The organism is Caballeronia sp. ATUFL_F1_KS39 (assembly GCF_023630985.1).
GTDB classification, from domain to species: Bacteria; Pseudomonadota; Gammaproteobacteria; order Burkholderiales; family Burkholderiaceae; genus Caballeronia; species Caballeronia zhejiangensis.
On sequence record NZ_JALQDZ010000008.1, the window covers coordinates 1 to 41,271 of the forward strand.

At 64.7% G+C, this 41,271-nt stretch carries 42 protein-coding genes; 22 read left to right on the top strand and 20 right to left on the bottom strand.

The genetic code is table 11. The features are described from left to right. The first annotated feature begins 316 nt into the window (after window positions 1-316). Window positions 317-1,702 (top strand): glycosyltransferase family 9 protein, encoded by a 1,386-nt coding sequence (locus NCR93_RS07165; protein WP_175983160.1) that lies wholly within the window; start codon window positions 317-319, stop codon window positions 1,700-1,702. Window positions 1,703-1,706: 4 nt separating this feature from the next. Here NCR93_RS07165 and NCR93_RS07170 read toward each other — a convergent pair whose 3' ends face one another. After that, the gene (locus NCR93_RS07170) at window positions 1,707-2,213 is read right to left on the bottom strand and encodes a CBS domain-containing protein (RefSeq protein ID WP_008349614.1); all 507 of its coding nucleotides are present in this window, start codon (window positions 2,211-2,213) and stop codon (window positions 1,707-1,709) included. Between the two features lie 60 nt (window positions 2,214-2,273). Then, window positions 2,274-2,585 (bottom strand): TFIIB-type zinc ribbon-containing protein, encoded by a 312-nt coding sequence (locus tag NCR93_RS07175; RefSeq protein ID WP_008349612.1) that lies wholly within the window; start codon window positions 2,583-2,585, stop codon window positions 2,274-2,276. A 244-nt stretch (window positions 2,586-2,829) separates the two neighbouring features. Between NCR93_RS07175 and NCR93_RS07180 the strand changes: the two genes are divergently transcribed. The 3 genes from NCR93_RS07180 (at window position 2,830) to NCR93_RS07190 (ending at window position 4,315) form a co-directional block, all read left to right on the top strand. Further along, window positions 2,830-3,528 (top strand): carbonic anhydrase, encoded by a 699-nt coding sequence (locus NCR93_RS07180; RefSeq protein ID WP_008349610.1) that lies wholly within the window; start codon window positions 2,830-2,832, stop codon window positions 3,526-3,528. Between the two features lie 84 nt (window positions 3,529-3,612). Further along, entirely contained in the window at window positions 3,613-3,837 is a 225-nt protein-coding gene (locus tag NCR93_RS07185) for an FmdB family zinc ribbon protein (protein WP_008349608.1), read from the top strand. Window positions 3,838-4,039: 202 nt separating this feature from the next. Then, complete coding sequence (locus NCR93_RS07190; RefSeq protein WP_008349606.1) at window positions 4,040-4,315, top strand: DUF1488 family protein; 276 nt, start codon at window positions 4,040-4,042, stop codon at window positions 4,313-4,315. A gap of 39 nt (window positions 4,316-4,354) precedes the next feature. Here the strand turns inward: NCR93_RS07190 and NCR93_RS07195 are convergent, their stop codons facing one another. After that, entirely contained in the window at window positions 4,355-4,810 is a 456-nt protein-coding gene (locus tag NCR93_RS07195; protein ID WP_008349604.1) for a response regulator, read from the bottom strand. A 68-nt stretch (window positions 4,811-4,878) separates the two neighbouring features. Next, entirely contained in the window at window positions 4,879-5,352 is a 474-nt protein-coding gene (locus NCR93_RS07200) for an ElaB/YgaM/YqjD family protein (RefSeq protein WP_175983159.1), read from the bottom strand. Between the two features lie 323 nt (window positions 5,353-5,675). Between NCR93_RS07200 and NCR93_RS07205 the strand changes: the two genes are divergently transcribed. Further along, window positions 5,676-6,623 (top strand): DMT family transporter, encoded by a 948-nt coding sequence (locus NCR93_RS07205; protein ID WP_175983158.1) that lies wholly within the window; start codon window positions 5,676-5,678, stop codon window positions 6,621-6,623. 4 nt (window positions 6,624-6,627) lie between these two features. On the opposite strand, the gene NCR93_RS07210 is transcribed toward NCR93_RS07205, so the two are convergent. The 3 genes from NCR93_RS07210 to NCR93_RS07220 all read right to left on the bottom strand — a co-directional run bounded on the left by NCR93_RS07210 (window position 6,628) and on the right by NCR93_RS07220 (window position 7,862). Continuing rightward, a complete protein-coding gene (locus NCR93_RS07210; protein ID WP_008349599.1) occupies window positions 6,628-7,161 on the bottom strand; it encodes a cupin domain-containing protein in 534 nt (177 codons plus the stop codon). A gap of 68 nt (window positions 7,162-7,229) precedes the next feature. Next, complete coding sequence (locus tag NCR93_RS07215; RefSeq protein ID WP_239295546.1) at window positions 7,230-7,481, bottom strand: hypothetical protein; 252 nt, start codon at window positions 7,479-7,481, stop codon at window positions 7,230-7,232. Window positions 7,482-7,511: 30 nt separating this feature from the next. After that, on the bottom strand, window positions 7,512-7,862 hold the full coding sequence (locus tag NCR93_RS07220; RefSeq protein WP_175983157.1) for a hypothetical protein: 351 nt from the start codon (window positions 7,860-7,862) through the stop codon (window positions 7,512-7,514). A 235-nt stretch (window positions 7,863-8,097) separates the two neighbouring features. On the opposite strand from NCR93_RS07220, the gene NCR93_RS07225 reads away from it, so the two are divergent. The 7 genes from NCR93_RS07225 (at window position 8,098) to NCR93_RS07255 (ending at window position 17,054) form a co-directional block, all read left to right on the top strand. Beyond that, a complete protein-coding gene (locus tag NCR93_RS07225; protein ID WP_008349593.1) occupies window positions 8,098-9,015 on the top strand; it encodes a LysR family transcriptional regulator in 918 nt (305 codons plus the stop codon). A gap of 166 nt (window positions 9,016-9,181) precedes the next feature. Then, entirely contained in the window at window positions 9,182-11,485 is a 2,304-nt protein-coding gene (locus NCR93_RS07230; RefSeq protein ID WP_239295545.1) for a two-partner secretion domain-containing protein, read from the top strand. Further along, a complete protein-coding gene (locus NCR93_RS07235) occupies window positions 11,458-13,224 on the top strand; it encodes a ShlB/FhaC/HecB family hemolysin secretion/activation protein (protein WP_239295544.1) in 1,767 nt (588 codons plus the stop codon). Before NCR93_RS07230 ends, NCR93_RS07235 begins: the two co-directional genes overlap by 28 nt. 8 nt (window positions 13,225-13,232) lie before the next feature. Then, window positions 13,233-13,880, top strand: a complete 648-nt coding sequence (locus NCR93_RS07240) for a FecR family protein (protein ID WP_175983156.1) — start codon at window positions 13,233-13,235, stop codon at window positions 13,878-13,880. Between the two features lie 10 nt (window positions 13,881-13,890). After that, window positions 13,891-14,037 carry a hypothetical protein gene (locus tag NCR93_RS07245; RefSeq protein ID WP_160297415.1) on the top strand — a complete coding sequence of 49 codons (147 nt, stop codon included), beginning with the start codon at window positions 13,891-13,893 and terminating at the stop codon, window positions 14,035-14,037. Beyond that, window positions 14,034-16,262 carry a CHASE2 domain-containing protein gene (locus NCR93_RS07250; protein WP_175983155.1) on the top strand — a complete coding sequence of 743 codons (2,229 nt, stop codon included), beginning with the start codon at window positions 14,034-14,036 and terminating at the stop codon, window positions 16,260-16,262. The genes NCR93_RS07245 and NCR93_RS07250 overlap by 4 nt, the downstream gene beginning before the upstream one ends. Before the next feature lie 6 nt (window positions 16,263-16,268). Next, entirely contained in the window at window positions 16,269-17,054 is a 786-nt protein-coding gene (locus tag NCR93_RS07255) for a 3',5'-cyclic-nucleotide phosphodiesterase (protein WP_175983154.1), read from the top strand. 3 nt (window positions 17,055-17,057) lie between these two features. Here the strand turns inward: NCR93_RS07255 and tehA are convergent, their stop codons facing one another. From tehA to NCR93_RS07270, 3 genes are all read right to left on the bottom strand, one after another. Then, window positions 17,058-18,092, bottom strand: a complete 1,035-nt coding sequence (tehA, locus tag NCR93_RS07260; protein ID WP_175983153.1) for a dicarboxylate transporter/tellurite-resistance protein TehA — start codon at window positions 18,090-18,092, stop codon at window positions 17,058-17,060. Window positions 18,093-18,190: 98 nt separating this feature from the next. Continuing rightward, window positions 18,191-18,460 (bottom strand): hypothetical protein, encoded by a 270-nt coding sequence (locus tag NCR93_RS07265; protein ID WP_008349582.1) that lies wholly within the window; start codon window positions 18,458-18,460, stop codon window positions 18,191-18,193. A gap of 143 nt (window positions 18,461-18,603) precedes the next feature. Next, entirely contained in the window at window positions 18,604-18,747 is a 144-nt protein-coding gene (locus NCR93_RS07270; RefSeq protein WP_250532193.1) for an alpha/beta fold hydrolase, read from the bottom strand. A 114-nt stretch (window positions 18,748-18,861) separates the two neighbouring features. On the opposite strand from NCR93_RS07270, the gene NCR93_RS07275 reads away from it, so the two are divergent. After that, window positions 18,862-19,182 (top strand): hypothetical protein, encoded by a 321-nt coding sequence (locus tag NCR93_RS07275; protein WP_034474202.1) that lies wholly within the window; start codon window positions 18,862-18,864, stop codon window positions 19,180-19,182. 4 nt (window positions 19,183-19,186) lie between these two features. On the opposite strand, the gene NCR93_RS07280 is transcribed toward NCR93_RS07275, so the two are convergent. Continuing rightward, window positions 19,187-20,668 carry an NCS1 family nucleobase:cation symporter-1 gene (locus NCR93_RS07280; protein WP_175983162.1) on the bottom strand — a complete coding sequence of 494 codons (1,482 nt, stop codon included), beginning with the start codon at window positions 20,666-20,668 and terminating at the stop codon, window positions 19,187-19,189. Between the two features lie 75 nt (window positions 20,669-20,743). Here NCR93_RS07280 and NCR93_RS07285 point away from each other — a divergent pair, with 75 nt between their 5' ends. The 5 genes from NCR93_RS07285 to NCR93_RS07305 all read left to right on the top strand — a co-directional run bounded on the left by NCR93_RS07285 (window position 20,744) and on the right by NCR93_RS07305 (window position 25,297). Beyond that, window positions 20,744-21,001, top strand: a complete 258-nt coding sequence (locus NCR93_RS07285; protein WP_175983152.1) for a hypothetical protein — start codon at window positions 20,744-20,746, stop codon at window positions 20,999-21,001. Window positions 21,002-21,078: 77 nt separating this feature from the next. Then, the gene (locus tag NCR93_RS07290) at window positions 21,079-21,990 is read left to right on the top strand and encodes a YihY/virulence factor BrkB family protein (protein WP_008349578.1); all 912 of its coding nucleotides are present in this window, start codon (window positions 21,079-21,081) and stop codon (window positions 21,988-21,990) included. A 67-nt stretch (window positions 21,991-22,057) separates the two neighbouring features. Beyond that, a complete protein-coding gene (locus tag NCR93_RS07295) occupies window positions 22,058-22,930 on the top strand; it encodes a DMT family transporter (protein ID WP_034474200.1) in 873 nt (290 codons plus the stop codon). A gap of 494 nt (window positions 22,931-23,424) precedes the next feature. Further along, a complete protein-coding gene (locus tag NCR93_RS07300; protein WP_034474198.1) occupies window positions 23,425-24,186 on the top strand; it encodes a hypothetical protein in 762 nt (253 codons plus the stop codon). Between the two features lie 34 nt (window positions 24,187-24,220). Next, window positions 24,221-25,297, top strand: a complete 1,077-nt coding sequence (locus tag NCR93_RS07305; RefSeq protein WP_034474195.1) for a GGDEF domain-containing protein — start codon at window positions 24,221-24,223, stop codon at window positions 25,295-25,297. Window positions 25,298-25,306: 9 nt separating this feature from the next. Here the strand turns inward: NCR93_RS07305 and NCR93_RS07310 are convergent, their stop codons facing one another. Together NCR93_RS07310 and NCR93_RS07315 are read right to left on the bottom strand one after the other, a co-directional pair. Continuing rightward, window positions 25,307-26,218, bottom strand: coding sequence for a recombination-associated protein RdgC (locus NCR93_RS07310; RefSeq protein ID WP_033537178.1), 912 nt, complete (start codon window positions 26,216-26,218; stop codon window positions 25,307-25,309). A gap of 53 nt (window positions 26,219-26,271) precedes the next feature. Then, a complete protein-coding gene (locus tag NCR93_RS07315) occupies window positions 26,272-27,210 on the bottom strand; it encodes a DMT family transporter (protein ID WP_175983151.1) in 939 nt (312 codons plus the stop codon). Between the two features lie 112 nt (window positions 27,211-27,322). Here NCR93_RS07315 and NCR93_RS07320 point away from each other — a divergent pair, with 112 nt between their 5' ends. Together NCR93_RS07320 and NCR93_RS07325 are read left to right on the top strand one after the other, a co-directional pair. Then, a complete protein-coding gene (locus tag NCR93_RS07320; RefSeq protein ID WP_008349572.1) occupies window positions 27,323-27,793 on the top strand; it encodes an Lrp/AsnC family transcriptional regulator in 471 nt (156 codons plus the stop codon). 86 nt (window positions 27,794-27,879) lie between these two features. Continuing rightward, window positions 27,880-28,200, top strand: a complete 321-nt coding sequence (locus NCR93_RS07325) for a hypothetical protein (RefSeq protein ID WP_008349571.1) — start codon at window positions 27,880-27,882, stop codon at window positions 28,198-28,200. A 109-nt stretch (window positions 28,201-28,309) separates the two neighbouring features. Here the strand turns inward: NCR93_RS07325 and NCR93_RS07330 are convergent, their stop codons facing one another. Then, complete coding sequence (locus tag NCR93_RS07330; RefSeq protein ID WP_167354197.1) at window positions 28,310-28,465, bottom strand: hypothetical protein; 156 nt, start codon at window positions 28,463-28,465, stop codon at window positions 28,310-28,312. Between the two features lie 187 nt (window positions 28,466-28,652). Here NCR93_RS07330 and NCR93_RS07335 point away from each other — a divergent pair, with 187 nt between their 5' ends. Both NCR93_RS07335 and NCR93_RS07340 read left to right on the top strand, forming a co-directional pair. Then, window positions 28,653-30,047 carry a selenium-binding family protein gene (locus NCR93_RS07335; RefSeq protein ID WP_175983150.1) on the top strand — a complete coding sequence of 465 codons (1,395 nt, stop codon included), beginning with the start codon at window positions 28,653-28,655 and terminating at the stop codon, window positions 30,045-30,047. A gap of 20 nt (window positions 30,048-30,067) precedes the next feature. After that, a complete protein-coding gene (locus NCR93_RS07340) occupies window positions 30,068-30,691 on the top strand; it encodes a hypothetical protein (protein WP_175983149.1) in 624 nt (207 codons plus the stop codon). An 81-nt stretch (window positions 30,692-30,772) separates the two neighbouring features. On the opposite strand, the gene NCR93_RS07345 is transcribed toward NCR93_RS07340, so the two are convergent. The 6 genes from NCR93_RS07345 to pcaF all read right to left on the bottom strand — a co-directional run bounded on the left by NCR93_RS07345 (window position 30,773) and on the right by pcaF (window position 41,055). After that, window positions 30,773-32,272, bottom strand: a complete 1,500-nt coding sequence (locus tag NCR93_RS07345) for an efflux transporter outer membrane subunit (protein ID WP_175983161.1) — start codon at window positions 32,270-32,272, stop codon at window positions 30,773-30,775. After that, window positions 32,272-33,480, bottom strand: coding sequence for an efflux RND transporter periplasmic adaptor subunit (locus NCR93_RS07350; protein ID WP_008349563.1), 1,209 nt, complete (start codon window positions 33,478-33,480; stop codon window positions 32,272-32,274). The genes NCR93_RS07345 and NCR93_RS07350 overlap by 1 nt, the downstream gene beginning before the upstream one ends. A gap of 27 nt (window positions 33,481-33,507) precedes the next feature. Continuing rightward, a complete protein-coding gene (locus tag NCR93_RS07355) occupies window positions 33,508-36,696 on the bottom strand; it encodes an efflux RND transporter permease subunit (protein ID WP_250532194.1) in 3,189 nt (1,062 codons plus the stop codon). A 254-nt stretch (window positions 36,697-36,950) separates the two neighbouring features. Continuing rightward, complete coding sequence (gene paaK / locus NCR93_RS07360; RefSeq protein WP_008349558.1) at window positions 36,951-38,291, bottom strand: phenylacetate--CoA ligase PaaK; 1,341 nt, start codon at window positions 38,289-38,291, stop codon at window positions 36,951-36,953. 33 nt (window positions 38,292-38,324) lie between these two features. Continuing rightward, window positions 38,325-39,839, bottom strand: coding sequence for a 3-hydroxyacyl-CoA dehydrogenase (locus tag NCR93_RS07365; RefSeq protein ID WP_175983147.1), 1,515 nt, complete (start codon window positions 39,837-39,839; stop codon window positions 38,325-38,327). Window positions 39,840-39,852: 13 nt separating this feature from the next. Continuing rightward, window positions 39,853-41,055: a 3-oxoadipyl-CoA thiolase gene (gene pcaF, locus NCR93_RS07370; RefSeq protein WP_175983146.1), complete on the bottom strand. Its 1,203-nt coding sequence runs from the start codon at window positions 41,053-41,055 to the stop codon at window positions 39,853-39,855. Between the last annotated feature and the right edge of the window lie 216 nt (window positions 41,056-41,271).

Sequence of the window (41,271 nt, forward strand, 5' to 3'; positions counted from 1 at the left end):
AAACAGAGCCAATCACACATCAAAAACACGACATCTGTATTTAGCCGGTGGTACGACATTTCAATTTTGCTTTGACATTTGATGTTACGCCGAATTGGAATGTCGTGTTTTGGTCATCGCGCCGGGACCGACTCGAGCGAGTTTCCCCGCCGGCACGCCACCTATAATCGAACGAGACGCGCCGCTATTTTTCAAAAATTGTCGGATTATCAACGCATTAATCAAGAATCCGAAATTTTTGTGAAAAGGCTTGCCGCCTGCGCGCCCGACGCTTCGGCGCACGCAATAATGCCGCCACCTGACTCGGCAAGCTCCCATGATCGACAGTTACCAGCAGTTCCATTCCAGCCTGTATGCAGGCGAAATCGAGGCATGTTTCCGTTTTCTCGATGGTCGCTTCGCCGCCGACGGACACACCTCGGAGTACCTGCACGCGCGCGCGCTCGCGCATCTGCGAGGGGGCGAATTTCTGCGCGCCGTCGATATCGGCTGCGAGCTCACGCGCCGATCGAACACCTTCGGCTTCCAGCTTCACAGCCTGTGCGACGCGTGCGCGCATCTCGGATTGAAGGAAGTCGCGCTCAGCATGATCGAGTACGTGGGATGCAAGCCCGATGTCGCACCGATCTTCGCATTCCTGTGGCGCGTCTACGGCTGGCATTATCTCGGCTGCGACGACCGGGTTCTGGAACTGAGCGCGCAAGACGTCGACGAACATTCCGCCTATGTGCTCGGACATCATCAGGGACGCAGCGCGATGCGCCTGAACGGCATCGCGAGCGGCGTCGAACTGTTGCATCGCTATTGGTCATCGCACGAAGCGCGCCGCGTGCTGTTTCCCGATGTCGATATCGAGCATTACTGGTGCGGACAGCGGGTCCTGCCGGCGCATCTGACGATGACGTCGATCGCGTCGGGCCACGGCGATCAAGTGAACTGGGTGCGCTACGCCGGCGCGCTTCAGGCGCTGGGCGTGCAGATCGCCTACGCCGACGGCTCGGACCGGAACTATCGCTTCGCGATGCCCGATGCCGAATCCGCCCGAGACGCCGAAGCCATGCGCGCGGCCGGCTTCGCCGTCGCAACGGACGGCGCGCTGTGGACCGATCCTTTCGCGCTCTTTACCGCGCTTTTCCCGGTGCTCGGTTATGCGTCGTCGGCACGCTATATCGAGCCCGCCGATCCTTGCGCCGCCGATGCAATCGTCGATGAGATCCGCCAGCGCGCGCAGGGCCGGCGCTGCGTCGGCATTTTCTGGTCGTCGTGCGAATCGGCGAACAATTTCGCCAGCCGCAGCCTCGCCCTGCCTGATCTCGTCCCGCTTTTCGACAGCACGCCCGACATCCACTGGGTCGTCATGCAGCGCGGCTTCGAGCGCAAGCGCTGGCTGAACGCCCCGCGTTCGAATGACGTCGACCGCTTCACCACCCTCGCCTCCGACGTCACGCTGACGCAAAGCGTGAGCATCATCGACAGGCTCGATGCGTTCGTCGGCAATGATGGCGCGCTGTCGCACATCGCGGGGGCGCTCGGCAAGCCGTGCTACTTGTTTCTCAATCAGGTCGCGGAATGGCGTTACGAGCGCGATCCGCATGTCACGCCCTGGTATGCCTCGATGCGCCTGGTTCGCGCCCGCGGCCTCGGCGACTGGAACGATGTCGTGCGCAACCTGCAGGCGCTTCTGACGGCGCAAGCGCGCTGACGCGCTACACGATACGCAGTGCGAGTGTCTGCGGAATCTCGCTACGCCGCGTGAGCGCGCACGTCGGTGCATCGTGGCGCGGGCCGCGCACATAGCTTTCGAGCTGGTCGATGGCGAACTGCTGCTCCTCGATCAGATGCCGCACCATATCGCCGATCGAAATCATCCCGACGAGCCGGCCGCCCTCGATCACCGGCAGATGGCGAATCCGCTGCCGCGTCATTAGCGTCATGCATTCGTCGGCGCTCGTTCCGAGGCTGACCGACATCACCGGCGCGGTCATGATCTCGCATACGGTGGTCGTCCGCGAGACTTTGTCCTGCAGGATCACCTTGCGCGCATAGTCGCGTTCGGTGACGATGCCGCACACCGCGTCGCCCACCACGACGACGAGCGCGCCCACTTCCGCCCGCGACATCAGCGCGATCGCTTCGTACACGCTCGCCTCCGCGTCGATGGTGTGAACCGTCGTGTCGCGCTTTGCCTTCAGGACTTGCTTAACCGTTGACATTTGCCGTTCTCCTTGCTGTTTTGCCGCCGAATTACTGCCGATGCGCGTGACGCTCGCCGATCAGTCGAAGTCGAACAGATCGCCGAGAAAGGATTTTTTGCGCCGCGCATGTTCGCGCTTGCCGCGCGAATCGCCGTAGTGGTAACCGTCCTGCCGATGCGTGCGGCGCTCGCGATCGTGTCCGCGCTCGTCCCATTCGTCGCGCCCGGACGCTTGCGCCTCCGCGAGCGACGCCTGCGCCGCGCGCCGGATGATCTGATCGAGCTCGCCGCGGTCGAGCCACACGCCGCGACAGTGCGGGCAATAGTCGATTTCGATGCCCTCGCGCACGGTCATCAGTAGTTCGGTCGCGGGACATACCGGGCATTTCATGTCGGTTCCTTTCTGATTGCTTTCAATGAAAACAATCTAGCGGAATGGTACGCGTCGAAAAATAGGAGATTTTGAGCGCGTCACTTCGGGAAAACCGAACCGGATGATGCCCTCGCACCGAATTGGTGCGCCCGTGAAGGTCTTGAATCGGAGCGACTTGCGATCCATCTCAAAACCCCGCAAGCTTTCGCCTTGACGTGACGCGCACGCACGCGCGTCGGAACCGCACAACAAAGGCGACACCATGTCCGACAAATCGATGAGCGAAGAACGCCACGGCGCCGAAACCGGCGACCTGCTGTACCTGCTGCAAGGCGCCGACGACTTCAGCCGTTTCGTGTTCCCCGACAGCGAAGCGCTGTTCAAGAGCCTCGCGCGCCAGCAGGCGCCGCATACGCTCTTCATTACCTGCGCGGATTCGCGCGTATCGCCGGAAATGATCACGCAGACGCGCCCTGGCGAGCTTTTCGTGTGCCGCAACATCGGCAACATCGTGCCGGCTTATGGCGAGATGCTCGGCGGCGTGTCGGCGGTGGTGGAATTCGCGGTGCTCGCGCTCAACGTCCGGCAGATCGTGATTTGCGGCCACTCGGATTGCGGCGCGATGAAAGGTCTCGCGTCAGGCGCGGCCATCGCCGATGAAATGCCGACGGTTCACGCATGGCTGCGCAACGCCGAAGCCGCGCGCAGCGTCGTGATGGCGCGCAAGCTGGAAGAAGAACGCATCGTCCAGGCGATGGTCGAGGAGAACATCCGCCTGCAACTGACGCATCTGCGCACGCATCCGGCGGTCGCGGGGCGGCTCGCGCTCGGCAAGCTGCAGGTGCAGGGCTGGGTGTACGACATCGGGCGCGGCAAGGTGTCGATCTACGACGAGGCCGACAGCAAGTTCGAGTCGCTCGAAGAAGCGCGTCTGCGCCTGTTGCGCAAGGACGGGCGTTGACATCGGCACGCCCGGCTTCGCGGCGAGGCGTTGCATAGCGCTTGCTACCGTGATCGATGCCCTCTTTCTCCGAGTGAAAACGTCATGCCTGTCTACGATTACGAATGCGCGGATTGCGGCGCGTTCGAAGCCGTCCGCCGCATCGCCGAGCGCGACGATCCCGCGGCCTGTCCACAATGCGGCGCGACCGCTGCGCGCGTGACGATCGGCGCGCCGAGCGTGGGCGGTTCGAGCGCATCCGCCGGCGCCGCCGAAGAAGCCGGCAGTTACGGCATGAGGCATCGCGGCGGCTGCCTCTGCTGCGGATAGGGCGCTTTGTACCGCGCGGGCACGGTCATTGCAAAGTCACCTCCCGTACGCCCCGCGCAGCGCGGGCGTATCATGCAAGACGACGTGCGCGGCGCGCAAGGCCGCACGCAGTCGTAGGCATCGACATCGCGGGCGCGTCGTTGCAACTCTCGCGATGATCGCGCTCAACCGTGTTCCGAACGAAAAACAGGAGGTGATAAGGATGACGATAGAGTTCAGCGGGCGCCGTCATGTCGTGGCGGCAGCGCGTGTCGCGTTCGAGGCGAAGGTGGACGGCCGCGAGGTGTGGTGCAGCATTTCCCTCGATGCGCTCAACGATCACTTCGGCAATAGCGGGACGTCGTCGCACGATCTCCTCTCCGCGTTCGAAGGCGGACGCGTGCAAATCGAAGACGCCGCCCGGCGCGCGCTCGAGCGCAACGGCGGCCAGTCGGTCGAACTGGAAACCAACGATTTCAAGGCATCGCGAGCGGTTTAGGTCTCAAGCGGCGGGCGGCGGCGCAATGCACCGCCCGCATCAGTGGACGTAGAAACACTTCAATACGTCGAACATCCACCAGACCGGGCACGGCGTTCTGCAAAAGCCGTCGTAGCCCGCGGCGTGCAATGCATCGCGCGGATCCTGCTTGGCATCGGCGGCGAGCGCAATCAGCAACTCCACTTCGCCCTCCGTCCGATCGACGGTCAGCGCTTCGCGCAGCGTGCGCGCCGGCGCGTGGTCGTGCGCGTCGCCGATGAGCGTATCCACGAACAACACCTGCGGCCGCCAGTTGCGGATGAATTGCGACGCGGCCGCCGCATCGCCGATCTGCACGGCCTCGAAACCGCGCATCGCGAGGAGCAGCGCGAACGAATCGCCGACGTTCGATTCCGAATGCACGATCAAGACGCGCCGCGGACTGGCGAGCGCCATCGTCAGCGGATTCCAGATTTCGCACCGGTCGGTGCAGAGGTCGTACGATCGTTCTTCCATGTCGGTCCGGCACGGCGATAAGCCTCTGCCGATATCAGCAACCCAGCAAGGTTGAGGCCCGCCGCGCTTCAGCGTGCGGCCAGCAGACCGACGATGAGCCCGCCGACCGCCGCCAGCGCAATCGATTTCCACGGATTGTCGTGCACGTAATCGTCCGTGCCCTCCTTCGCCTGCCTGTACTGCGTCGCGATGACGTCCTGCGCGCCCGCCAGCACGTCGCGCGCGCGCCGCGGCATCGGTCGCGACGGATGGTACTGACTGCCCTGTCCCGCGGCGTGCGTCGCGGCGGGCTGCGCGAGCACCGTCGGACTGTCGCCGCCTTCGAGCACATCGCCGTGCACGTGATACGGCGAATACCTTGCGGGCTTGTGCGCCTCGCCCGGCGTGAGCGGCGTCACGCTCGCGGCCTGTCCGTGCGCCATGCCGGGCGCGAGCGCCGCGTCCATCGCGCTCGCGACCGTGCGGCGCGAGAGCGGCGGATCGGCCCGGTCGCCGTTTTGCATCGACTGAATCGTGGATGCGTTGCCGTTTGCATTGTCCATGGCTTCTCTCCCGTTGACTGCGTCCATCGCGCTGCAAGAACCATCGTCCATCTTTCGATCATGCAAGAGTCGCACCGATCGGGCCTGCCAGCAACCTCGGCGTCCGCGGTCGGTCGAGTCGCGCGGCGCTTGGCAATTTTTCTCACATAACGGTGAGAAATGCTCGTTTGCGGCGGCATCGGCGCGCGCCTACGATGCGGGATTCCGGGAGCTGGGCGAGCGGGTGAATCGCGCCGCATCTTTCGTTTCACGCCGCGCCGAAACGTCGGCACGACGCACGCCGATACGATGGTTTCGCTCCCAACTTCTATCGCCAAGCCGCCATGAATCCCGTCAATCTCGCTCAACTGTTCGTTCTCGCCGCGCTCTGGGGCGGCTCGTTCCTGTTCATCCGCGTCGGCGTGACCGATCTCGGCGTCGCGCCGCTGATGGCGTTGCGCGTGGGCATCGGCGCGCTGTTTCTGCTTCTGATGCTCGCGCTGCGCGGCAAGGCGCGGCCAGCCTTCTCGACGATGCGCGAACGCGCGTGGCCGCTCCTCGTCGTCGGCGTCCTCAATTCCGCCGCGCCGTTTTGTCTCTTCGCGTATGCCGAGCTGACGCTGTCGGCGGGCGTCACGTCGGTCATCAACGCGACGACGCCGCTCTGGGGCGCGATCGTCGCGTATCTGTGGTTGAGCGACCGGCTGACGCGCATGCGCGTGGCGGGACTTGCGATCGGCTTCGCGGGCGTGCTCGCGCTCGTCTGGGATCAGATGTTCGCGCACGACGCAAGCGCCGCCGCCTCCCCGATGGCGACCGCGCTGGCCGCACTCGCCGCGCTCGCCGCATCGGCTTCGTACGGCGTCGCCGCGAGTTACACGAAAAAGCATCTGATGGGCGTCGATTCGCTGACGGTCGCCGCCGGCACGATGAGCGCGGCGACGATCGTGCTTCTGCCCTTCGCGCTCTTTTTCTGGCCGGCCGGCGCCGTATCGTTGCACGCGTGGGGCGCGGTGCTCGGGCTGGGCGTCGCGTGCACGGGCCTCGCCTACATGATGTTCTTCCATCTGATCGCGGTCGCCGGGCCCGCACGCGCGATCACCGTCACGTTCCTGATTCCGATCTTCGGGATTCTGTGGGGCGCGCTCTTTCTCGCCGAGCGCGTGTCGATGGGCATGGCGGCCGCCTGCGCGATCGTGCTGGTCGGCACGGCGCTCGCGACGGGCGTGATCAAGCGCGTGCCGCTCGTCGGCGCGCGCCGGTCTCAATGCGTGAAGGAAAGCAAAGCGTGATCGGCTAATGCCAGTGACGCGCGAGCGGCCCGTCCTCTCCGGCGACGGGATCGCTTCGCGGGAACGGCAGTTCTTCCATCGCGATGCGTTCCTGCTCGCTGATCGCTTCGCGGCGGATATCCCATTGCTGCCCCGGCGGATAAGCCCCGACGACCTGAAAGCGCCGTCCGGCCGTCAGCAGGCAATGGCCGGTGCCGGCAGGCAGGACGAGCGCGTCGCCGGCGCTGACCGCGATCACGCGGCCATGCGGGCCGCCGAGAATCAGTTCGGCGTCGCCCGATGCGACGCCGAGCGCCTCATGCGCGGTCGAATGGAAATGGTGATAGTCGAAGACACTGTCGCGCCACTGCGGCGGCCAGCCGTTCTGCGCGAAAAGCGCTTCGAAGCGCTCGGCGCAATCGGTGGCTTTCGGGTCGATCGCGCCGCGCCACACCAGGACGGGCAGCCGCGTGTTATTTGGCACCCAGCCGTTCGGCGGCAGCATGAAATGCTCGCAGCGGGCGTGTTGCGACAGCAAGCTTGCAGTTTGCTCGGTCATGTTGCGCTTTCTCCGAAAGAGTCAGAGAAATCGCAGCAACGCACGTTCCAGTCGGAATGGACCGCGCGTCAGCGGCCGTGCCAGTGACCGCCGCCGCCGCTCGAGAAGCCGATGCCGAGCGACACCGATGGCGCCGCGTAGTAGCCCGGTCCATACGCATAGCCATAGGCAGGCGCGTAGCCATAAGCGGGCGCGGGCGCATAGCCATAGGGCGGCGCATAAACGCAGCCGCCGAGCCCCGCCGCCGCCACGAGCGCGACGGGCACGATCAGCGAGCGCGCGAGGCGCGACCGGGTTCGAGTTCGAGTTGAATTTTCCATGATGATGCCCCGTTGCCGCCGGCTTCCGGCTTACCAGTGCCGATAGCCGTAATAGCCGCCGTGACGCGCGTACCAGTCGCGGCGTCCCCAGTAGCGATAGCCATCCCAGTAGCGGTCGCCGTGCCAACCCACGACGATCGCCGGCGCGGGCGCAACCATGACCGGCGCGGGCTGATAGGCGACGGGCGGAGGCGGCGGCGCGTACATGGGCGGCGGAGGCGGCGCATAGACGGGCGCGGGCGCGACGTACACCGGCGCCGCATAAACCGGCGCAACCGGAACCCCGAGATTGATGCCCAGGCTCACGCCCGCCACGGCGGCTTCGCAAGCGAGTCCCGCCGACAACGCGATACCGATCCCGACCAAGCCCTTGATGTTCATTTCGTCCTCGTCTGAGAAGGCCGACAAGCAGACCGCGATGCGATCCTGGATTCATATGCAGCCGTGAATCCATCGTAGCCGCGCCGCGTGCGGGCTGCGTTACAACGCCTGTAACAGATGTGAATCCTGAAACGAATGTGCGAAAAGCCGACGCGACGCCGCTTCGCCCGCGCAGGTTGCGCGCTGTTGCGCCGACGTGGGATAGTTCCGGCTTCGTCAAACGGATGCCTGGACGATGGACTTGTTGCGGAGCATGAGAATCTTTGCGCGCGTGGCTGAAGCGGCCAGCTTCACCGTCGCGGCGCAGCAGATGGACATCACGACGGCGCAGGCCTCGCGCGCGGTCACCGAACTCGAAACGCATCTGCGCACGCGGCTTCTGAATCGCACGACGCGCCGCGTCGCCCTCACCGATGCCGGCAACCGTTATCTCACGCGCTGCAAGGAAGTGCTCGAACTCGTCGATCTCTCCGAGGCCGAGGCGAGCAACGCCCAGGTGTCGCCGACGGGCGTGCTGCGCATGCATGCCCCGATCACCTTCGGCCAGCACTACGTGGTGCCCGCGCTCACGCGCTATCTCGAGCAGCATCCGCAGGTGCGCGTCGAGCTTACGCTTTCGCAACATATCCCCGACATGCTCGACGAAGGCTTCGACGTCTTCCTGCAAGTCACCACGTCCGCACTGCCCGACTCCGCGCTCGTCTCCACGAAAATCTGCTCGATGCCGAGCGTGCTGTGCGCGTCGCCGGGCTATCTCAAACGGGCGGGCACGCCCCAGCGCATCGACGATCTGAAGAACCATGCGTGCCTGCAACTCGTGACGACGTTTTTCCCCGTCGACCGATGGGTCTTCGAAGGCCCGCGCGGCCACGTCGAAGTGGAGCTCGACCCGGGCCGCCTGCGCGTCAATTCCGCCGATGCACTCGCGGTCGCGCTGTCGAACGGTCTCGGCATCGCGCCGCTGCCGATGCTCGCCGCGCTGCCGTGGCTCGACAGCGGCGCGCTCGTGCGCGTGCTGCCCGAGTGCGAACTTCAGACAATGACCATCTACGCGATGTACGCGTCCCGCCAGTATCTCGATGCGAAGATCCGCACGTGGGTCACGTTCCTGCGCGAGTTCGTCGAAGAGACGCTCGCGAGCCAGGCCGCGTGATCGTCGGATAAAACGCCGCGTTCCTAATACGAATGGCGAAGAACAGCGCGTATGCGAAGGTTCTCTAAACGCGTAGTTGCAAGCATGCTTCGGAACACTAAACTGCTTGATGGTGCGCCTGCATCTCGTCACGACGATGCGCCGCAACAGAAAGGAGTCGGCCGACATGAACAAGACTCTGCGCGCGAGCACCGCGTTCCCCGCGCGATGGCTCTGCATCGCCACGCTCATCGTCATGGCGTGCATGTCCGCGCGCGCGGAACCGAGCGGCGCGCGCGTCGTCGCGGGTTCCGGCTCGGTGACGAGCGCGGGCGCCAACACGATCATTCAGCAGAATAGCGGCCGCCTCGCCATCGACTGGAATTCGTTCAGCACGCGCCCTGGCGAAGCGGTCACGTTCAATCAGCCGGGCGCGAATTCGATCGCGCTGAACCGCGTCGTCGGACCGCGCCCGACGGCCTTCTTCGGCAAGCTCGACGCGAACGGCCAGGTGTTCATCGTCAATCCGAACGGTGTGATCTTCGGGCCGGGCGCGCAGGTGAACGTCGGTGGATTGCTGGCATCGACGCTCAATCTGTCGACGAGCGATTTCATGAGCGGCCACTACACCTTTTCGGGCGACGGGCGCTGGCATCGGCATCATCATCATCACGAGGACGGCGCGGCGGTCGTCAATCTCGGCACGCTCACGAGCGCGCCCGGCGGTTATGTCGCGCTGATCGGCGCGCGCGCGATCAACGCCGGCACGATCGACTCGCCCGGCGGTTTCGCGGCGCTCGCGGCGGGCGAGCGCATCGCGGTCACGCTCGGCGATCACAGCATGATCGGCTTGTCGGTGGAGCGCGGCGCGTTGCGTGCGCTCGCCGCCAATCACGGTCTGATTCAGGCCGATGGCGGTCAGGCCTGGCTCGTCGCGAGCGCCGAGGACGCGCTCCTCGCCAATGTCGTGAACAACACGGGCGTCATCCGCGCGAGAAGCGCCGTGAACCAGAACGGCGTGATCCGCCTCGTCGCGGACAAAGGCGTCGTGCAGGCCGGCGGCACGCTCGACGCATCCGCGCCGGATGGCGGCAACGGCGGCGCCATCGAAACGGCGGGCACGCAGGTGCGCGTCGCGCCGGACGCGCAGGTCACGACGGCGGCGGCATCGGGACAAACCGGAACGTGGCGCATTGCAAGCGACTTCGCCGCGCTCGTCGGCGGCGGCGATGCATTCGGACAGCGCTTCGGCACGATTCAGGGCGCGACGCTTTCGCGCGTGCTCGAATCGACCAATGTGTCGATCAGCGCCGCGTCGCCGGCGGGCTTTGCGCCGTTCGGCCTCGTGCTGATCGACGGCCCGGTCGCGTGGAGCGGCGTCAACACGCTTTCGCTCGCGGCGCAGAGCGGCATCCACGTCGACGCGTCGATCAGCGCGCCGCGCGGCACGCTCGCGATGACGACCGCCGGCACCGCGACACAACAGGCGCCCATCCAGGCGGCCAATGTCGCCCTGCAAGGCGGCGCGGGCGCGTACCGGCTGACGAACGCGGGCAATCGCATCGGCACGCTGGCGGCGAACGCCGGTTCCGTCGACATCGCCGATAGCGCGCCGCTCACGATCGGCCGCGTCGCGGGTTTGTCGGGCGTTTCGGCGAGCGGCGCGGTCACGCTCACGGCGCCCGCGCTCACGCTCGCCGCGCCCATTGCGAGCCGCGCGAGCGGCACGGCGATCACGCTCGCCGCGGCGACCTTCGCGAACCGCGCGGGAGCGAACGCGCTTTCCGCGCCGAACGGCCGCTGGCTCGTCTACTCCGACGCACCCGAGGCCGACGCCTTCGGCGGACTGCAAAGCGGCAATCTCGCGCTCTGGGGCGATGCCTACACCGGCGGCGCCGATGCGCGCGCGGCATCGGCATCGGGCAACCGGTTCGCGTTCAATGCGCGGCAGCAGGTCACGTTGACGGCGATCAACATCGACGTGCCGTTCGAGACGCCGCGCACGCTCGGTCCGAACGACGTGACGATCGCGCTGCGCTACAACGGCGCGAACTACGGCAACGCATTCGCCGACAGCCCGGCGAACCACGAGCCGTTCGTCTTCACGGTGACGAGCACCGGCGCGACGCCGGGCGCGGCGATCGGCACGTACGCGATCACGGTCACGGCGACGGGCGGCCCGACCGGCTACACGATCACGACGCAAGGCGGCACGCTGCGCATCGCGGGCACGCCGCCGCCTGCGCCGCCGTCCGTCCCCGTACAGCCGGTGATGCCGCAAGAACCGGAAACGCCCGTCACGACCGTCGCGGCGCTGCCCGGCATTCTCGATTCCGTACGTACCGACGCGGCCAATCCCGCGCCGCTCTACAACGCGACGCCGGGCCGTCAGCCGGAGTCCGCGCCGCTCGTGCAGCAGCGCACCGATTCGACGAGCGACGGCAGCCGTCTGCCGGACGACGCATGGCCCGGTCACGTATGCCGCATGTGAGGCCCAGGCGCGTGCGACGCTTCGGGCCCCGCGAACGACGCCACAGCGTCGCGTCGCGCCGGCTCGCCGTGCTCATCGCGACGCTCGTCGCGGCGACGGCGCGCGACATGCGCGAAACGCACGCCCAGACGCTGCCGAACGCGGGCAGCATCCTGCGCGAACAGCAGCAGCAAGCGCCCGCGCCCGTCCCGCCTTCCGATCTGCGTCTGGACGTGACGCCCGCGCCCGAACCGCCGCCCGTCTCCGGCGAAACAGGAGGCATCCGCTTCGAAGTGAAAGGTTTCGCGTTCACCGGCAACACGCTTTTCCCGACGGCGGAACTGCTCGACGCCGTGCGGCCGTTCATCGGTGCGGGGCGTTCGCTCGACGATCTCGAAAGCGCCGCCGATCGCGTGAGCGCGTTCTATCGGCGGCACGGCTATCTGGTCGCGCGCGCCTATGTGCCGCCGCAGCAGATCGATGACGGCATCGTGCGTATCGCGGTGAGCGAGGGACGTTACGGTCGCATCGACATCGACAACCAGTCGCGCACGCGCGACCCCGTCATCGCGCGATTTTTCAGCGCGCTCGAACCGGGCGATGTGATCGACGAGCGCGCCCTCACCCGCGCCACGTTGCTCGCGCAGGACGCGGCCGGCACGACGGGCGCGAACGCGACGATCTCGCCGGGCCTTCTTCCCGGCACCTCCGACATGACGCTCGCCGTGCCGACCGCGCGGCCCGTCTCCGGCAGCGTGCAGGCCGACAACTACGGCCAGACGACGACCGGCACCGCGCGTCTCATCGGCGCGCTGCAATGGAACAATCCGCTCGGCATCGGCGATCAGTTGGGCGCGCGGCTGCTCGGCTCGATCACCGGGCAGTTCTACGGCAACATCGGCTACACGGTGCCGGTCGGCGGCAGCGGGTTCGCGTGGGGCGTCGGCTACACGCGCTCGACGTATTCGGTCGGCGGTCAGTTCGACGAACTCGACGCCTACGGCAGCGCCAATGTCTTCTCGACGTTCCTGAGCTACGCGCTGCTGCGCTCGCCGTCGGCGAACGTATTCGCGACGCTCGGCTACGACCACAAGCTGCTGTCGGATCACCTCGGCGCGTTCGATTCCGTCAGCGACAAGACGAGCGATGTCGGCCGGCTCGGGCTCTCGGGCAATCTGACGCTCGAAAAGAGCATCACGACGTTCGACACGGCTATCCAGCAAGGCAACCTGCGCTATAAGACGCCGCAGCCGGAACAGATCGCCGCGCAGATCGCCGGTGCGTTCACGAAGTTCGTGTTCGCCGTGACGCACACGCAGGTGATCGGCGATCAGGCCAACGGCACGCAGCTCTACCTTTCGCTCAACGGCCAGGCGACTTCGCGCAATCTCGATTCGTCCGAGCAGATCTCGCTCGGCGGCCCGTATGCCGTGCGCGCCTATGCGACCGGCGACGCGCCCGTCGACGAAGCGTATATCGCGACCATCGAACTACGGCAGACGATCAGGCAATCGCTCGTGCCGGTGCTCGTGACGCTATCGGGCTTCATCGATACCGCCGACGGGAAGATCGCCGCGCATCCGGTCGCGCCGGGCAGCGATCACGTCCGGCTTTCCGGGCTGGGCGTCGGCGCGACGTTCGTCGCGTCGCACGACTTTCTGCTGTCGATGTCGTACGCGCACACGCTCGGCTACGTGCCTTCGACGCTCGGCACCGGACACGCGAACCGCTTCTGGATCGCGCTCACGAAGTCCTTCTGAGACCGAACATGACGCGCGCCCGACACCTTCTTCTCTTCCTCTTCCTGGCGATGACCGCGCGCGCGGCGTGCGCCGAAGCGGTCGCGACGATCACCGCGCTCGTCGGCAATGTCGCGATTCAATCGGCGGGCGGCGCGCAACGCGTGGCGGCGGTCGGCGGCGACATCGACAACGGCGACACCGTGGAGACCGGCGTCGGCTCTGAAATCGTGATGATCTTCACCGACAAGCAGCGCGTGTATCTGAAGCCCGGCTCGGTGTTTCGCGTCGACGATTTTCATTACGCGGCGAACGCGCCGCAGGAAGACCGCAGCTTTCTGTCGCTCGTGAAAGGCGGATTGCGCGCGCTCGACGGGCTCGTCGCGAAGGAAGGCAAGCCGGAGAACTATCGCGTGAAGACGCCGACGTCGACCATCGGCATACGCGGCACCGAATATTCCGTCACCGATTGCGCGAATCTCGAACCGGGCGCGAACGCGGATTGCAAGGGCGATCAGATCGTCGTCTACGATGGTCAGATCGTCGTCATCAATCAGGTCGACAGGCAGATCGTGCGCGCGGGCGAAGGCGCGATCGTCGTGAGTCCGCGGCTGCCGTTCGGCGTGCTGCCGGCATCGCGCGTGACGCCGGTGGTGCCGTCGGCGGCGTGCCGTTAGCGAGCCCACGATGAGCGAAAACACGAGCCGCGATACGGACGTCATGCGCGCAGCGCAGTTGCACGCGGCGCTCATGTCTTTCGGCGTCGATGCGCACGCGCGCGTGCTGGCGGCGCGGCTCGTCGTCGCGAACGAGCAGATCCGGGCCGCGCAATGAGGGTGCGAGAACCGCTCGCGTTCACGTTCAAACGCTCGGGCGCGCGCTGGGCGCTCGGGCTCGCGATCGTCGTCGCGCTCGCGGGACATGCGCTGTCGCGCTACGACATCCGCTTCATCGATTCGCTCGACGCGATGATCTACGACGCGAAAGTGCGTCTCTTCATGCCGCGCACGACGGACGCGCGCATCGCGATTCTCGATATCGACGAGAAAAGCCTCGCCGAACTGGGCCGCTGGCCGTGGGATCGCGCGCGCATGGCGGCGCTCGTCGATACGCTGTTTTCGCGCGAGCGCATCGCGGTGCTCGGCTTCGACATGGTGTTCGCGGAAGCCGACGCGAGTTCGGGCCTTGCCGTGCTCGACGAACTCGCGCGCGGCCCGCTCGCCGAGGACGCCGCGTACCGCAAGACGCTCGATGCGCTTGCTCCGCGCCTCGATTACGACCGCCGTTTCGCCGATGCCCTTGCCGGTCATCCCGTCGTGCTCGGCTTTTACTTTTCGAATCGCGATGCATCGAGCGGCGCGATTCCATCGCCCTTGATGAGCGAGCGCGCGTTCGGCGCGCATCCGCTCATGCTCTTCGACTGGACGAGCTACGGCGGCAATCTGCCCGCGCTGCAACAGGCGGCGAAGCGCGCCGGATACTTCAATCCCGTGATCGATTTCGACGGCTCCGTGCGCCGCGTGCCGCTCATCGCGGCCTATCGCGACGGCGTGTACGGCGCGCTGTCGCTTGAAGTGATCCGCGCGCTGTTCGGCGACGCCGCGGTGACACCGGTCTTCGACGACGCAACCGATCCCGCCGCGCCGCTCGCGGGACTCGCGCTCACGACGCCGCGCGGCACGCGCACGATTCCTGTCGATGAAAACGGCGCGGCGCTCGTGCCCTATCGCGGCCCGACCGGCAGCTTCCCGTATTACTCCATCGCCGACGTGCTCGGAGAGCGCATTCCCGCCAACGCGCTCGCGGGCAAGATCGCGCTCGTCGGCACGACGGCGCCGGGCCTGATGGATCAGCGCACGACGCCCGTCGGCGAGGTTTATCCGGGCGTCGAGGTGAACGCGAATCTGATCGGCGGCATGCTCGACGATACGATCCGCTTCGAACCCCCGTTCGCGTCGGCGTTGCAGGCGTCGATGCTCGCGCTCATCGGACTCGCGATGATCTTCCTCTGGCCGTGGCACATGCCCGCGCGCGCGACGATCTTCACCGCGATGTTGCTCGCGCTCGTCGTCGCGGCGGATCTCTTCGCGTTCGCGCGGCTTCGCTGGTCGATTCCTGTGGCGTCGCCGCTGCTCGCCGCGCTCGCGCTCTACGTGCTCAACATGTCGTACGGCTACTTCGTCGAGGCGCGCGCGAAACGCCATTTCACCGCGCTGTTCGGGCAATACGTGCCGCCCGAGCTCGTCGAGGAAATGAGCCGTCATCCGGAGGACTACAGCATGGCCGGGCGGCGCGCCGAGTTGACCGTGCTGTTCTGCGACGTGCTCGGCTTCACGGCCATCGCGGAGACGCTGGAGCCGGAAGCGCTCGCGCGTCTGATGAACGAGTATCTCGGCACGATGACCGAAGTGATCCGCGCGCATCGCGGCACGCTCGACAAGTACATCGGCGATGCGATCATGGGTTTCTGGGGTGCGCCCGTCGACGATCCGGATCACGCGCGCAACGCCGTCGCGGCGGCGCTCGGCATGCGCGCGGCGCTCGTCGAGCTGAACCGCACGCTCACGGCGCGCGGCTGGCCGACGCTGTGGATCGGCATCGGCATCAATACGGGGCCGATGACCGTCGGCGACATGGGCTCGCACGTGCGCCGCGCCTACACCGTGATGGGCGATGCCGTGAATGTCGCGGCGCGGCTCGAAGGCCTCACGCGGCGCTTCGATATCGACATCATCGTGGGCGAAGCGACGCGCGAACGGGTGACGGATATCGCGTTCCGCGAGATCGATCGCGTGCGCGTGAAAGGACGCGTCGCGCCGATTGCGGTGTTCGAGCCGCAGCCCCCGCACGAACACGGCGATGCGCTCACGCGCTGGCACGCGGCGCTCGCGCACTATCGCGCGCGCGAGTGGGACGAAGCGCAAACGCTACTCGCGACGCTCGCGGCGCAGTATCCTGAGCGACAGGTGTACGCGATGTATCGCAGGCGCATCGATGCGCTGCGCGGCATTGCGTTGCCCGAGGACTGGGATTGCGTAAGCGAATTCGACACGAAATGAATCATCATGAACGTTCGGGTACTCGGCTGTAGCGGCGCGATCAGGAGCGGCGGCGACGATGCGGGCGATCGCGGCGGCACGACGGCGCTGCTCGTCGACGGCGACATCATGATCGATGCCGGCACGGGCGTCGCCGTGCTTACCGACGACGAACTCGCGCGTATCGATCATGTGTTTCTCACGCACTCGCATCTGGATCACATTGCGTATCTGCCGCTCATGATCGATGCCACGAGCGACTCGCGCGATAGGCCGCTCGTCGTTCACGCGAGCCGCGCGACGCTCGACATACTTCAGGCGCACATCTTCAACAATCTGATCTGGCCGGACTTCACGCGCATTCCTTCGCCCGATGCGCCGGGCGTGCGCTTCGAAGCGCTGGAGGTCGGCGAATGCTTCATGCTGAACGGGCGCACCGTGACGGCATTGCCCGCGCGGCATACGGTGCCGTCGATGGGGCTGGCGGTGTCGAACGCAACGGCGTGCATCGCGTTCAGCGGCGATACGACGAGCAATCCCGAGTTCTGGGCCGCCGTGTGCGCGTTGCCGGGACTGCGCCATGTGATCGTCGAGACCGCGTATCCGGATGCGCAGATCGCGTTGGCGCGTGCGGCGCATCACTATTGCCCGAAGCTCATCGCCGATGATCTGCGTGGCCGCGCGATGAAAGCCGAATTGCTGATTTCGCATCTGAAACCGCCGCACGGCGCGCAGATTCTGGAAGAACTGCGCGCCGCGTTGCCCGATGTGTCGCTGCGTGCGTTGCGCGCGGGCGAAGTGCTGACGTTGTGATGTTCAACGCGAACCCGCTGCCGCACGACGCTCGATGCTGATCGGCGTGACGTTCGCCGGCGCCGATGTAACCGCGGCCGGCAGCAACTCGCCTCGCACGATCGCCCGCACCGTTCCCGCGATCATGAGACCGATCACCACGTTGGCCACGACGAACGCAGCCGGTGCGATCCACGTCATCGGGCCGGCGGCGCCGCGTTCGAGCATGCGAATAGCCATCGTCGGCAATGCGGCGGCACCGAAGCTGAAGGCCCAGTACGAAGGCGTGAACGCGCGTTGGCGAATCCAGGGCACGAGGCGCGCGAGCATCAGCGCCTGATAGAGACCGTAGCCGAGCAGCATGTATGCGAACGTATCGGGTACGCCGTGCGTGATCGCGAGATACGACACGCCTCCGACGACCGGCGGCGCAAGCTGGATGCCGAGCGTAGGGCGCAATGCTTCGGGCAGCGGTTCATGCACGGCAGCGCGATGCAACACGATCGATTCGATCGCGAGCCACGAGAACACGCCCGCGCCGAACAGCAACATGCCGATTTGCGTGAAACCGAGCCCGGCCGCCGCCGTCGCCGCGACGAAGCTGGGCGCGACCGTCGGAAGGTAGATGGCGGGCGTCGTCAGCTCGGGCTTGCGGCCGCCCTGCCAGAACCGGCCATGCAGATACGCGCCGAGCGCGAGCGAACTCGCGACGCCGATCGCGAAGAGCGCGATCGCGAGCGGCCGCGAATAAGGCTGCACGGCTTGTGCGACGAGCATCGCCGATACCGGCACGAGCGCCGCGAACGAAGACTGCACCGGATGACGCATTTCCGCGATGGCCGCATCGCGCTGGACGAGCCACTTGCGCCCGTATGCGACGAGCATCGCGATCCAGACGACGAGCGCGCCCGCCGTCAGCCATGCGGGCACCGCATCCGGAATCGCCCACACGCGAGCCGCCGCGCGCCATGCGCCCGCGAGCGCGAGCCCGCCGACCGCGATGCCGAAGAACGCAGCCGGCATCGGCGCGCGATTGTTCGTACCATTGTTGCCGTTCATTGCCCTTCTCCTTGATTTGCGTCGTTGGAGAAAGGTTAGTGGCGGCGGCCTTCCGCGCGAATGCCGCAGCGTCTCATTGCGCTGCGCGCGCGTCTCAATCAGTCGCCGCCGCGCAGCTTCACCGCGATTTCGTGCCAGTCCTCTACCGCGTGTTTCAGCTCGCGGCACAGTCTCGGATCGAGCGCATCGAGACGCGACCACAGACGATCGAGCGTCTTCTCACGGGCTTCGTACACGGCGACCGCCGCGACTCTGCTCGCGCCCGACAGACGCGCCTCGGCATCGGCGCATTCCATGTAGAGATGCGCGAGATGCGGATCGGCAAGTTCGACGGGACGCAGGTGAACGGCAGTGAAGCGTGACTTCATGGTGGTTTCCCCGGCTCTTCTTGTTATCGGCGCGCGCTTTCGCATCGCGGTTGCGCGACAGTATGAAGGGCCGGGAAATGCGCCGACAAGCTAAAACGCGTGCGTTCTGTGCGCTATGAAGCGATAGACGTGTTCGGCGTCGCTCACCTCGCGACGAACGCATCGATATGCCGCGCGAGCTCGCTCGGATACCGGAACATCAGCGCGTGTCCCGCGTCGCTGACCACATCGAGCGTCGCGCGCGGAATCATCTGTTCGAGATGGCGCGCGTTGGTATCGGCAAGCACATCGTCGTTCGCGCCCGCGAGAAAAGAAAACGCGACGCGCCAACGGCAGCGGGGAATAATAGGCGGCGAATTGCGCGCGTTCAACAAGAGCTTAAGAACAAGGAGTTAAAGCAGATGAATCGATTCTTCCGCTTGTGCCTTCTTCCCGCCGCTGCATTCGCGCTCGTCGCGTGCAGCACGCCTGTCGAGTTTTCGGCGAGCGCGAATCCGCCTTCATGGAATAACGACGGCGATGCCGATTTCAGCGGCATGGACAACGCGATGTCCGCATGCAAGGGCGCCGCGAAAAGAGCCGGCGCGGGCCGTTGCACGCAGGTGCGCGCCTACGAGGCGTGCATGAAGGACAAGGGCTACATCACCGTGCTCGGGCCGGAGAATCCGCCGAACTGCGGCCAGCCCGATTGGGAACAGGACGTACGAAAGTGGCTCGAATAAAGCGCTATTTGCGGTTCGCCATGCGCATGAAGAGCACGTACAGGAGCGCGCCCGCCACCGCGCCGATCAGCCAGCCGAGATTGTTCGGCGGCAAGAGCTTGAAGAACTGCGTCGACAGTTCCCAGCCGACCGAGATCACGCCCGATACGATCAGCGCCGCGAGCCCGACCTTGTTCCATCCGCCGTCGTAATAGAAGCGTCCGCCGGGCTGCATCGAATACAGTTCGGCGGTCCTCACCTGCTCGCGCTTCACGAGGTAATAGTCGGACATCATCACGCCGTACATCGGCGCGAGCACGGCGCCGAACACGGACACGAAGATCGTGATCGCCTTCGGGCTGTCGACGAAGATCCACGGACACACGAGCACCGCGAGTATCGACGCGATCAGGCCGCCCTTCTTGAAGTCCACATGCTTCGGAAACAGATTGGCGATGTCGTACGCGGGCGACACGAAGTTCGCGACGATATTGATGCCCATCGTCGCGATGACGAACGTGACGCTGCCGATCGCCACCCACACCTTGTTCTCGATGCGCGAGACGATTTCGACCGGGTCCATGATCATCGTGCCGAACACTTTCTCGCTGCCCGCCGTGACGATCACCGTGATGATTGCAAACGCAACGAAGTTGAACGGCAGCCCGAGGAAGTTGCCGATCTTCATCTGCCGCTCGCTTTTCGCGAAGCGCGAGAAGTCGCCGAAATTCAGCAGCAGCGCGGCGAAATAGCTCACGACGAGCAGGATCGCGTTGATCATCGCGTGAAGTTGCTCGTCGCCGGTCAGCACCTTGCCCGAGAGCGTGAGATTCAGGCTGCCGAGACCCGCGCGATAGAGAATCCATCCCATCAGCACGAACATCACGACATACACGGCCGGTCCGCAAAAATCGATGAACTTGCGGATGATCTCCATGCCGCGCTGAAAGATGACGAGCTGCAGCAGCCACATGAAGAGGAAGCTGACCCAGCCGAGCATGTCGAGCCTGAGAAAGCTCGTATCGCGCCACGCGGCGACAGACGGCACGAAGAGCAGCAGCAAGGTCGCGACGGCCTTCGACGCGAAATACGTCTGCACGCCGTACCACACGATGCCGACCACGCCGCGAATCAGCGCGGCGAGATTCGCGCCCATCACGCCCATCGAGACGCGCGCCATCACCGGGAAAGGAATGCCGTGTCTCAAGCTCGGCTTGCCGACCCAGTTCATCAGCACATACACGATGAGAATGCCGATGGTCAGCGCGAGCAGCACCTGCCAGCCCGAGATGCCGAGCAGAAAGAGACTCGCGGCGAAGGTGTAGCCGCCGACGCTGTGCACGTCCGACATCCACATCGCGAAGATGCTGTAGCCGTTCCAGGTGCGCTTCGCGCGCGGCACGGGCGCGAGGTCGTGGTTGTAGAGGCGCTCGTCGGCGTTGACGATTTCGGCATCGGCACCGAGCGCGGCGGCGTCGGCGGCGGAGGTTGCGTGGGATGCGGCCATCATGTCCTCCAGTGCCTTCGGCGGGCTCGAGTTATGAACCTAGATTAATGCATCAAAAAGCGAAAATGAAACGGCATGCGCGTTGCGTTGCGACGCATTAAAGTCGTCGGTGCGCCTGCCGTTATGCTGGCCATGAGAAAAAAACGCCTTCACTCCCGGGATATGAACAACGCCTTCGCCGCCGCAGCCGAGGCGCTCGCGCTCTTCTGCCGGCTGCGTAACGTCGATGCCGCCGACCTGAGCGCGTGCGAAGTCGATGTCTTCCTCAATCTCGCATTCGAGGAAGCCGCGCAGCAAGCAGCCGCACGCATCGAGGCGCGCCGGACAGGCTGAAGCGTGCGGACCTTCGCTACGGGTGCGGATCTTGCTCGTCCACAAAGGATGGCCAGCGATCGCGCCGCGGAGGTTCCATGTCGAAGATTCTCGGCCCTGTGCTGGGCCCGCAGGTGAGAAGCGTCGCGCGTCATCCGTTCGGCTTTGCGATGCGCACGTTCAAGGCTTTTCGCGCCAATCAGGGCCTGCTGCTTGCGGGCGCGGTCGCGTATTACGCGCTGCTTTCCATCGTCCCGCTGCTGATCCTGATCGTGATCGTGCTGTCGAAATTCGTCGGGCAACAGCAATTGCTCGACACGCTCGCGCATCTGCTCGAATGGCTCGTGCCGGGCCAGGCGCACGCCGTCGTGGGCGAGCTCGCGAATTTTCTTGCGCATCGCGCGGTGCTCGGCTGGCTGCTGCTCGTCACGATGATCTTCTTCAGTTCGCTTGCCTTCACGGTGCTCGAGAACGCGATGTCGGTGATCTTCGTGCATCGCGTCGCGGTCAGGCGGCGGCATTTTCTGCTCTCGGCGCTCCTGCCTTACTGCTACATCCTGTTTCTCGGCGTCGGCATGCTGATCGTCACGCTCGTGTCGAACGGCCTTCAGGCGATGGGCAGCAACAGCGTCGACCTGCTCGGCGTCGAGGTGTCGCTCAGGGGCGTGTCGCGGCTTTTGCTGTATCTGCTCGGCGTCGCGGGCGAGATCTTCGTGCTGACGTCGATCTATCTCGTGATGCCTGTCGGCCGGCCTTCGCTGCGGCTCGCGCTGCTCGGCAGCGTGACGGCCGCCGTGCTCTGGGAAATCACGCGGCATGTGCTCGTCTGGTACTTCGCGACGCTCTCGCAGGTGAGCGTCGTTTACGGATCGCTGACGACGTCGATCGTCGTGCTCTTCAGCCTCGAAGCGCTCGCGACGCTGCTTCTATTCGGCGCGCAAGTAATCTCCGAATTCGAGCGCTTCGGCTCCGAGGCCGATGCGCCGCCGCAGCCCTTCACCACCGGTTGAACGCGCCGCAGCATGTCTTCGCGACGCGCGTGCGCTACAGTGATGCGCCCTCAGTCCAGCGCCGCCGATGTCGACACCCACACGCTCGCACGGCACGCGCATCGCGCTCTTCACCGTCGTCGCGATGATCGCGTTCGCCGGCAACTCGCTGCTGTGCCGCCTCGCGCTCAGGGGCGCGCGCATCGACGCGGCGAGTTTCACGCTCGTACGCGTCGCGTCGGCGGCGCTCGTGCTGTGGATCATCCTGCTCGCGCGCGGCGCGCCCGGCGACGACACGCGACGCGCCGGAAGCTGGGTATCGGCATTCGCGCTGATCGTGTATGCGGCGGCGTTCTCCTTCGCGTACGTTCGGCTCGCGGCGGGCACCGGCGCGCTGCTGCTCTTCGGCGCGGTGCAGGCGACGATGATCGGCTACGGCATCGCGACCGGCGAGCGTCTCGCCGCGGCGCAATGGCTCGGCCTGCTGCTCGCGCTCGCCGGTCTCGTGTGGCTCGTGCTGCCGGGACTCGCGGCGCCCGATCCCGCGTCGTCCGCACTGATGATCGCGGCGGGCATCGGTTGGGGCGTCTATTCATTGCGCGGACGGGGCCAGTCCGATCCCGTCGCCGCGACGGCCGGCAATTTCCTGCGCGCGCTGCCGTTCGCGATCGCGGTGTCGGCGCTCGCGCTCGCGTTTGCGGGTACGGACGCGGATGTCTCGGGCCTGGCCTACGCGATGACCTCGGGTGCGTTGACCTCGGGGCTCGGCTATGTCGTCTGGTACGCGGCGTTGAAAGGATTGAAGCCCGCGACGGCGGCCACGGTGCAACTGAGCGTGCCGCTCATCACGGCGGCGGGCGGCGTGCTGCTGCTCGGCGAAACGCTGACGATGCGGCTCGCGGCCAGCGCGGTCGCGATTCTCGGCGGCATCGCGCTCGTCGTGTCGTCGAAGCCCCGATGACGAACTGTGGCGCGCGTTCCACACGCAAACGGCTGCCATGCGCGTATGTGCGGCACCTCACATACGCGCGGGAACTTCCTCTGAAGAATGATGCATGCACCGCACTTCAAATCGGGGCAGGAACGGGAAATGCTGACGTACTGGCCGAAGTTGCTTCGCCGTCGCGACACGCAATGAGGTTAGATCGCCGTGCAACGGTGCGCCGGACCGTGCCACGGCAGGCGCGCCGCGCATCGGGCGCAATGATCCGCAGCGTCGTTCCAACGCCTCCTCGCCGCCCCTGATTGTGGCGATATGTGGCGCGAGTTACATTGTTTGGCAAAAAAGGGCCGGCGGCAGATGCTGAACCGGCAACCGGCTGTTACGTCCGACGAAGCCGCATCGCGTTTGATTGTTCATATGATGGGACGCGCGAGGTGAAGCATCGGGCCGGACGCGCGCTGTAAGTCCGCGTTGGTCCGCTGTCTGACGAATAGGTTCTGGAGAGCGCTGTCATGCCTCAGCACGCAAAGCTACCCGAAGAGAGCATCGCGGAACGCGCAAGTCCTGCGAATGATCCCACTGTCACTCACTTGCCCGAGACTGCAATCGATTACGACGACGAACCCGGCCCCATGCGCGCGCCGCTGCGCTTCGGGCGTCTCGCGCTGTGGATGGCGTCGGCGAGCGCGCTTGGCATCGGCGTGCTCGGCACGGTCGCGTACGGCATGTGGTTCAACCACGATCAGCGCGTCTATGCCGAGGCGATGGCGAGCGCGCGCCGCACGCTCGGCATCGATCAGCCGGTGATTACCGCGCAGACGCAATCGGGCGGCGCCGTCGAAACGCCCCTGACCGCCGCGCCCGGCAGCGCGATTCCGTACTCGTCGAACGACGGTCCGACGGCCGCGCCCATCGATACGGCATCGCTCGCGGACAACGCACCCACCGCCGATCCCGCCGACGAAACCACCGTCGCCAACGCTGGCGCTGACGGCTCGGGCGCGGCCGCCGCCGCGGCGCTCGCGACGGCTTCCGCGCAACCTTTGGCGCAACAGGCGCAACGCCGCGGCACGCCGTCCGCGACGCAGCGTGCGGCCGTCGATCGGAGCAATCGCGCCGATCAGTACGCGCAGGCACGCAGGCATCAGGCGCGCGCGAACGCAAGGCAGCAGTCCGAAGGCGGACTGTTCGCGCGCGTGGGCGCGTTCTTCCATCGAGTGAGCTATCGACACAATGTTCCGACCCGTCAGCGAGAGGAGTATTCACGTCCCTGAGGAGACGCTGGCGAGCCGTGCGCGGCACGCGATCATGCGCTTGCGCCTGCGCGTGCCCGGCCCCGCGCCGCTCGCTGGCGCGGCCTTGCTGTGTCTGCTGATCGGGCTGCTGTTCCTGGCGTTGCAGGTGCGCGCGATCTTTTCGGCGCAACTGCAGCAGGAGTACGTCGGGCTCGTGCTCGAAGCGGTCGAGCGCGCCGATACCGCCCGCGCGACCGCGCTTTCCCTGCAGAACACGCCCGCGAGCGATACGCAGCGCCAGGCTGCGTATCGCGAGGCGCGCATCGAATTGGCCGGGCGGCTCGCGGCGCTGCACGCGCTGGTGTCGTCGAGTCCGATGTCGGCGCCGTCGCTGCCTTCCGCCGTGCTCTCGCCTTCCGCCGCGCTCGGCGAGGCCAGCTCCGCGCTCGATTCGGCCTACGCCTGGTGGCGCGCGGAGCGCGATCGCACGAGCGCGGACGTGCGCGAGCGCATCCTGAGCGTGTCGCATACGCTGATCGCGTTGTCGGCGATCGTATTCGGCGTGCTCATCACCGCGCTCGGCATGTATGCAAAACGCAATCGGCAACTTCTCGGCATTTCCAATGAATTCGAGCAGGCGTCGCTGCACGATCCGATGACGGGCCTGCCCAACCGGCGCAAGCTCTTCGCGGCGCTGGAAGAAGCGGCGAATGCGCTCGCGAGCGGCGCGCGCGGGGCGTCGCGCATCGCGGTGCTGTATATCGATCTCGATGGCTTCAAGCGCGTCAACGACACGCACGGCCACCGCATCGGCGATGAGTTTCTGATTGCGGTGTCGCGGCGTTTTCGTCAGGCGGTGCGCGGCGGCGATCTGGTCGCGCGTATCGGCGGCGACGAATTCGCGTTGCTCGTGCGCGAGTTTTCGAGCGATGGCGAGCTCGCGGTGATCGCGCAGAGAATCATCGCGTGCGTCGCGGAAACCGACGCGCAGATGGGCTTGTCGATTGTGCGCGCGAGCGTCGGCATCGCGAGTTTTCCGGATCGTGTCGACGATTACTGGCGGCTCGTCGCCGCTGCCGACGACACGATGTACACCGTCAAGCGCAACGGCAAGAACGGCTACGCGTTCGCGTCGGCGCCGTCCGCCTGACGCTCGTTCCTACGCGGCGGCGCGCAGGTCTTCTTCGCCGCCCAGCGCCTCGGTCAGCGCCGACAGCATGCGCGCGAGTTCGCCTGTCATCAGGATGAAGTCGGATTCGAAGCGCTCGTCGTCGTTCGACGCGGTCGGATCGGCGGCTTCCTTGATGACGTCGAGCGCGCTCACGCGCTTCAATGTGAGCGATGGCGTCAGCACGTACGACACGCGGTCGTCCCACGTCATCGCGAGACGCATGCACTGCTTGCCCGCTTCGATATGGCGGCGCATGTCTTCCGTTTCGAGCGCGTGACCGACGTAGCGGACGGTCGCGTTGCCTTCGCCGGTCGAGCGCAGTTCCGTATCGCGATCGAGCGTGAAGCCCGCGGGCGCGTCGCCGGAAAGCAGCCATTCGGTCATCGCCGAAACGGGCGAGCGCGCCGTGCGGACGCTCGCGAGCGGCAGATCGGTGACGGACTTCACCAGCAAGCCGATGATGTCGTCGCACAGCGTCGCCGACGACGAATCGATCGCGAGCCAGCCGTTCACCGGATCGATCCACACGCGCGTATCGCGGCGGATGCTGAAGGCGCGCGGCAGGAGTTCGTCGGTGATCTGTTCCTTGAGCTCTTTCATCTGCTTGCGGCCGGGTTTGAAGCCCTGCTGCTCTTCGAGCTCGGCGGCGCGTTCCTTCACGAACTGCGTGACGACGGATGCGGGCAGCAGCTTCTTTTCCGCGCGATAGACGATGAGCATCTGACGGTTCGCCGTGTAGACGAGATCATCGTCGCCGCGCGGCGAGACCCAGCCGCGCCGCTCGTTCTCGATGCTCGACGCCGCGGTGAACGCGAGCGGCGCGAGCCATTGCTGCATCTGCTGCGGCGTGACGGACCAGTGTGCGGGAAGACGGTGAAGCTGAAGATTCTTGAACCACATGGCGCGGGATTTCGATGTAGTCGGAAAGGGGCGCCATTCTATACGAGTGCGCGTCAGTCGTTCGCGCGCCATTTTTGCGGCACGATCCGCCATTGCAGATTCACGCCCGCCGCGGCGAGCAGGATCAGCGCCGCGCCGGCCACTTGCAGCCACGCGAGCCGTTGCCCGAACGCGAGCCAGTCGACGACGATCGCCACCACCGGATAGATGAACGACAGCGCGCCCGTCGTCGCGGTCGGCAGCTTCTGGATCGCGCCGTACAGCAACACGTACATCAGTCCCGTGTTGACGACGCCGAGCACGACGAGATCGGTCCAGCCGCCGATCGTCGCGGGCATCGCATCGAAGCGCGCGAACGGCGCGAGCATCGCGATGCCGAATAACACATGCAGCATCGCGATCAGATGCGGCGGCGTGCCCGCGAGGCGCTTCGTGACGATCGACGATATCGCGTACAGAAAAGCCGCGCCGAGCGCATACGCAATGCCTTCGAGATACTGCCCCGGCATCGCGAGCACGGACGGCTCGACCCGCACCACCATCACAAGGCCGATGAACGCGACGCCGAGCCATGCGATCGTCGATACCGACACGCGCTCGTGCAACACGAGCGCGCCCAACGCGACCAGCATGAAGGGCTGCGTGTTGTAGACGGTCGTCGCCATCGAGATCGACGCGCGCGAATACGCGGCGAAAAGCAACAGCCAGTTGCCGACGATCGCCACGCTGCCGAGCGCGACGAGGCCGATCATGCGCCACGAGAAATAGCGCCTCTTCAAGAAGCCGAGCGCCGCGCACACGGCGATGAGCGTCGCGCCTCCGAACACGCAGCGGAAGAACACCACGTTCCAGGGCGTCTGCCCCGACGACACCACGAGCCAGCCGATCGTGCCCGACATCAGCATCGCGAGCGACATCTCGATCGCGCCGCGACGCAGTTCATTCGCACGCGATGCGCCGCCAAGCCGCGCATCGATTCTTTCGCTATTCATTTCGCGCCCGTCATGCAAGTTTCGATGGCTTCAAGTCTATCGATGCGCATCGTTCGAAACCATGCCTAAAATTAGGCTCACGCATCTTTCGACCTTTGAATCGAAGGCCATCATGGGAAAACACCTGAGCAACCCGCCGCAAGCGGGCATTGACGCAATCGATCGCGAACTCATCGCCGTGCTTGCGAGCGATGGACGCATCGCCGTGAGCGAGCTTGCGAAGCGCGTCGGCCTGTCGGCGCCGAGCACCGCCGAGCGCATGCGGCGCCTCGAGACGCAAGGCGTGATTCGCGGCTTCACCGTCGATATCGATCCGCGCGCGCTCGGCTACACGCTGCAGGCGATCGTGCGCGTGCAGCCGCTGCCGGGGCAATTGCATCTCGTCGAAGAAGCGATAAGGCGCATTCCCGAGTTCGTCGAATGCGACAAGGTGACGGGCGACGATTGCTTCGTATGCCGCCTCTATCTGCGCTCGATCGAGCATCTCGACGACATCCTTTCGCGCGTCACCGAGCGCGCCGCGACGAGCACGGCCATCATCAAGGCAACGCCGATCGAAAGACGCCTGCCGCCGCTCGGCTGATCGCTGCGCGTTTTTACCTGCAGAAGAACGGGGTTACACTTGAGTCGCCTGAAACCGCATCACAGCTATGCGCGCGAGGAGCGAACATGAGTGACTTCGACGCCAACCGCACCTTCCGCGGACTTCCGCTGACACCCGAGCAAGATGCCGAAGTGCGGCATTACATCAAGAAGAAAAAGCAGCGCGACGAGCCGTGGGACACGCCGGAACTCGAGGCGATGCTGCAGGACATGCTGGAGCCGCCAGGCGACGAAGACGGCCCCGCCGACGACGAAACCGACGAGGAAACGCGTTCGGCGGCAGAGCGCGCGTCCGCGTTCATCGACGAAGGCATGGACCCGATCGAGAACAGCGAGGAATGGCACGCCGCGATGGAAGCCGAAGCGATGAAAGGGCCACGACGCTAACGCGTTTCTCGCGCCGCGCAAAAAAGAAAGCGCCGGTCGATGCCGGCGCTTCATCCCTCCACTTCGCGCTTCACATTTCGCGCTTCACACTTCGCATCTCACTGCACGTTCAATGCCTGTGCCGCCAGTCGCGCGGCGGATGCGTATCCAGCCAACGCGCTTTCGGAGTATGGATATGCGGATGCCGGTGATGCATCACGATTACCACCGCGACGCATAGCACCAGGACGAGTCCCGCCATCAGGCTGATCATTGGCTCGGCCATCGCTACCTCCTTTCTCCGACAGGCGATGCCTGTATTTTAGGCGCTGTTTCGCGCGACGAATCACGCCCCGCGCGCACATGCTTCGCATGAAAGCAGCTAAGTCATCGAAAGCATGACGTGTTCCCATGTCCTATAGTGCTTTAGCACGTTTGGTTTGAAGATCCACGAAATCAACCGGGAGACGCAGATGGCGACGTGGAAACCCGATCCGAGCTTCTATCCTTCCCCGCGGCTCGCAGCGAAAGCGCCGCGCGAAACGCTGGCTTATGTCGCGACGTTCGATCCCGAGCGCAAGTCGCCGGACAAGATCGCCGTCGTCGATGTCGATCCGGATTCGCCGGACTATACGAAGATCGTCGGCGAAATCGCGATGCCCGATGTCGGCGACGAGTTGCATCACTTCGGTTGGAACGCATGCTCGTCGTGCCTGTGCCCGAATGCGCCGCATCCGCACATGGAGCGGCGCTATCTCGTCGTGCCGGGGCTGCGTTCGTCGCGCGTGCATATCATCGACACGAAGCCCGATCCGAAGAAGCCGGTGATCGTGAAGACGATCGAGCCCGCGGAACTCGCGGAAAAGACCGGCTATACGCGGCCGCATACCGTGCATTGCGGGCCGGGCGGCATCTTTATCACCGCGCTCGGCAACGCCGAAGGCAAGGCGCCCGGCGGCGTGCTGATGCTCGATCAGCAGAGCTTCGATCCGCTCGGCCGATGGGAAGTCGATCGCGGACCGCAACGGCTCGCGTACGACGGCTGGTGGCATCTCGGCTACGACACGATGGTCACGAGCGAATGGGGCACGCCCGACACCTTCGAGGAAGGCCTCGTGCCCGATCTGCTGCTCGGCGCGAAGTACGGACGCAAGCTGCATTTCTGGGACTTCACGAAGCGCAAGCACATTCAGGAGATCGATTTCGGCGACGAATATCAGCTCGTCTTCGAACTGCGTCCCGCGCACGATCCGACCAAGGCATATGGTTTCGTGAACTGCGTGATCAGTCTGAAGGATCTGTCGTCGTCGATCTGGACCTGGTATCGCGACAAGGACAAGTGGGCGGTGAAAAAGATCATCGACATTCCCGCCGAACCCGCCGATGCCGACAAGCTGCCGCCGTTATTGAAGGGCTTCAATGCGGTGCCGCCGCTCGTCTCCGATATCGATCTGTCGATGGACGACCGCTTTCTGTACGTGTCGTGCTGGGGCACCGGCGACATGCTGCAATACGACGTCTCCGATCCCTTCGCGCCGAAACTGACGGGCAAGGTGCGTATCGGCGGCGTGGTCGCGCGCGCGACGCATCCGGGCGCGAAGAACGGCGCGCTGAATGGCGGCCCGCAGATGGTCGAAGTGAGCCGCGACGGCCGCCGCGTCTACTTCACGAATTCGCTGTACGGCGCGGTCGATGCGCAGTTCTATCCCGAAGGCATCGACGGCTGGATGGTGAAGCTCGATGCCGATCCCAACGGCGGCCTCGCCGTCGACGACAAGTTTTTCATCGACTGGCCCAAGGGACATCGGCCGCATCAGATCCGGCTGCAAGGGGGCGATTGCTCGTCGGATTCGTACTGCTATCCCTGATCCGCCGCGAGACACTTCGCATGGACGCCGCATCGCCCGCGCTCCTCCTCACCGCCGCGGGCCTCGGCGCGTTTCACGGTCTCAATCCCGCGATGGGATGGCTCTTCGCCGTCGCGCTCGGCCTGTATGCGCGAAGCCGCCGCGTCGCGCTCGTATCGCTCGTGCCGATCGCGCTCGGCCACGCGGCGTCGGTCGCGCTCGTGCTCGCGGGCGCGCTCACGCTCGGCGCGGCGGTCGGCCATGACCTGCTCGCACGCGGCTGCGGGGCGCTGCTGATCGGCTGGGGCGTGTGGAGCGCGTGGCGCGGGCATCGCGGACGCCCGACCGTCGGCATGCGTACCGGGCTGGCCGGTCTCGCGTTATGGTCCTTCATGATGTCGAGCGCGCACGGCGCAGGTTTGATGCTGGTGCCGGCGCTCTTGCCGTTGTGCACGGGCGCGATGCCAAAGACGGCTTTCGAAGCCAGTGCACTCGCGTTGACCGTGCATACCGGCGCGATGCTCGCCGTCATCGCGACGATCTCCATGTTCGCGATGTCCCTTCAGGAACGCGGCGGACTCGGCTTTCTACGCAGCGGATGGATCAACGTCGACTGGATCTGGAGCGCGGCATTGATCGCGTGCGGCTTATTTCTATTCGTCTGACGCGGAGTCCTGCACGCCGAATTGCATTTTGCATACGTTATGCGCGATGGCATTTTGCATGCATCGCGCATAGCACAGAATTCAATCGCGGCGCGACACTTCCTCCGGATTCGGCAATTCGGCGGTGGTCCACCCTCCGCCCAGCGCCTTCACGAGAGCGACGCTCGCCGCCATGCGGCGCCGCTCGATACGCACCGCCGTGCGTTGATCCGACAGCACGATTGCCTGCGTCACCACCACGCTCAGATACGTGATCGCGCCGTTCTCGTAGCGATTGCTGACCTTGCCGAGCGCGCGCTGGGCGGCATCGACGGCATCGCGTTGTGCTTCGCTTTCGCGGCGCAGCACTTCCAGCGCATTCAGGTTGTCTTCCACTTGCCCGAACGCGGTCAGCACGGTTTGCCGATAATCGGCGACCTTCTCGTCGTAGTCAGCGCGCGCCGCATCGCGAGCCGCCGCGCGACCGCCGAAGTCCAGCACCGTGAATGCGAGCTGTGGCCCGAGCGACCAGAATCGGCTCGGCGCTTCGAGCCATGAACTGAAGCGCGTCGCCTCGAGACCGCCCGTCGCGGCGAGCAGAAGGTTCGGAAAGAACGCCGCCGTCGCCACGCCGACGCGCGCATTCGCCTCGGCCACGCGCCGCTCCGCCGCCGCGATATCCGGCCTGCGCTCGAGCAACGCGGACGGCACGCCGGGCGGCAGCACCGCGAGCGCCGCCGACGGATGCGGCGAATGCGCTTCGTTGAGCGGCGCGACATCGAGCGTAAAACTCGACGGACTCTCGCCGACGAGAATCGCGATCGCATTGACGAGGCTCGTTCGCGTGGTCTCCAGATCGATGAATTGTGCCTGCGTCGCGCGCAGTTGCTCTTCGGCCTGCGCGACATCCGATTCCGCCGCGACGCCGCCCGCAAAACGATCGCGTGTGAGCGCGAGCGCCTTCTCATAGGCTTGCAGCGTCGCCTGCAACAGCCGTTCTTCTTCGACGATGCCGCGCAAATCGAAGTAGTCGGTCGCGAGTTCGGCCTGCATCGACAGAATCGCGCTGTGCAGATCCGCGGCGCTCGCCTGCGCTTCTGCGCGGCCACCTTCGACAGCACGCGAGATGCGGCCCCAGAGATCCGGCTCCCACGAGATCTGTGCGTCGATCAGATAGTCGGGCACGGTCACGCCCGCGCTCGATTTGTACAGGACGTTCGACGATACCCGCGACTGATTGAATGCGGCATTCGCCGTGATGGTCGGAAAGTACGCCGAACGCGCCTGCGCGGCCGCCGCACGCGCTCCACGAAAACGCGCGGCGGCCGCGGCCACGGTCTGATTCGCTGTCGCGACACGTTCTTCGAGCGCGTTCAATTGCGGATCGCCATAGACTTCCCACCACGGCGCGCGCGGCTTCGCATCGGCGGGCTGCGCAGGCTTCCATTCTTGCGATGCCGACGCAGGCGCATCGAGCGGCATCTGCGACTTGTACGCAGCAGGCGTAGAAGTTTCGGGCCGCACGTAATCCGGCCCGACGGCGCAGCCGCCCAATGCCGCGATAGTTAGCGATGCAACTAATTCGAGCGATGCGCGCCTCATCACGACTCGCTTCCTTCAGCCTTCGCTGCACCACCGCTCGCGGCGTCGCTCGAACCCGCGCGGCCGATACGCACCGCCGCGCCATCGATGATCGAATCGGGCGGATTGACGATCACGCGCTCATCGCCATTCAATCCGGAGACGATCGACACACGCGTGCCGTAGTCGGTGCCGAGCGTGATCGGCAGAAGCTTCACGCGGTTGTTCGCATCGACGCTCGCGGCATGCACGCCATCCGGACGGAACAACAGCGCATTGCCGGGCAGCGTGTATGAAGGACTCGCGCTCGTGAGACGAAAGCGCACTTGCGCATACGCGCCCGCAAGCAATTCGCCCGCCGGATTCTTCACATCGACTTCGACGCGCATCGTGCGCGCGACGGGATCGACCGCGCCCGCGGTACGCACCGTGACGCCGTCGAACTTGCGATTGCGCTCTTCGTTGAGCAGCAACTCCGCGGGCAAACCAACCGTGATCATCCGCGCATACGCTTGCGGCACATCGACGAACACACGCAACGTCGACGCATCCTGAATGTGGAAGAGCTCGCGGCCGGCGGCGCCGCTGCCGGCGTCGATCAACTGACCGACATCGGTGTTGCGCGCGGTGACGACGCCATCGAAGGGTGCATAGATCTTCTGGAACGACACGAGTTGTTCGAGCCGCGACACGTTCGCCTGCGCCGCGTTCAGCGCCGCTTCCTTCGCGAGCATGTCGCCGTTCTTTTCATCGGTCTCCTGGCGCGACACCGAGTTGTTCTTCAGCATCTGCGCCCAGCGCTCCGCAGTCGTCTTCGCAAGCAGATAGTTCGCGCGCGCCGTTTGCGCATCGGCGCGCGCCTGACGAAGCTGATCGTTGATTTCGGGCGCATCGATCTCCGCGAGCAACTGGCCCTTCTTCACCTTCGTGCCGATATCGACGGTCCAGCGCTTCAGATACCCATTGGTGCGCGCGAAGATCGGCGCATCGGAGAACGCGCGGATATCGCCTGCGAGCACGAGATCCTGCGAGGCCTTCATGCGCGTCGGCTTGATGACCTCGACCGTCTGCAAGCCGTGCTCGTTCGCATCGCGTTCGAGTTCCGCGTGCGCGGCGCGGCGCGACAGGATTCCCTGCGCGATGAGCGCGACCACGACCACGAGCGCGATCACGAGCCATAAGCGCCCTCGCCGCCTGTTGCCCGATCGTTGCGACAACTGCTCTTCCATTCTTGCTCCGCCTGCTGTTCGATTGTTTTATTGCGCCGCTTTCCGTGCCGCCGCGCCCGGTCCCTTGCCGCGTGCTTCCATGCGCCGATAGACGATCGAAAACACGACCGGCACGAAGAACAGCGTTGCGATGGTGCCGACCATCAGGCCGCCGATCACCGCCCGCCCGAGCGGCGCATTCTGCTCGCCGCCTTCACCGAGCCCGATCGCCATCGGCACCATGCCGATCATCATCGCGAGCGCGGTCATCAGCACCGGCCTGAAACGCGTATAGCCCGCTTCCAGCGCGGAGCGCACTGCGTCGCCATGTTCGGCGAGCGCGGCGCGCGCGAAGCTCACCAAAAGAATGCTGTTTGCCGTCGCGATGCCTATGCACATGATCGCGCCGGTCAATGCGGGAATCGACAACGTCGTATGCGTCAGGAACAACATCCACACGATGCCCGCGAGCGCGCCCGGCAATGCGGTGATGATGATGAACGGATCGAGCCACGACTGGAAGTTCACGACGATCAGCAAGTACACCAGCACGACCGCGAGAATGAGGCCGAATGCGAGACCCGAAAACGATCCGTTCATCGTCTCGACCTGGCCGCGCATTTCGATCGTCGAGCCTTTGGGCAATTCGCCGCGCGCTTCGTCGATGATGCGTTGCACGTCGTCCGCCACTGCGCCGAGATCGCGCCGCTCGGTGGTCGCATAGAGATTGATGGTGGTCTGCGCGTTGTAGTGATAGACGACCGCATCGCGCGCGCTGCGCGAAAGCGTTGCGAGCGCGCCGAGAATATTGGTCTTGCCGCTCGACGATGTCACCGGAATGTTCGCCACCGATTGCAGCGAGTTCATGTCGTATTGCGGCGCCGTCGTGATGACGTTATAGCTCACGCCATTCACCGGATTGAGCCAGAACGTGGGCGTCGTCTGCTGACTGCCCGACAGCGTGATGAGCAAGTTGTTCGCGACATCGCGCTGCGTGAAGCCCGCTTGCAACGCCTTCGTGCGATCGACCTCGACGTTGATCGCAGGCAGATCGGATGGCTGCTGGATGCGCGCATCGACGAGACCCGGCACGCGGCGAATCTTTTCCAGCATGCGATTCGCCAGCGCGCGATTGCCGCGCACATCGCGGCCGGTGATCGCTATATCGATCGGCGCGGGCACGCCGAAGTTGAGGATCTGACTCACGATATCGGCGGGCAGGAATGAAAACGTCACGCCGGGAAACTCCTGCGGCAGGCGCTTTCGCAACTCGTGGATATAGCCTTCTGTCGGCGCGTGATCTTCGTTGAGGCTGATGAGCACGTCGGCATCGGCGGAACTGACCGTGCCCGTGTTGTTGTACGAGAGATTGATACCCGATACCGGCAAGCCCATGTTGTCGATGATCGAGCGAATCTCGCCGCGCGGAATCAATTGCCTGATGCGTGCATCGACGCGATCCGTCAGCGCCGCCGTTTCCTCGATGCGCGTGCCCGTCTTCGCGCGCATATGCAGCGCGATCACGCCTGAATCGATCGACGGAAAGAAGTCGCGCCCGAGGAACGGCGCAAGCCCGAGCGACAGCAGGCAGCACAGCAAAAACAACGAAGCGAAGCGGCCCGGTTGCGCGAGCTGCGCTTCGAGAAAGCGTCGATAGCGATGGCGCACGGACTCGAAATGACGCTCGAATGCGAGATGAATCCGCACGAACGGATTGCGCGAGCCTTTCATCGATTCGACATCGCCGCCCATGTGCTCGTGATGACGCAACAGATACTTCGCAAGCGTCGGGATCAGCGTGCGCGAGAAGAAGTACGACGCGAGCATCGCGAACACGACGGCTTCGGCCATCGGCACGAACAGGTAATGCGCGACGCCCGTCAGCAGGAACATCGGAATGAACACGATGCAGATAGAGAGCGTCGACACGAGCGTCGGCACGGCGATCTGCTGCGCGCCATCGAGAATCGCATGCTCCAGTTCCTTGCCCTGCTCTAAGTTCTGGCTGATGTTTTCGATTGCAACTGTCGCGTCGTCGACGAGGATACCGACCGCAAGCGCGAGGCCGCCGAGCGTCATGATGTTGATCGTCTGCCCGATCGCGGAGAGCGCGACGATCGACGTCAGCATCGAAAGCGGTATCGAGATCGCGATGATGAGCGTCGCACGCCAGCTTCCCAGAAACAGCAGCACCATCAGCGCAGTCAGGCCCGCTGCGATCACCGCTTCACGCAGCACGCCCGACACCGACGCGCGCACGAAGAGCGATTGATCCGCAACGGGCTCGATCTTCAGCGACTCGGGCACCATGCCGCGCAAGGTCGGCAACAGGTTCTTCACGCGCGCGACGATATCGAGCGTCGATGCATTGCCGCTCTTGTTGATCGTGAGTAAGGAAGCGCGGGTGCCGTCCACCCGCACGATATTGGTTTGCGGCTGGAAGCCGTCGCGCACATGCGCGACGTCCTTGATATAGATCGTGCCGCCAGGACCGGTGCGGATCGGTATGTCGTTGAGTCCTTCGATCGAGCCCGGACTCGCGTTCAGGCCGACCGAGTATTCCGTTGCGCCGATCTTCGTCGTGCCCGTCGGCAGAATCAGATTCTGCGCGCTGATTGCATTGACCACGTCGGTCGGCGCGAGGTTCTTCGCCTGCAGCTTGCGCGAATCGATATCGACCATGATCTGCCGCTGCTTGCCGCCATAAGGCAATGGCACCGAAGCGCCCTGCACGGTCGCGAGCTGCGTCTTCAGAAAGCTATTGCCGAAGTCGTAGAGCTGCTGTTCGCTGAGTTCCGACGACGACAACGCGAGCCGCAGAATCGGCACCGTCGATGCATTGAAGCGCAAGATATTCGGCGGCGTGATGCCGGGCGGCAGCGAGCGCAATTGCGTTTGCGAGAGCGCGGTAATCTCGGCGATAGCTTCATCGACATTCGCATTAGGCTGAAAGTGGATGCGAATGACCGCAATGCCCGGCAGCGATTCCGACTCGATGTGCTCGATGTCGTTGACCGCCACCGACAACCCGCGCTCGTAATTGAGCGTGATGCGGCGCTCCATTTGATCGGGCGGCAGGCCCGTATAAGACCAGATGACGCTGACAACGGGAATATCGATATTCGGAAAGATATCGGTCGGCGTCCGCACGATGACGAGCGGACCGATGATCAGCAAGAGCAACGACAGGACGATGAATGTGTACGGGCGCTTCAGCGCGAGTCTGACAATCCACATCTAGGTTTCGCCTGCCCCGTTCGTTGTTCGTTATTCGAATGCTATGCGACGACACTGCGCCCGCAGACGCAAATGCACTCGATACGATGACACAACTGAAGCTTACAAAACAATTTGCGCAAACGGTTGCGAGGGTTTTTGCGGAATGATTTCTGCAGAAGAATGCGGGGCCGCACCGAAAACGGAACGCGCGTTCCAATTGTTGGAAATGAATTGCGCCTCGCAGAGCGCGAGGCGCTTGGCGATGCGGAAAGTTATGCCGCTACGGGACGAAGATCGAGTACGCGCTTGGCCTTGCCGGTTGCCGTCGTCGGCAGTTCGCCGGAATCGAGCACGCGCACTTGCGTCGATACGCCGACCATCGTCTTGACGCGATGCTGAAGTTCGCGCGAGAGACCGGCGCGGTCGCTCTCGTTCAGCGTTGCGCAGACTTCCGGGCGTGCTTCGACTGAGACGGACAGCGAATCCATGTGGCCGTCGCGCGACACGCACAACTGATACTGGCCGCTCAGGCGCGGAATCGCAAGGATCAACTCTTCGATCTGGCTCGGGAACACATTGACGCCGCGAATGATGAGCATGTCATCCGAGCGGCCCGTGATCTTCGCGAGGCGACGCATCGAGCGCGCGCTCGGCGGCAGCAACGAAGTGAGATCGCGCGTGCGGTAACGGATCATCGGCATCGCTTCCTTCGTGAGCGAAGTGAAGACCAGTTCGCCCGTGCTGCCTTCCGGAAGCACTTCGCCCGTCACGGGATCGATAATCTCGGGATAGAAATGATCTTCCCAGATCGTCGGGCCATCCTTCGTCTCGATACATTCACACGCAACGCCCGGACCCATGATTTCCGAGAGGCCGTAGATGTCGAGTGCCTGTATGCCCGCACGCGTTTCGATCTCGCTGCGCAATCCCTGGCTCCATGGCTCGGCGCCGAAGATGCCGATCTTGAGCGACGTGTTCGCCGGGTCCATGCCCTGCCGTGTCATTTCATCGAGCAGATTCAGCATGTACGACGGCGTGACGAGAATGATCTTCGGCGCGAAATCGCGGATCAGTTGAACCTGCTTCTCGGTCTGACCGCCTGACATCGGCACCACCATGCAGCCCAGACGTTCGGCGCCGTAGTGAATGCCGAGACCGCCGGTGAAGAGACCATAGCCGAACGCATTGTGCAGCGTGTCGCCTCTGCGCCCACCAGCAGCTCTGATTGAACGCGCCGTGACGTTGGCCCACGTGTCGATGTCTTTCGCGGTATAGCCGACCACCGTCGGCTTGCCCGTCGTGCCGCTCGATGCATGCACGCGCACGACCTGATCGCGCGGCACGGCGAAGAGCCCGAAGGGATAGTTGTCGCGTAGGTCGGTTTTCGTCGTGGTCGGAAAACGCGCGAGATCGGATAGCTCGCGCAGGTCGTCTGGATGCACGCCCGCAGCGTCGAAAGCACGGCGATAGTGTGCGACGTTTTCATAGGCGTGACGCAACGTCCACTTCAGGCGTTCGAGTTGCAGAGCCTGAAGCTCGTCCCGGCTCGCGCGCTCGATCGGTTCCAGTTCGCTTTGCTGTGCAATGGATTGAACCACGGTTGTCTCCTGCATGAATGCTCGATGAATGAATGATGCGTCTTCGCTTCAGTGAAAGCGCTGGCCCGAATAACGCAATGCCGCGATGAGCGGCGATGCGCGATAACGGTCTTCGCCGTAATGCGCAGCGAGATGAAGCAGCACGTCGTGAACGCGGCCGATGCCGATGCGTTCGCCCCACGCGAGCGGTCCGAGCGGATAGTTCACGCCCTTCTCCATCGCGAGGTCGAGATCGGCGCTCGTGCAAACGCCTTGATTCACGGCGTCGGCCGCTTCGTTGACGAGCATCGCGACGGTTCGCATCACGGTCATGCCGGCGACATCGTTCAATGGCACGACTGCATAACCGGCTTGCGCCAATGCGCCGGCTGCCGCAGCGTAGGCTTCGCCGGAGCATTGACGCGCGTGCGTGAGCGCCACGCTTTGCGCGTTCGCATAGTCGAGCGCGAGATCGACCAGCACGATGTTGTCGATGCCGAGCGCATGCGCGCGTTCCGTCGCCGTGCGTCCATCGGTAAGGAAAAGATACGCATCATCGATTTGTGCGATCAGCCCGGGCATGTCGTTTTTAGCGACGCTCGCCGGCGCGATGCGCGCTTGCAGGCGTTCGTATAAAGGCACGCTTTCTCCGAGCACGATCTTCGAAGGCGTATGAGCATTCGTTTCGATGCGCGCGACAGGCTTCGTGGCATCAGCGCCATAGTCATAAAAGCCACGGCCGGTCTTGCGACCAAGAAAGCCCGCATTCACCAATTCCTGTTGAATCAGCGAAGGCGTGAAGCGCGGATCGTTGAAGTACGCGTTGAACACCGATTGCGTCACGGCGAAATTCACGTCGTGGCCGATCAAGTCCATCAACTCGAATGGACCCATTCTGAAGCCGCCCGAATCGCGCATGACGGCATCGATGGAAGCGGCGTCAGCGCCCTGCTCGTTGAGCACGCGCAAGCCTTCCGCATAGAACGGCCGAGCCACGCGATTGACGATGAATCCCGGCGTCGATTTTGCATGTACCGGCGTCTTGCCCCATGCCGCGGCTGTGGCATGCACGGTTTGTGCGACCGCATCGGATGTTGCGAGTCCGTGCACGACTTCGACGAGGGCCATGAGCGGTGCCGGATTGAAGAAGTGCATCCCGACCACGCGCGACGGATGCTTCAAGGGCGCCGCGATCGCCGTGATCGAAATGGATGACGTGTTGGTCGCGAGCATGCACTCGTGCGTCACGATGCTTTCGAGCTCGATGAACAGCGCGCGCTTGAGCTCGAGACGTTCCGCAATGGCTTCGATGACAAGCGATGCCGTGCGCAAGTCAGCGAGACTCGTAACGACGCGCACGCGATCGATGGCTTGCTGTCCTGCGGACTCTTCGAGCTTCTTCTTGTCGATCAGGCGCTGCACGTTCGCCGCGATTGCATTGCGCGCCTTGTCGAGCGCTTTCGCATCGAGATCGTAAAGCAGCACGGTGTGCCCCGCGAGCGCTGCGACCTGGGCAATGCCTGCGCCCATCGCGCCGGCGCCGATCACGCCGACGATCGCCGATGTCTGAATGGCCTGTGTCATGTCGCCAGGTCCCTCAGATGCGCTCGATTGCGATCGCGATGCCCTGACCCACGCCGATGCACATCGTGCATAGCGCATAGCGCCCGTTGCGGCGCTCGAGTTCGTACATTGCGGTGGTGACGAGGCGCGCACCCGATGCGCCGAGCGGATGACCGAGCGCGATGGCGCCGCCATTCGGATTCACGCGCGGATCGTCCTCGGCAAGGCCCAGTTGACGAAGCACCGCGATGCCTTGCGATGCGAAGGCCTCGTTGAGTTCGATGACGTCGAACTGATCGAGCGTGAGGCCTGTACGTGCAAGCAGCTTCTTCGTCGCGGGCGCGGGACCGATGCCCATGATGCGCGGCTCGACACCCACCGTCGCCATGCCGATGATGCGCGCTCGCGGCGTGAGTCCATGACGCCTCGCAGCATCCTCGTTCGCGATGATGAGCGCGCATGCGCCATCGTTCACGCCCGATGCGTTGCCCGCGGTCACGCTGCCGTCGGGACGCACGACGCCCTTCAGCTTCGCGAGCGATTCGAGCGAGGTCTCGCGCGGATGCTCGTCGCGATCGATCGCGATCGCTTCGCCCTTCTTTTGCGGCACATTCACCGCGACGATTTCCTGTGCGAGCGTGCCATCGGCCTGTGCGCGTGCCGCACGCTGCTGGCTGCGCAGCGCGAAGCGATCTTGCGCATCGCGCGAAATGTTGAAATCGACCGCGACGTTCTCCGCGGTCTCCGGCATCGAGTCGACGCCATAACGCACACGCATCGCGCGATTGATGAAACGCCAGCCGATGGTCGTATCGAAGATATCAGCCGAACGCGAGAATGCGCTCGATGCTTTACCCATCACGAAAGGCGCACGCGTCATGCTCTCGACGCCACCCGCAAGATACAGCGAACCGTCGCCGGCCTTGATCGCGCGCGCGGCACTGCCGACCGCGTCCATGCCCGAGCCGCACAGACGGTTGATCGTCGAGCCCGGCACGTCGATAGGCAAACCCGCGAGCAAGCTCGACATGCGCGCGACGTTGCGGTTATCTTCGCCAGCCTGATTCGCGCAGCCGTAGATCACATCGTCGATCTGCGTCCAGTCCACCGACGCGTTGCGCTTCATGAGCGCGGTGATGGGCACGGCGCCGAGATCGTCGGCGCGGACGTCCTTGAAAACGCCGCCGTAGCGGCCGAATGGAGTACGAATCGCGTCGCAAATGAAGGCTTCAGTCATGACAAGTCTCGATGTGGAGAATGATCGATCGCAGCGAAGCCGCGCAATAGTTGCATTGCTAACGACTTCGGCGCTTGAATAGATTTGGAATCGCTTCGGCTTCACGCGCATCGTTGCGATGCGCGACTTTCTAATGAATCGGGACGTCGCTTACCGCTCGTCGAAGCTCACAACCACGCGCTCGCTCACCGGATGGCACTGGCAGGTCAGCACGAA

Excerpts from the sequence above, each read along its gene's own strand:
- NCR93_RS07165 (WP_175983160.1), top strand. The coding sequence starts at position 317 with ATGATCGACAGTTACCAGCAGTTCCATTCCAGCCTGTATGCAGGCGAA.
- NCR93_RS07170 (WP_008349614.1), bottom strand. The coding sequence starts at position 2,213 with ATGTCAACGGTTAAGCAAGTCCTGAAGGCAAAGCGCGACACGACGGTT.
- NCR93_RS07175 (WP_008349612.1), bottom strand. The coding sequence starts at position 2,585 with ATGAAATGCCCGGTATGTCCCGCGACCGAACTACTGATGACCGTGCGC.
- NCR93_RS07180 (WP_008349610.1), top strand. The coding sequence starts at position 2,830 with ATGTCCGACAAATCGATGAGCGAAGAACGCCACGGCGCCGAAACCGGC.
- NCR93_RS07185 (WP_008349608.1), top strand. The coding sequence starts at position 3,613 with ATGCCTGTCTACGATTACGAATGCGCGGATTGCGGCGCGTTCGAAGCC.
- NCR93_RS07190 (WP_008349606.1), top strand. The coding sequence starts at position 4,040 with ATGACGATAGAGTTCAGCGGGCGCCGTCATGTCGTGGCGGCAGCGCGT.
- NCR93_RS07195 (WP_008349604.1), bottom strand. The coding sequence starts at position 4,810 with ATGGAAGAACGATCGTACGACCTCTGCACCGACCGGTGCGAAATCTGG.
- NCR93_RS07200 (WP_175983159.1), bottom strand. The coding sequence starts at position 5,352 with ATGGACAATGCAAACGGCAACGCATCCACGATTCAGTCGATGCAAAAC.
- NCR93_RS07205 (WP_175983158.1), top strand. The coding sequence starts at position 5,676 with ATGAATCCCGTCAATCTCGCTCAACTGTTCGTTCTCGCCGCGCTCTGG.
- NCR93_RS07210 (WP_008349599.1), bottom strand. The coding sequence starts at position 7,161 with ATGACCGAGCAAACTGCAAGCTTGCTGTCGCAACACGCCCGCTGCGAG.
- NCR93_RS07215 (WP_239295546.1), bottom strand. The coding sequence starts at position 7,481 with ATGGAAAATTCAACTCGAACTCGAACCCGGTCGCGCCTCGCGCGCTCG.
- NCR93_RS07220 (WP_175983157.1), bottom strand. The coding sequence starts at position 7,862 with ATGAACATCAAGGGCTTGGTCGGGATCGGTATCGCGTTGTCGGCGGGA.
- NCR93_RS07225 (WP_008349593.1), top strand. The coding sequence starts at position 8,098 with ATGGACTTGTTGCGGAGCATGAGAATCTTTGCGCGCGTGGCTGAAGCG.
- NCR93_RS07230 (WP_239295545.1), top strand. The coding sequence starts at position 9,182 with ATGAACAAGACTCTGCGCGCGAGCACCGCGTTCCCCGCGCGATGGCTC.
- NCR93_RS07235 (WP_239295544.1), top strand. The coding sequence starts at position 11,458 with ATGGCCCGGTCACGTATGCCGCATGTGAGGCCCAGGCGCGTGCGACGC.
- NCR93_RS07240 (WP_175983156.1), top strand. The coding sequence starts at position 13,233 with ATGACGCGCGCCCGACACCTTCTTCTCTTCCTCTTCCTGGCGATGACC.
- NCR93_RS07245 (WP_160297415.1), top strand. The coding sequence starts at position 13,891 with ATGAGCGAAAACACGAGCCGCGATACGGACGTCATGCGCGCAGCGCAG.
- NCR93_RS07250 (WP_175983155.1), top strand. The coding sequence starts at position 14,034 with ATGAGGGTGCGAGAACCGCTCGCGTTCACGTTCAAACGCTCGGGCGCG.
- NCR93_RS07255 (WP_175983154.1), top strand. The coding sequence starts at position 16,269 with ATGAACGTTCGGGTACTCGGCTGTAGCGGCGCGATCAGGAGCGGCGGC.
- tehA (WP_175983153.1), bottom strand. The coding sequence starts at position 18,092 with ATGAACGGCAACAATGGTACGAACAATCGCGCGCCGATGCCGGCTGCG.
- NCR93_RS07265 (WP_008349582.1), bottom strand. The coding sequence starts at position 18,460 with ATGAAGTCACGCTTCACTGCCGTTCACCTGCGTCCCGTCGAACTTGCC.
- NCR93_RS07275 (WP_034474202.1), top strand. The coding sequence starts at position 18,862 with ATGAATCGATTCTTCCGCTTGTGCCTTCTTCCCGCCGCTGCATTCGCG.
- NCR93_RS07280 (WP_175983162.1), bottom strand. The coding sequence starts at position 20,668 with ATGGCCGCATCCCACGCAACCTCCGCCGCCGACGCCGCCGCGCTCGGT.
- NCR93_RS07285 (WP_175983152.1), top strand. The coding sequence starts at position 20,744 with ATGCGCGTTGCGTTGCGACGCATTAAAGTCGTCGGTGCGCCTGCCGTT.
- NCR93_RS07290 (WP_008349578.1), top strand. The coding sequence starts at position 21,079 with ATGTCGAAGATTCTCGGCCCTGTGCTGGGCCCGCAGGTGAGAAGCGTC.
- NCR93_RS07295 (WP_034474200.1), top strand. The coding sequence starts at position 22,058 with ATGTCGACACCCACACGCTCGCACGGCACGCGCATCGCGCTCTTCACC.
- NCR93_RS07300 (WP_034474198.1), top strand. The coding sequence starts at position 23,425 with ATGCCTCAGCACGCAAAGCTACCCGAAGAGAGCATCGCGGAACGCGCA.
- NCR93_RS07305 (WP_034474195.1), top strand. The coding sequence starts at position 24,221 with ATGCGCTTGCGCCTGCGCGTGCCCGGCCCCGCGCCGCTCGCTGGCGCG.
- NCR93_RS07310 (WP_033537178.1), bottom strand. The coding sequence starts at position 26,218 with ATGTGGTTCAAGAATCTTCAGCTTCACCGTCTTCCCGCACACTGGTCC.
- NCR93_RS07315 (WP_175983151.1), bottom strand. The coding sequence starts at position 27,210 with ATGAATAGCGAAAGAATCGATGCGCGGCTTGGCGGCGCATCGCGTGCG.
- NCR93_RS07320 (WP_008349572.1), top strand. The coding sequence starts at position 27,323 with ATGGGAAAACACCTGAGCAACCCGCCGCAAGCGGGCATTGACGCAATC.
- NCR93_RS07325 (WP_008349571.1), top strand. The coding sequence starts at position 27,880 with ATGAGTGACTTCGACGCCAACCGCACCTTCCGCGGACTTCCGCTGACA.
- NCR93_RS07330 (WP_167354197.1), bottom strand. The coding sequence starts at position 28,465 with ATGGCCGAGCCAATGATCAGCCTGATGGCGGGACTCGTCCTGGTGCTA.
- NCR93_RS07335 (WP_175983150.1), top strand. The coding sequence starts at position 28,653 with ATGGCGACGTGGAAACCCGATCCGAGCTTCTATCCTTCCCCGCGGCTC.
- NCR93_RS07340 (WP_175983149.1), top strand. The coding sequence starts at position 30,068 with ATGGACGCCGCATCGCCCGCGCTCCTCCTCACCGCCGCGGGCCTCGGC.
- NCR93_RS07345 (WP_175983161.1), bottom strand. The coding sequence starts at position 32,272 with ATGAGGCGCGCATCGCTCGAATTAGTTGCATCGCTAACTATCGCGGCA.
- NCR93_RS07350 (WP_008349563.1), bottom strand. The coding sequence starts at position 33,480 with ATGGAAGAGCAGTTGTCGCAACGATCGGGCAACAGGCGGCGAGGGCGC.
- NCR93_RS07355 (WP_250532194.1), bottom strand. The coding sequence starts at position 36,696 with ATGTGGATTGTCAGACTCGCGCTGAAGCGCCCGTACACATTCATCGTC.
- paaK (WP_008349558.1), bottom strand. The coding sequence starts at position 38,291 with ATGCAGGAGACAACCGTGGTTCAATCCATTGCACAGCAAAGCGAACTG.
- NCR93_RS07365 (WP_175983147.1), bottom strand. The coding sequence starts at position 39,839 with ATGACACAGGCCATTCAGACATCGGCGATCGTCGGCGTGATCGGCGCC.
- pcaF (WP_175983146.1), bottom strand. The coding sequence starts at position 41,055 with ATGACTGAAGCCTTCATTTGCGACGCGATTCGTACTCCATTCGGCCGC.